Annotated in this window: 54 protein-coding genes (1 of these 54 running past the window's edge); 23 read left to right on the top strand and 31 right to left on the bottom strand. The window is 70.2% G+C overall.

What is annotated here, in order from left to right; genetic code table 11:
• Both H036_RS0119185 and H036_RS0119180 read left to right on the top strand, forming a co-directional pair.
• Positions 1-272, top strand: partial view of a polyprenol monophosphomannose synthase gene (locus H036_RS0119185; protein WP_051068732.1) — the end only. 454 nt of this gene lie to the left of the window's left edge; only the last 272 of its 726 coding nucleotides appear in the window; its start codon lies off the left edge, out of view; it ends in the stop codon at positions 270-272.
• A gap of 53 nt (positions 273-325) precedes the next feature.
• Positions 326-823, top strand: a complete 498-nt coding sequence (locus H036_RS0119180; protein WP_017936433.1) for an FxsA family protein — start codon at positions 326-328, stop codon at positions 821-823.
• Positions 824-865: 42 nt separating this feature from the next.
• Here the strand turns inward: H036_RS0119180 and H036_RS0119175 are convergent, their stop codons facing one another.
• The 3 genes from H036_RS0119175 to H036_RS0119165 all read right to left on the bottom strand — a co-directional run bounded on the left by H036_RS0119175 (position 866) and on the right by H036_RS0119165 (position 3590).
• On the bottom strand, positions 866-1246 hold the full coding sequence (locus tag H036_RS0119175; protein WP_017936432.1) for an RNA polymerase-binding protein RbpA: 381 nt from the start codon (positions 1244-1246) through the stop codon (positions 866-868).
• Between the two features lie 194 nt (positions 1247-1440).
• Positions 1441-2820 (bottom strand): MFS transporter, encoded by a 1380-nt coding sequence (locus tag H036_RS0119170; RefSeq protein WP_036489339.1) that lies wholly within the window; start codon positions 2818-2820, stop codon positions 1441-1443.
• Positions 2817-3590, bottom strand: coding sequence for a glycerophosphodiester phosphodiesterase family protein (locus tag H036_RS0119165; protein ID WP_017936430.1), 774 nt, complete (start codon positions 3588-3590; stop codon positions 2817-2819). Before H036_RS0119165 ends, H036_RS0119170 begins: the two co-directional genes overlap by 4 nt.
• A gap of 91 nt (positions 3591-3681) precedes the next feature.
• Here H036_RS0119165 and H036_RS0119160 point away from each other — a divergent pair, with 91 nt between their 5' ends.
• Entirely contained in the window at positions 3682-4503 is an 822-nt protein-coding gene (locus H036_RS0119160) for an SDR family oxidoreductase (RefSeq protein ID WP_017936429.1), read from the top strand.
• 114 nt (positions 4504-4617) lie between these two features.
• Here the strand turns inward: H036_RS0119160 and H036_RS0119155 are convergent, their stop codons facing one another.
• The gene (locus H036_RS0119155) at positions 4618-6144 is read right to left on the bottom strand and encodes a helix-turn-helix domain-containing protein (protein WP_017936428.1); all 1527 of its coding nucleotides are present in this window, start codon (positions 6142-6144) and stop codon (positions 4618-4620) included.
• A 77-nt stretch (positions 6145-6221) separates the two neighbouring features.
• On the opposite strand from H036_RS0119155, the gene H036_RS0119150 reads away from it, so the two are divergent.
• Positions 6222-7244, top strand: coding sequence for a zinc-dependent alcohol dehydrogenase family protein (locus H036_RS0119150; protein WP_017936427.1), 1023 nt, complete (start codon positions 6222-6224; stop codon positions 7242-7244).
• A 111-nt stretch (positions 7245-7355) separates the two neighbouring features.
• Here the strand turns inward: H036_RS0119150 and H036_RS0119145 are convergent, their stop codons facing one another.
• Entirely contained in the window at positions 7356-9611 is a 2256-nt protein-coding gene (locus H036_RS0119145; protein WP_198290027.1) for a glycosyltransferase family 2 protein, read from the bottom strand.
• 297 nt (positions 9612-9908) lie between these two features.
• Between H036_RS0119145 and H036_RS0119140 the strand changes: the two genes are divergently transcribed.
• Positions 9909-11462, top strand: a complete 1554-nt coding sequence (locus H036_RS0119140) for a chitinase (protein WP_026146174.1) — start codon at positions 9909-9911, stop codon at positions 11460-11462.
• Between the two features lie 12 nt (positions 11463-11474).
• Here H036_RS0119140 and H036_RS0119135 read toward each other — a convergent pair whose 3' ends face one another.
• Complete coding sequence (locus tag H036_RS0119135) at positions 11475-11990, bottom strand: gamma carbonic anhydrase family protein (RefSeq protein ID WP_017936424.1); 516 nt, start codon at positions 11988-11990, stop codon at positions 11475-11477.
• Between the two features lie 82 nt (positions 11991-12072).
• Positions 12073-13140, bottom strand: coding sequence for an NAD-dependent epimerase/dehydratase family protein (locus tag H036_RS0119130; RefSeq protein WP_017936423.1), 1068 nt, complete (start codon positions 13138-13140; stop codon positions 12073-12075).
• Positions 13141-13197: 57 nt separating this feature from the next.
• Between H036_RS0119130 and H036_RS0119125 the strand changes: the two genes are divergently transcribed.
• The 3 genes from H036_RS0119125 (at position 13198) to H036_RS0119115 (ending at position 16876) form a co-directional block, all read left to right on the top strand.
• A complete protein-coding gene (locus tag H036_RS0119125; protein ID WP_017936422.1) occupies positions 13198-14217 on the top strand; it encodes an LLM class flavin-dependent oxidoreductase in 1020 nt (339 codons plus the stop codon).
• A gap of 94 nt (positions 14218-14311) precedes the next feature.
• On the top strand, positions 14312-16663 hold the full coding sequence (locus tag H036_RS0119120; protein WP_017936421.1) for an ATP-binding cassette domain-containing protein: 2352 nt from the start codon (positions 14312-14314) through the stop codon (positions 16661-16663).
• A gap of 18 nt (positions 16664-16681) precedes the next feature.
• Positions 16682-16876, top strand: a complete 195-nt coding sequence (locus tag H036_RS0119115) for a hypothetical protein (protein WP_017936420.1) — start codon at positions 16682-16684, stop codon at positions 16874-16876.
• A gap of 87 nt (positions 16877-16963) precedes the next feature.
• Here the strand turns inward: H036_RS0119115 and H036_RS0119110 are convergent, their stop codons facing one another.
• Positions 16964-17758 (bottom strand): MBL fold metallo-hydrolase, encoded by a 795-nt coding sequence (locus H036_RS0119110; protein WP_017936419.1) that lies wholly within the window; start codon positions 17756-17758, stop codon positions 16964-16966.
• 130 nt (positions 17759-17888) lie between these two features.
• On the opposite strand from H036_RS0119110, the gene H036_RS23785 reads away from it, so the two are divergent.
• Entirely contained in the window at positions 17889-18218 is a 330-nt protein-coding gene (locus tag H036_RS23785) for a DUF4031 domain-containing protein (protein WP_017936418.1), read from the top strand.
• 169 nt (positions 18219-18387) lie between these two features.
• Complete coding sequence (locus tag H036_RS0119100; protein WP_017936417.1) at positions 18388-19410, top strand: TerC family protein; 1023 nt, start codon at positions 18388-18390, stop codon at positions 19408-19410.
• A 94-nt stretch (positions 19411-19504) separates the two neighbouring features.
• Here the strand turns inward: H036_RS0119100 and H036_RS23780 are convergent, their stop codons facing one another.
• Positions 19505-19897, bottom strand: a complete 393-nt coding sequence (locus H036_RS23780; RefSeq protein ID WP_017936416.1) for a DUF427 domain-containing protein — start codon at positions 19895-19897, stop codon at positions 19505-19507.
• Positions 19898-20549: 652 nt separating this feature from the next.
• On the opposite strand from H036_RS23780, the gene H036_RS0119085 reads away from it, so the two are divergent.
• Positions 20550-20738, top strand: a complete 189-nt coding sequence (locus tag H036_RS0119085; protein WP_017936414.1) for a hypothetical protein — start codon at positions 20550-20552, stop codon at positions 20736-20738.
• A 13-nt stretch (positions 20739-20751) separates the two neighbouring features.
• Here the strand turns inward: H036_RS0119085 and H036_RS0119080 are convergent, their stop codons facing one another.
• Together H036_RS0119080 and H036_RS0119075 are read right to left on the bottom strand one after the other, a co-directional pair.
• On the bottom strand, positions 20752-21588 hold the full coding sequence (locus H036_RS0119080) for an acyl-CoA thioester hydrolase/BAAT C-terminal domain-containing protein (RefSeq protein WP_051068729.1): 837 nt from the start codon (positions 21586-21588) through the stop codon (positions 20752-20754).
• 185 nt (positions 21589-21773) lie between these two features.
• Positions 21774-23018: an Ig-like domain-containing protein gene (locus tag H036_RS0119075; protein ID WP_017936411.1), complete on the bottom strand. Its 1245-nt coding sequence runs from the start codon at positions 23016-23018 to the stop codon at positions 21774-21776.
• 267 nt (positions 23019-23285) lie between these two features.
• Between H036_RS0119075 and H036_RS0119070 the strand changes: the two genes are divergently transcribed.
• Together H036_RS0119070 and H036_RS23775 are read left to right on the top strand one after the other, a co-directional pair.
• Positions 23286-23822: a GNAT family N-acetyltransferase gene (locus H036_RS0119070; RefSeq protein ID WP_017936410.1), complete on the top strand. Its 537-nt coding sequence runs from the start codon at positions 23286-23288 to the stop codon at positions 23820-23822.
• Positions 23823-23879: 57 nt separating this feature from the next.
• Positions 23880-26060: a CocE/NonD family hydrolase gene (locus H036_RS23775; RefSeq protein WP_017936409.1), complete on the top strand. Its 2181-nt coding sequence runs from the start codon at positions 23880-23882 to the stop codon at positions 26058-26060.
• Between the two features lie 18 nt (positions 26061-26078).
• Here the strand turns inward: H036_RS23775 and H036_RS0119060 are convergent, their stop codons facing one another.
• From H036_RS0119060 to H036_RS23765, 6 genes are read right to left on the bottom strand one after another with little or no spacing between them, the layout of a single operon-like run.
• Positions 26079-26474 carry an MmcQ/YjbR family DNA-binding protein gene (locus H036_RS0119060; protein ID WP_017936408.1) on the bottom strand — a complete coding sequence of 132 codons (396 nt, stop codon included), beginning with the start codon at positions 26472-26474 and terminating at the stop codon, positions 26079-26081.
• Between the two features lie 11 nt (positions 26475-26485).
• Positions 26486-27370 carry an LLM class F420-dependent oxidoreductase gene (locus H036_RS0119055; RefSeq protein WP_017936407.1) on the bottom strand — a complete coding sequence of 295 codons (885 nt, stop codon included), beginning with the start codon at positions 27368-27370 and terminating at the stop codon, positions 26486-26488.
• 51 nt (positions 27371-27421) lie between these two features.
• Entirely contained in the window at positions 27422-28390 is a 969-nt protein-coding gene (locus H036_RS0119050) for a cation diffusion facilitator family transporter (RefSeq protein WP_017936406.1), read from the bottom strand.
• Positions 28391-28427: 37 nt separating this feature from the next.
• Complete coding sequence (locus H036_RS24645; RefSeq protein ID WP_017936405.1) at positions 28428-30365, bottom strand: methyl-accepting chemotaxis protein; 1938 nt, start codon at positions 30363-30365, stop codon at positions 28428-28430.
• Positions 30366-30410: 45 nt separating this feature from the next.
• Positions 30411-31937, bottom strand: coding sequence for a fatty acyl-CoA synthetase (locus tag H036_RS0119040; protein WP_017936404.1), 1527 nt, complete (start codon positions 31935-31937; stop codon positions 30411-30413).
• 20 nt (positions 31938-31957) lie between these two features.
• Entirely contained in the window at positions 31958-32809 is an 852-nt protein-coding gene (locus tag H036_RS23765) for an SDR family oxidoreductase (protein ID WP_232421912.1), read from the bottom strand.
• 19 nt (positions 32810-32828) lie between these two features.
• Here H036_RS23765 and H036_RS24640 point away from each other — a divergent pair, with 19 nt between their 5' ends.
• A complete protein-coding gene (locus tag H036_RS24640; RefSeq protein WP_017936402.1) occupies positions 32829-33338 on the top strand; it encodes a hypothetical protein in 510 nt (169 codons plus the stop codon).
• On the opposite strand, the gene H036_RS0119025 is transcribed toward H036_RS24640, so the two are convergent.
• The 6 genes from H036_RS0119025 to H036_RS0119000 form a co-directional block, all read right to left on the bottom strand.
• On the bottom strand, positions 33282-33779 hold the full coding sequence (locus H036_RS0119025; RefSeq protein WP_157417636.1) for a DUF6973 domain-containing protein: 498 nt from the start codon (positions 33777-33779) through the stop codon (positions 33282-33284). The genes H036_RS24640 and H036_RS0119025 overlap by 57 nt on opposite strands.
• 61 nt (positions 33780-33840) lie before the next feature.
• The gene (locus H036_RS0119020) at positions 33841-37281 is read right to left on the bottom strand and encodes an ATP-binding protein (RefSeq protein ID WP_017936400.1); all 3441 of its coding nucleotides are present in this window, start codon (positions 37279-37281) and stop codon (positions 33841-33843) included.
• Positions 37281-38048: a DUF4194 domain-containing protein gene (locus tag H036_RS0119015; protein ID WP_017936399.1), complete on the bottom strand. Its 768-nt coding sequence runs from the start codon at positions 38046-38048 to the stop codon at positions 37281-37283. Before H036_RS0119015 ends, H036_RS0119020 begins: the two co-directional genes overlap by 1 nt.
• On the bottom strand, positions 38048-39535 hold the full coding sequence (locus H036_RS0119010; RefSeq protein WP_017936398.1) for a DUF3375 domain-containing protein: 1488 nt from the start codon (positions 39533-39535) through the stop codon (positions 38048-38050). Before H036_RS0119010 ends, H036_RS0119015 begins: the two co-directional genes overlap by 1 nt.
• 84 nt (positions 39536-39619) lie before the next feature.
• A complete protein-coding gene (locus H036_RS0119005) occupies positions 39620-40162 on the bottom strand; it encodes a DUF2231 domain-containing protein (protein ID WP_017936397.1) in 543 nt (180 codons plus the stop codon).
• 66 nt (positions 40163-40228) lie between these two features.
• Entirely contained in the window at positions 40229-41560 is a 1332-nt protein-coding gene (locus tag H036_RS0119000) for an ammonium transporter (protein ID WP_017936396.1), read from the bottom strand.
• A 122-nt stretch (positions 41561-41682) separates the two neighbouring features.
• Between H036_RS0119000 and H036_RS0118995 the strand changes: the two genes are divergently transcribed.
• A complete protein-coding gene (locus H036_RS0118995) occupies positions 41683-42561 on the top strand; it encodes a class I SAM-dependent methyltransferase (RefSeq protein WP_017936395.1) in 879 nt (292 codons plus the stop codon).
• 35 nt (positions 42562-42596) lie between these two features.
• On the opposite strand, the gene H036_RS0118990 is transcribed toward H036_RS0118995, so the two are convergent.
• Entirely contained in the window at positions 42597-43640 is a 1044-nt protein-coding gene (locus tag H036_RS0118990; RefSeq protein ID WP_017936394.1) for an LLM class F420-dependent oxidoreductase, read from the bottom strand.
• 194 nt (positions 43641-43834) lie between these two features.
• Here H036_RS0118990 and H036_RS0118985 point away from each other — a divergent pair, with 194 nt between their 5' ends.
• Positions 43835-45040, top strand: coding sequence for an NAD(P)/FAD-dependent oxidoreductase (locus H036_RS0118985; RefSeq protein ID WP_017936393.1), 1206 nt, complete (start codon positions 43835-43837; stop codon positions 45038-45040).
• 225 nt (positions 45041-45265) lie between these two features.
• Positions 45266-46807, top strand: a complete 1542-nt coding sequence (locus H036_RS0118980; RefSeq protein ID WP_017936392.1) for a DEAD/DEAH box helicase — start codon at positions 45266-45268, stop codon at positions 46805-46807.
• Positions 46808-46900: 93 nt separating this feature from the next.
• Here H036_RS0118980 and H036_RS23755 read toward each other — a convergent pair whose 3' ends face one another.
• Positions 46901-47524: a flavin reductase gene (locus H036_RS23755; RefSeq protein WP_017936391.1), complete on the bottom strand. Its 624-nt coding sequence runs from the start codon at positions 47522-47524 to the stop codon at positions 46901-46903.
• A 212-nt stretch (positions 47525-47736) separates the two neighbouring features.
• Here H036_RS23755 and H036_RS25800 point away from each other — a divergent pair, with 212 nt between their 5' ends.
• Entirely contained in the window at positions 47737-47892 is a 156-nt protein-coding gene (locus tag H036_RS25800; protein ID WP_017936390.1) for a hypothetical protein, read from the top strand.
• A 40-nt stretch (positions 47893-47932) separates the two neighbouring features.
• Here the strand turns inward: H036_RS25800 and H036_RS0118965 are convergent, their stop codons facing one another.
• Entirely contained in the window at positions 47933-49051 is a 1119-nt protein-coding gene (locus H036_RS0118965; RefSeq protein ID WP_017936389.1) for a carboxylate-amine ligase, read from the bottom strand.
• 33 nt (positions 49052-49084) lie between these two features.
• Complete coding sequence (gene nemA, locus H036_RS0118960; protein ID WP_017936388.1) at positions 49085-50176, bottom strand: N-ethylmaleimide reductase; 1092 nt, start codon at positions 50174-50176, stop codon at positions 49085-49087.
• 74 nt (positions 50177-50250) lie between these two features.
• Here nemA and H036_RS0118955 point away from each other — a divergent pair, with 74 nt between their 5' ends.
• From H036_RS0118955 to H036_RS0118945, 3 genes are read left to right on the top strand one after another with little or no spacing between them, the layout of a single operon-like run.
• On the top strand, positions 50251-51150 hold the full coding sequence (locus H036_RS0118955) for a heavy metal-binding domain-containing protein (protein WP_198290026.1): 900 nt from the start codon (positions 50251-50253) through the stop codon (positions 51148-51150).
• Entirely contained in the window at positions 51147-51977 is an 831-nt protein-coding gene (locus H036_RS0118950; protein ID WP_017936386.1) for a heavy metal-binding domain-containing protein, read from the top strand. The genes H036_RS0118955 and H036_RS0118950 overlap by 4 nt, the downstream gene beginning before the upstream one ends.
• A 12-nt stretch (positions 51978-51989) precedes the next feature.
• On the top strand, positions 51990-52403 hold the full coding sequence (locus H036_RS0118945) for a hypothetical protein (RefSeq protein WP_017936385.1): 414 nt from the start codon (positions 51990-51992) through the stop codon (positions 52401-52403).
• Between the two features lie 3 nt (positions 52404-52406).
• Here the strand turns inward: H036_RS0118945 and H036_RS0118940 are convergent, their stop codons facing one another.
• Both H036_RS0118940 and H036_RS0118935 read right to left on the bottom strand, forming a co-directional pair.
• Positions 52407-53270 carry an oxygenase MpaB family protein gene (locus tag H036_RS0118940; protein WP_017936384.1) on the bottom strand — a complete coding sequence of 288 codons (864 nt, stop codon included), beginning with the start codon at positions 53268-53270 and terminating at the stop codon, positions 52407-52409.
• Entirely contained in the window at positions 53261-53671 is a 411-nt protein-coding gene (locus H036_RS0118935; protein WP_017936383.1) for a hypothetical protein, read from the bottom strand. The genes H036_RS0118940 and H036_RS0118935 overlap by 10 nt, the downstream gene beginning before the upstream one ends.
• 121 nt (positions 53672-53792) lie before the next feature.
• On the opposite strand from H036_RS0118935, the gene H036_RS0118930 reads away from it, so the two are divergent.
• Positions 53793-55067 carry a threonine/serine exporter family protein gene (locus H036_RS0118930; RefSeq protein WP_198290025.1) on the top strand — a complete coding sequence of 425 codons (1275 nt, stop codon included), beginning with the start codon at positions 53793-53795 and terminating at the stop codon, positions 55065-55067.
• Positions 55064-55483: a pyridoxamine 5'-phosphate oxidase family protein gene (locus H036_RS0118925; RefSeq protein WP_017936381.1), complete on the top strand. Its 420-nt coding sequence runs from the start codon at positions 55064-55066 to the stop codon at positions 55481-55483. Before H036_RS0118930 ends, H036_RS0118925 begins: the two co-directional genes overlap by 4 nt.
• A 91-nt stretch (positions 55484-55574) precedes the next feature.
• Here H036_RS0118925 and H036_RS0118920 read toward each other — a convergent pair whose 3' ends face one another.
• Together H036_RS0118920 and H036_RS0118915 are read right to left on the bottom strand one after the other, a co-directional pair.
• Positions 55575-56552 carry a DUF6159 family protein gene (locus H036_RS0118920; protein ID WP_017936380.1) on the bottom strand — a complete coding sequence of 326 codons (978 nt, stop codon included), beginning with the start codon at positions 56550-56552 and terminating at the stop codon, positions 55575-55577.
• Positions 56553-56622: 70 nt separating this feature from the next.
• Positions 56623-56976: a hypothetical protein gene (locus H036_RS0118915; RefSeq protein WP_157417634.1), complete on the bottom strand. Its 354-nt coding sequence runs from the start codon at positions 56974-56976 to the stop codon at positions 56623-56625.
• Between the last annotated feature and the right edge of the window lie 10 nt (positions 56977-56986).

Raw genomic sequence — 56986 nt, 5'->3', positions numbered from 1 at the left:
CGGGGTTCCGGTTGTTTCGTCGGGCGACGTTGGAGAAGGTGGATCTGGGGTCGGTGGAGTCGGCGGGGTATGTGTTCCAGACTGATCTGGCGACGCGGACGTTGCGGGCGGGGTTGGTGGTGCGGGAGGTGCCGATCGAGTTCGTGGAGCGGGTGCGGGGTGCCTCGAAGATGAGTGGGGCGGTGGCCTCGGAGTCGCTCAAGCTGGTGACGCGGTGGGGGTTGCGGGAGCGTCGGCGTCAGCTGACCCGTACCTGGCGCCGCACCCACTGAGGTAGCCGCCTACCGCGGCCCATGGCTGTTGGGCCACCCGCGATAATGATGGGATGAGCGGCTACACAGTCAACCCGAACCGGCGACGGCGATGGCCGTGGGTGCTGCTGCTCGTGTTCGTGGTGCTTCCGGTGCTGGAGATCTACTTCATCATCCAGGTCGGCCAGGTCATCGGCGCCTGGTGGACGGTGCTGCTGCTCGTCGCCGACTCCGTGGTCGGCAGCTGGCTGGTCAAGCGCGAGGGCTCACGGGCCTTCGAGGCCCTGCGGGTCGCGCTGAGCAGCGGTCGGATGCCGGCCAAGGAGCTCACCGACGGTGGACTCATCCTCGTCGGCGGCACGCTGATGGTCGCTCCCGGATTCGTCACCGACATCGTCGGCTTCTTCCTGATCCTGCCCTTCACCCGGCCGTTGGCGCGGCGCGTGCTGGCCGCGCTCGTCGCGCGCAAGCTGTTGGGTCCCCGCGACGGCGGTCCGAACGGAACTCGCCCCGGCGCCGGTCCGCAGGGACCGATCGTCCGGGGCGAGGTCATCCCCGAAGAGCCGACGTAGCGGCAACTCCGGGGTGATCGACCAGTGATCAGCTGACGCCGGTCAGACGCCAGCCCGCTTCTTGCTGGGCCGGTGCAGGTGCGCGGGGCCGATCTCGCCCCCACGCAGCAGGTCCAGCCGCTCCTTGAGGATGTCCTCGAGCTCGCTCTCCGAGCGCCTCTCCAAGAGCATGTCCCAGTGGGTGCGGACGGGCTTCTCGTTCTTCTCCTCCGGCAGGTTGCCGGCGACGTTCAGCGCCTCGGCCCCGCAGCGCGGGCACTCCCAGGTCGTCGGCACCTCGGCCTCGTCCGACATGGTGATCTCGAACTGATGTCCCTGCGGACAGCGATATCCGACCTGCTGCCGCGCCGCGAACTCGATGCCGCGCTCGTCCTCGAAGCTCTGGCCGCCGAGTCGGGCACCGCGCAGTGTGCGCTCTGCCATGGGCCACCTCCTTTTGTTCTTCCCCCGAGTGTCTTCTGTAGGGCGGTTCCCGCCGCGCGAGGTGATGTAACTTCTGACGCGCTGGGACCGAACCTCTCGAAGTCTTCAACGGTAGCCGGGTGCCGAAGATTCCGTCCAACCCCGACGAATGGCTCACACGGCGTACGTCTTCCGATGCCTGCGATTCACAGCTCTCACACAGTGGCGGGCACGGTGTTGCCGGCTTCCTCGATGCCACGTCGCGGATCCAGCCGGAGCAGGAAGAACGCCCCGAGGACGAAGAAGATCAGCAGCGAGACGATCGCCGGGCGGTAGGAGCCGCTGACCTGGAAGACCACGCCGAACAACAGGGTGCCGAACCACGACGTGCCTCGTTCGCAGGCGTTGTAGAGCGCGAAGTACTCGCCCTCGCGGCCGCGCGGGATCAACAGGCTGAAGAACGAGCGGGATAGCGCCTGGGTCCCGCCCATCACCAAGCCGATGGCCACACCGATCGCCAGGAACAGCCCCACGTTGCGCTCCGGCAGGAACATCGCGAGTACGACGATGGCCATCCACGCGAAGGTGCCGTACAGAAGGCAGCGATAGGCGCCGTACCGGCTCGCCCACCTGCCGAAGAACAACGCTCCGCCGAAGGCGACGAACTGGATCATCAGGATCGCCGCGATCAGCACCGAATCGGAGAAGTGCAGCTGCTTGGAGCCGTAGATCGAGGCGCTGTAGATGACCGTCTGGATGCCGTCGTTGTAGAAGAGATAGGCCAGCAGGAAGGTCACCGTCATCGGGAACGCCCGCAGCTCCCGCAGGGTGGCCCACAGCTGTCCGAAGGAGCGCTGCAGGAGACCGCCCGATGTCGGCTCGACCCCCTGGGGTGGGGAGTTGCGCAGCTTGCTCACCGGGATGATCGTGAACGCAGCCCACCACACAGAGGCGGAGAGCAGCGAGAGTCGGACGGCAAACTCCTTGCTCAGCCCGAAGGCATCGTGGCCCTCCACCATCACCAGGTTGATCAACAGCAGGAGGCCGCCGCCGAGATAGCCGAACGCCCAGCCCCGCGACGAGGCGAGGTCGCGCTCGTCCTCGGTGGAGATGTCGACCATGATCGCGTAGTAGCTGACCAGCGAGCAGCCGGCCAGGATCGAGCTCACCACGACCGCTACCGCCCCTAGGCGCCAGTGATCGCCGTGCATGAAGAACAGCAGCGCGCCGACGAAGGATCCGGCCCAGGCGCAGCCGCCCATGTGCCACTTCTTGCGCTCGGATCGGTCGGCGAGTGCCCCGACCACGGGCAGGACGAACGCGCTCGCGATGGTGGCGAAGCTGGTCAGGTACGACGGCAGCGAGCCCGCGGCCAGGTGCAGGCCCAGCACGTCCACTGTCTTGTTGCAGGTGTCGTCCGGGCTGTCCCCGCAGCCGGCCGCGCGGCCGGCCACGGTGATCATGAACGGTCCGAACAGCACCGTCAGCACCGTGGTGTAGAAAGCTGAGTTGGCCCAGTCGTACCAGTTCCAGGCCCTCTGCTGCTGGCGCCGTCGGACCGGCGCGAAGTCGCCCAGACCCTGGGCCGCTGTCATGCCCGGCTCCCGCTGGTTGGCCACTGGCCGCGCGCGATCAGGACCTCCTTCAACAGGTCGGTGCGGTCGGTCATCAGACCGTCCACCCCGATGTCGAGGAGCTCCCGCATCTCCCCAGGATCATCGATCGTCCACACGTGCACCTGCTTGCCGGCGCGGTGAGCGCGATCGACGAAGTCGCGGGTGACGATCGGCAGGACCCGACCGCGGACGGTGCGCCGGTGCGGGACCTGGAACGCGACGAAGTCCTCCCCGGCGAGCAGGCGCGCGAGCCGTGGGCTGGGGGAGAGGAGGTAGGCGGCCACCTCCACCGGGTGGGCACTGGTGGCCACCCGGCCGCCGGTCAGCCGCCGGAAGGCGCGCAGGCGGCGTACGCCGAAGGAGCCGACGACGACCCGGTCGTGCGCGCCACGCTCGTCCAGGAAGCGAGCCAGCGCCGGCACAGCGCCGCCGGACTTGAGGTCGATGTTGAAGCTGGCGCCGGGGAAGGCTTCGAAGAGCTCGGCCAGCGTCGGGACCTGGTGTTGGCTGGCGATCCGGGCCGCACGGACCTCGGCCAGGGTCAGCTCGGCGATCGATCCGGTGCTGTCGGTGACCCGATCGAGCACGTCGTCGTGGAACGCCAGCAGCACCCCGTCACGGGTCACATGCACGTCTGTCTCGAGGTGGGTGTAGCCCAGCGCGACGGCGTGCCGGAAGGCGGCCAGGGTGTTCTCCAGCCCCTCGATCTCGGGGTGGTAGGCCCCGCCCCGATGGGCGAAGGCGAGCACGGGGCGCTGCGTCACGGGAGCAGTATGTCGGGTCGCGTGCCTTGGCTCGCGTCGTAGCGTTCGGGACATGGTGTCCTCAACGAACAGAACAGTGAAGAACTGGTTCATCACCGGCGCGTCCCGCGGCTTCGGCCGTGAGTGGACCATCGCGGCGCTCGAGCGCGGCGACCGCGTCGCCGCGACCGCCCGCGACCTGAGCACCCTCGACGTGCTCGCCGCGCAGTACGGCGACGATTTCGTCCCCCTCCAGCTCGACGTCACCGACCGCGACGCCGCCCGGACGGCGGTCGCCGACGCGCATCGCGCCCTCGGTCCGCTCGACGTCATCGTCAACAACGCCGGCTACGGGCACTTCGGCTTCGTCGAGGAGCTCACCGAGTCCGACATCCGCGCCCAGATGGAGACGAACTTCTTCGGGCTCCTGTGGGTGACCCAGGCGGCGCTGCCGCTGCTGCGCGAGCAGCGCAGTGGTCACATCATCCAGGTCACCTCGGTCGGCGGCGTCACCGCGTTCCCGGGGCTCGGCGCCTACCACGCGTCGAAGTGGGCGGTGGAGGGGCTCACCCAGGCGCTGGCGGCCGAGGTCAAGGACCGGGGCATCCACGTCACGCTGGTGGAGCCCGCCGGCTTCGCGACCGACTGGGGCGGTGCGTCCTCGGTGCACTCAGTGCCTCTGGCGGCGTACTCGGAGGCGCACCAGCGCAACGAGGAGGCACGTGCCAAGCGCAACACGTCCGGCCCCGGCGACCCCCGTGCCTCGGCCGCCGCGCTGATGGAGATCGTCGATGCCGAGCAGCCGCCGCTGCGCTGCCTCTTCGGGGCCGCCGCCTTCGGCATCGTCAAGGCCGACTACGAGTCCCGCCTCGCCACCTGGGAGGAGTGGGACCGGGTCGCGCAGCTCGCCCAGGGCTGAGCACACGCCGAGCACACGCACGCCGAGCTTGTCGAGGCGCCTCGACAAGCTCGGCGTACGGCTCGGCGTGCGGCTCGGCGTACGGCTCGGCGTACGGCGGCGTCCGTGGAGCCCTCAGATGTCCCGGAACGGCTCGATGTTGGCGCCGAGCTGGTTGAGTCGCTCGGCGAGGTCCTCGTACCCGCGCGCGATGACGTACGTCGAGCGCAGCACCGAGGTGCCCTTCGAGGCGAGCATCGCCAGCAGGATCACCACGGCCGGGCGCAGCGCAGGCGGGCAGACGATCTCGGTGCCGCTGAAGTGCGTCGGCCCCTCGATCATGACCCGGTGCGGGTCGAGCAGCTTGACCTGGCCGCCTAGCTTGTTGAGCTCCGTCAGGTAGATGGCGCGGTTCTCGTAGACCCAGTCGTGCAGCAGGGTCTGGCCCTGTGCGACCGCCGCGATCACGGCGAAGAACGGCAGGTTGTCGATGTTGAGCCCCGGGAACGGCATCGGGTGGATCTTGTCCAACGGCGCGTGCAGCAGCGAGCGGTGCGTGGTCAGGTCGACCAGCCTGGTCTTGCCGTTCAGTGCGGCGTACTCGGCCGAGCGGGTGTAGTTGAAGCCCATCTCCTCCAGCGTCGCGAGCTCGATCTCGAGGAACTCGATCGGCACCCGGCGGATGGTGATCTCCGAGCTCGTCACGATCGCCGCGGCGAGCAGCGACATCGCCTCGATCGGGTCCTCGGAGGGCGCGTAGTCGACGTCGACGTCGATCTCGGTCCGACCGGTCACGGTCAGGGTGGTGGTGCCGACGCCCTCGACCTCGACGCCGAGCTTCTGCAGGTAGAAGCACAGGTCCTGGACCATGTAGTTCGACGAGGCGTTGCGGATCACCGTGGTGCCGGGGTGCAGCGCCGCCGCCATCAGGGCGTTCTCGGTGACGGTGTCGCCACGCTCGGTCAGCACGATGGGCCGATCCGGCTCGATCGCCCGGTTGACGAACGCGTGGTAGGAGCCGTCGGTGGCCTTCACCTCGAGCCCGAACGGACGCAGCGCCGCCATGTGCGGCTCCACGGTGCGGGTGCCGAGCTGGCAGCCGCCCGCGTAAGGCAGCTCGAAGTTGTCCTCGCGGTGCAGCAGGGGTCCGAGGAACATGATCACCGAGCGCGTACGCCGCGCAGCCACCTCGTCGATGTTGCTCAGCCGCAGCTCCTTGGGCGGCACGATCTCCAGGTCGTTGTCCGCGTTGAGCCAGCGGGTCTGGACGCCGAGGGAGTTGAGCACCTCGAGCAGGCGGTTGACCTCTTCGATCCGGGCGACCTTGCGCAACGTGGTCCGGCCCTTGTTGAGCAACGTCGCGCACAGCAGCGCAACCCCGGCGTTCTTCGACGTCTTCACATCGATCTCACCCGACAGGGTGGTGGGGCCCGTGACCCGGAGGTGCGTCGGACCAGCGCCGAGTGCGACGATCTCCGACTCCAGTGCGCTGCCGATCCGCGCGATCATCTCCAGCGAGAGGTTCTGCTGACCCTTCTCGATCCGGTTGATCGCGCTCTGGCTGGTGGCCAGGCGCTCGGCGAGCTGGGCCTGAGTCAGGCCGCGGTGCTTGCGAGCGTCCCGGATGAGGTTCCCGATACGACCCTTGTAACCATCCGTCATGCCATCACGGTAACTCACATGTGAGATATCGCAACGTCGGCGCGGCGGCGTGGCGCGGTCCTGCAAGGATGACACACATGCGCGCCACCACTCTGCATGCCCCGTTCGACATCCGCTACACCGAGGTCCCTGACCCCGAGATGACCGCCCCGACGGACGCGATCGTCAAGGTCACGGCCGCCTGCGTCTGCGGCTCCGACCTCTGGAACTACCGCGGCGAGAACCAGATCAACCCCGGCATGACGATCGGCCACGAGTGCCTGGGAGAGGTCGTCGCCGTCGGTGCCGCGGTCAAGAACGTCGCCATCGGAGACCACGTCGTCGTGCCCTTCTGCCACTGCGACAACACCTGCCCCGACTGCCAGGCCGGCGTCCAGTCCGCCTGCCGGCACGGCGGCTTCACCCTCAGCGGCCAGGGGGAGCTCTCCCGTGTCGCCCAGGCCGACGGCAGCCTGGTCAAGCTCGACGGCGTGCCCGACCCGGCACTGGTCCCGTCACTGCTGGCGCTCACCGACGTCATGCCCACCGGCTGGCACGCTGCGGTCTCGGCCGGCGTCAGGCCCGGCAGCACGGTCGTGGTGATCGGTGACGGGGCCGTGGGTTTGTGCGGCGTACTGGCGGCGTCGGTGATGGGTGCCGAGCGGGTCGTGGCGATGTCGCGTCACGAGAGCCGGCAGCGACTCGCCACCGCCTTCGGCGCCACCCACATCATCGCCGAGCGCGGCGAGGACGGTATCGCCGCAGTCCAGGAGCTCACCGCAGGGATCGGCGCCGACGCGGTGCTCGAGTGCGTCGGCACCGGGCAGTCGATGGAGACGGCGTTCCAGATCGCGCGCGCCGGCTCCACGGTCGGCTTCGTCGGCGCCCCGCACGGCGTCGAGCTGCCGGTGCGACGGATGTTCGTCAAGAACATCGGCCTCGCCGGTGGCATGGCCCCGGTCCGCCGCTACCTGCCCGAGCTGCTCGACCTGGTGCTCGAGGGCCGGATCGACCCCGGCAAGGTCTTCGACCTGACCCTGCCGATGGACCAGGTCGCCGACGCGTACGCCGCGATGGACGAGCGCCGCGCGATCAAGGTCGCGCTGACGCCGGTCGGCTGACGGGCCTGGGGTAACACGCTGTTACAGCAGGTAGACGGTCGTTGCAACGACCGTCTACCTGTGCGGACGACGTGTTACCCGCGGTAACAGCGTGTTACCCCAAACGCCGCCTCAGCGCCGCTGCGTCAGCCGCCGACGACGGTCATCACGGCGCCGCAGGTCGCGCCCGAGCCGCCGGTCGCCGTGGTAGAGGATCGAGGCCCAGTCGACGTTCTGCGCTCCAGCCAGGACCGGTGCCGCGGACTTCGCGGCGGGACGGCGCTTGGGCACCATCAGCCAGTTGACCACGCCCATCGCCATGTCGATGAGCGAGTTCGCGATGCCGATGTAGGCGCGGATCGCGCCGAAGGCCAGCACGGCGTTGAAGACGGCGAAGGCGAAGTTCGGCCAGTTGTGGTGGTGGTAGTCGCGCCAGGCGGTGAGCAGGGAGTAGAGCACCACCAGATAGGGGACGACCACGTAGAGACCCGGCGAGGCGGTGCGGTTGCGCACCTTCGGCGTACGGACGAAGGGGATCTTCTCGCCGGTGAAGGCCTGCTGGACCGACTTCAGCACGCCTGCCAGGTTGACCGGCAGGAGCACCAGGTTGAAGCCGTAGATCCGGAAGACGTCCAGGTAGCGGTGGCCACACAGGTTGAGGTCGCTGGACATCGCGATGAAGTAGGGGAGTGCCGCGCCGACGACCAGCGGACTGAGCAGCCGGCCGTCGTAGGGGTAGAACAGCAGGAACAGCAACCCCAGGCTCGCCCACGCGAGCGAGGCCATGTAGTTGACCCGCAGCGCGGTCTCGAGGCGCTTGATCGGACGGCCCGCGGCCGCGCGCTGGCGACGCTGCATCCAGAACTTCGGCAGGATCAGCAGACCGCCGTTGGCCCACCGCCGCCGCTGCACCACCAGGGAGCCGAAGTCGGGCGGGGTGGCGCTGTAGCTGAGTCGCTCCGGGTAGTTCACCAGCCGCCAGCCGGCGGTCGAGATGTCGATGCTCGACTCGGTGTCCTCGATGACCGTGCGGTCCTGGATGTAGGTCCGGATCTCATGGCCGCCGACGGTGTCCACCTCGACGATGTCCTCCAGGGCGCGGCGCCGGATGACGGCGTTGGCGCCCACCCAGAACGTCGCGTCGTACGCCGTCATGCCCTGGTGCAGGATGTGCTGGATGTCGGTGGTCGCACCTGCGATCCGCTCGATGCGGGTCGGCGCGCCGCGGAAGGACGAGTACGGCGTCTGCACGATCGCGACCCGGTCGTTCTCCGGCTGCTCGAGGAAGTAGACCAGGCGCAGGCAGTAGTCGCGCAGCAGCTGGGAGTCGGCATCGAGGGTGAGGACGTACTCGGTGTTCTCGATGTCCAGGTCGCCCGGCTGGGCGGCGGCGCCCGGCGCCACCCGACGCAGCTCGACGCCGGCCACGGTCTCGGTCGGCCGCCAGCGGCCTCCCATCAGGCCGAGGTAGGAGTTGATGTTCATCGCCTTGTTCGCCTCTTGGGACAGCGAGGCATAGCGCTTGCGCTCGAAGTTGTCGACGCGAGCGCGGAAGATCCAGGTCAGCCGGCGGTGCAGCTCCAGCAGGCGAACGGCAGGCAGGACGGCGTCGCGCTGCACGAGCACGGCGTCGAGTGCGAGCAGGCTCAGTCGCAGCTCGCTGGCCAGACCCATCAGCACCTGGTCGACGAAGAACTCGCTGACGTGGTCGGCGACGACCTCCGTCGTACCCATGTGCTCGAGCCACTCCGCGGCGGCGGTGTACTCCTCGGCCAACCGGCGCACCAGCGGCAGCGGCGCGTTGACGTGCTCCAGCCGCGTCTCCAGGTCGTCGTCGCCCTCGAAGGACGCCGCCTCCGAGGTCTCGGTGGCCTTCTTGGTGGCCTTCTTGGTGGCGATCGCCTCCAGGTCGTCGGCGAGCACCGCGCGCGCGTCCTCGTACGCCGTCAGCGCGCGAGCGTGCGGCTTGGCGAGCGCCTCGGTGATCTCGCCGGCGAGTGCGCGGGTCTGGTCGAGCCTCTTCAGGGTCTCCGGGTCGGTGGGGAACGGCGGGTCGTCGAGGAGCAGGACCAGACGCAGGTCGGGGTACTCCTGCAGGGCCGCACTCCACAACGTCAGCCGGACGACGTCGGGCTCCTCGGCGTAGGAGGGCACCAGCACGGTGAGGGGATCGTGCTCATCGGTGAAGTGTCCGTCCAACAGGCCGCGAGGGACGCGACGGTGCTCGCGGAAGCGGCGCAGCGCGCCCTGCCGGGCGACCAGGTACATCAGGGCCGACCAGGTGAGGAAGGTGACCACCGCGAGGTAGCCGACAGCCTCCATGGTGAACCGGAACCCGCCACCGTCGTCGAGGAAACGGCGGAAGAGCGTTGAGACGACATAGCCCACCCAACACCCGATCGTGACTACGATGGCGACTCGACCCCATGTCAGCTTCGCGATGCTCGGCTGCAGGTGCACGATCGGCATGGGTTCGGACCGGCGCTCGGCCCCCCACTGTCGCCGGGGTCCCGCGGCCTGGACAGGCGCCCCGCCGGTGACTCCGCTCATTTTCTCCCCGATTCTCCTACGAATCCCGAGTTCCCTACCGATAAGAAGAATTCGGCAGGCATCGCGCGGACCTGAACCGAAGCCGCGAATAATCTGGAGGACCGTGTGGGGCAGTTCGAAGGACGCCGACTGTCGGTGACCCGTCTGGGGATCCTGACCGTTCTCGTGCTCGCCGCGGTCTTCGCGTCGCTGCGCGGCTGGAACTGGTTCCAGGAGAGCCGGGCGCTCGGCCAGGCGGCCGGTCCTGGCTTCGCCGGGTACGTCGACGTCACCGCCACCCCCTCGCTCTCGTTCGAGGACCCGCAGAACGCCGCCTCCCGCGATGCGGTGCTGGCCTTCGTGGTCGCCGATCCGCAGAACGGCTGCTCGCCGTCCTGGGGTGCGGCGTACTCGCTGGACGATGCGGCCGAGCAGCTAGACCTGGACCGCAGGATCGCGCGCCTGCAGCAGCGTGGCGGCGCAGCGATCGTCTCCTTCGGCGGCCAGGCCAACAGTGAGCTGGCGGTCACGTGCACGTCGGAGACCAGCCTGTACGACGCCTACAAGGAGGTCGTGACGCGCTACCACCTGCAGGCGATCGACCTCGACCTCGAGGGCACCGCCCTCGACGACACTGCGGCCGGGCAGCGCCGGGCCGCCGCTATCGCGCAGCTGCAGAAGAGCACGCACGTCGAGGTCTGGCTGACGGTGCCGGTGGCACGCGCCGGGCTGACCCAGGCGGGCCAGAACGCCGTCTCAGCGATGCTGAGCGGTGGCGTCGATCTGACCGGCGTCAACGCGATGACGATGGACTACGGCGCCGACCTGCCGAACAACGAGTCGATGGGGGAGGCGGCCGAGGAGTCGCTGACCGCCACGCACGCCCAGGTCCGTGCGCTCTACGCCAAGGCAGGCGACGAGCTGACGTCGGTGGCCGCCTGGCAGCGGATCGGCGCGACCGCGATGATCGGGCAGAACGACAGCGCCGGCGAGATCTTCGGACTGCTGGACGCCCAGCGACTGCGCCGCTTCGCGGTCGAGCACCGGCTCGGCCGGCTCTCGATGTGGTCGCTGAACCGTGACCGTCCCTGCGGCGCCAACTATCCCGACGTCACGATCGTCTCGGATGCTTGCAGCGGCGTGAAGCAGGACGCCGGGGACTTCGCCGCGGCACTCGGCGGAACCGGTCACGTGGACCCGATCGTCTCCGCCTCGCCGTCCGCCTCTGCGAGCCCCTCGGGCAACCCGACCGTGACGCCGAGTGACAACCCTGCGACGAGTCCGTACCCGATCTGGCAGGCCGACCAGGTCTACCTGCAGGGCACCCGGGTGGTGTGGCACCACAACGTGTACGTCGCGAAGTGGTGGACGTCGGGCGACGTACCGGACAACCCGCTGCAGAACGGCGACGCCACTCCCTGGACCCTGATCGGGCCGGTGCTGCCGGGCGAGACCCCGCGCCCCACGCCGACCATGCCGGCCACCTTCTACCCGACGTGGCGGATCGACAAGACCTACCACGCCGGCGACCGAGTGCTCTTCGAGGGCGTCCCCTACGTCGCGCAGTGGTGGACCCAGGGCGACAGCCCTGCCACGCCGGGCACACTCAACGCACCTGCCCCGTGGCGGCCGCTGACCGAGAAGGAGATCGTCACCGCGCTGAATGGTCCGACGTCACCCTCGGCGTCTCCGGACCAGCAGCAGCCCTAGCCAGGTGCGTTCTCAGGCGGTGTCCGCGCGATAGGTCTGCGCGAGATGGCGATAGTGCTCGGCGTTGAGCCGGATGAGCTCGACCTCCTCGGCGCCGAGCTCCCGGCGTACCTTTGCCGGCACGCCGGCCACCAGCGAACGGGGCGGCACGACCGTGCCCTCGGGCACGAGCGCGTTGGCGGCGACGATCGAGCCGGTGCCGATCACCGCGCCGTTGAGGATCGTCGCGTTCATGCCGACCAGGACGTCGTCCTCGATCCGGCAGCCATGCAGGACGGCACCGTGTCCGACCGAGACGTTGTTGCCCACGCTCAACGGCTTGCCCGGGTCGGCGTGCGCGGCCACCAGGTCCTGGAGGTTGCTGCCCTCGCCGATGGAGATGGACTCGGCATCGGCCCGCACCACGGCGTTGAACCAGATGCTCGCCGAGGCGCCGACCTCGGCAGCGCCGATGACGAAGGCCCCGGGAGCGACGTAGGCGGTCTCGTGAACCAGCGGCTGGGCGTTCGGGAGCGGAAGCAGCGTCATGAGGACATAGTGCCGGTGCGCCGAGAGTCGCGGCCGAAGGCACGCTCACCGGTCATCGCCGGTCCTCGCAGGTCCTTCGATCTCACGGTTCACGGCGGCGCGCGACGGACGAGCCGTGCCACGCCAGCGCAAGGCCGTCTCGGACGCTGCGCTCGCGCAGGATCGGGGTGTCGTCGTGGGCGGCATCGCGCATGCCCTCGATCGTCTCCACCAGCACCTGCTGACCGTTCAGCTGCGGCGACCAGCCCAGCTCCACGCGGGCGCGCGTGCTGTCCAGGAGAGGTACGCCGTAGGCGAGGTCGAGCCAGCCGACGTCCACCTGCTGCAGGTGTGCGCGCCAGCTGAGGTCCACGATCCGCCGTAGCGCGCTCAGGGGCACCGGGACGTGCCGGGCGCCCAGCGCGGCGGCGATGTCCTCCACCCGGAGCACTCCGTCCGCCGCGAGGTTGAACGGTCCACCGGCCCGCTGCTCGATCGCCAGCCGGATCGCGGTGGCGACGTCGTCGGCGTGCACGAACTGCAGCCGCAGGCGGCCATCGACGGGCAGGACCGGCACCCGCCTGAGCGCCGCCGAGGGCACGAGCGCAGGCAGCGCGTAGCGCAGCAGCCCCGAGGCACCGGTGCGCTGGCCGATCAGCGACGGACGCGTGCGAGTGATCGTGAGAGTCGGATGCTCCGCCGCCACCTGGTCGAGGAGCTGCTCCACGGTCGCCTTGTGCCGGCTGTACGGCGAGGTGGGGATGCCACCGCGGGCCCAGGACTCATCGACCGGCCGGTCGTCACCGGGCGCGGGCGAGTAGGTGCCGAGCGAGGACTGGTGCACCAGCTGCGGCACGCCCGCCGCGATCACCGCGGCGATCACCTTCGTGGTGCCGCCGACGTCGACCCGCTCGAGGTAGTCGATGTCATGCGTCGGCTGGAAGCCCCAGACGAGGTGCACGACCGCATCAGCGCCCTCGAAGGCCGATGCCAGCCGTGGGCCGGCATCGGGATGGGTGAGGTCGATGGTGTGCCAGCTTGCCGCGGCGTACGCGCTGTCCTCGTCGGGCGGGCGCCGGGCGATGCCGACGACGTCGTGGCCGTGGCTGAGCAGGGTGCGCACCAGCGCCGTACCCACGTTGCCGGTGGCTCCGGTGACTGCGATCCTCATGGTGAGCCGGTACCCCGTTGTCGGGAATGCCAGAGAAAGTTGAGCGTTGAACCAGTTGTGAAGAACATCGGCTTCCTCTCCTTCGGCCACTGGACCCCGTCGCCCCAGTCGGCGACGCGCTCGGCCTCCGACGTGCTGCTGCAGTCGATCGACTTGGCGGTGGCTGCGGAGGAGGTGGGCGCCGACGGCGCCTACTTCCGGGTGCACCACTACGCCCGGCAGCTGTCCTCGCCCTTCCCGCTGCTGGCGACGATCGGCGCCCGCACCAGCCGGATCGAGATCGGCACGGGCGTGATCGACATGCGCTACGAGAACCCGCTCTACATGACGGAGGACGCCGGCTCGGCGGACCTCATCGCCGGTCACAGGCTCCAGCTCGGCATCTCGCGAGGCAGCCCGGAGCAGGTGATCGACGGTTACAAGTACTTCGGCTACCAGCCGGCCGAGGGCGAGAGCGACGCCGACATGGCGCGCCGTCACACCGAGGTGTTCCTCGAGATGCTGAAGGGCGAGGGGTTCGCGCAGCCCAACCCGCGGCCGATGTTCGCCAACCCGCCGGGCCTGCTGCGCCTCGAGCCGCACTCGGAGTCCCTGCGCGAGCGGATCTGGTGGGGCTCAGGCTCTGACTCGACCGCGCGCTGGGCAGCGGAGCTCGGGATGAACCTCCAGAGCTCCACCCTCAAGGAGGACGAGAGCGGTGAGCCGTTCCACGTCCAGCAGCGCAAGCAGATCGAGAAGTACCACGAGGCGTGGCGCGAGGCCGGCCACACCCGCACGCCGCGAGTGAGCGTGAGTCGGTCGATCATGCCGATCGTGGACGAGATCGATGCGATGTACTTCGGCGGCGAGGGCGAGAGCCGTGACCAGGTCGGTCAGCTCGACGAGTTCCGGGCGATCTTCGGCCGGACCTATGCGGCCGAGCCGGACAAGCTCGTCGATCAGCTGCGCGAGGACGAGGCGATCGCCGCCGCGGACACGCTGCTGCTCACCGTCCCCAACCAGCTCGGCGTCGACTACAACGCCAAGCTGCTGGAGAAGATCCTGACCCACGTCGCCCCGGCGCTCGGTTGGCGCTGACGGGCTCCTGACCCCCGCTACCTGACCTTCCTCACCTCCCGCCGGCGTGTCGAGGTGAGGAAGGTCAGGTGCGTGGCGGTGACATGATTCCTGCGTGCGAGCCGACAGCCATGACGTGATCCGTGTCCACGGGGCCCGGGTGAACAATCTGCGGGACATCGACGTCGAGCTTCCGAAGCGCCGGTTGAGCGTCTTCACCGGCGTCTCGGGCTCGGGCAAGAGCTCGCTGGTCTTCGGCACCATCGCCGCGGAGTCGCAGCGGCTGATCAACGAGACCTACTCGACCTTCGTCCAGGGGTTCATGCCATCGCTGTCGCGCCCGGACGTCGACGTACTGGAGGGCATCACGACCGCGATCCTGGTCGACCAGGAACGCCTCGGTGCCAACGCACGCTCCACGGTCGGCACCGTGACCGACGCGCACGCGATGCTGCGCACCCTCTTCAGCCGGCTGGGCACGCCGTACGTCGGAGGCCCGCAGGCCTTCTCCTTCAACGTCCCCACCCGCACGGCCGGCGGGGCGATGAGCACCGTGCGCGCGGGCGGACGCGTCGAGAAGAAGGTGGTCAAGAACGCCGTCTACCTCGGCGGCATGTGCCCCGAGTGCGAGGGCCGCGGCAACGTCTCGACGCTCGACATGACCCAGATCCTCGACGAGTCGAAGTCCCTCAACGAGGGCGCGATCCTGGTGCCTGGCTACACCGCGGACGGCTGGATGGTCGGCACCTTCCGCGAGTCGGGCTTCTACTCGCCCGACGTCGCGATCAAGGACTTCACCGACGAGCAGCGGCACGACCTGCTCTACCGCGAGCCGGTCAGGATCAAGGCCAAGGGCATCAACGTCACCTACGAGGGCCTGATCCCGAAGATCCGCAAGTCGATGTTCGACAAGGACGTCGACTCCCTGCAGTCCCACATCCGGGCGTTCGTGCAGCGTGCGGCGGTCTTCGCGGCCTGTCCGGCGTGCGGCGGGACCCGGCTCAACCAGGCGGCACGCAGCTGCACCATCGGCGAGACGTCGATCGCCGACGTGGCGGCGATGCAGATCACCGACGCCGCCGTCTGGGTGCGTGGGATCCGCGACCCTGGCGTGGCCCCGCTGGTGGACGCGCTGGCCGCGCTGCTGGAGTCCTTCGACGCGATCGGGCTCGGCTACCTCTCCCTGGATCGCGCCTCGGGCACGCTCAGCGGGGGAGAGGCCCAGCGGGTCAAGATGATCCGGCACCTGGGCTCGGCGCTCACCGACGTCACCTACGTCTTCGACGAGCCGACCGTCGGCCTGCACCCGCACGACATCCAGCGGATGAACGAGCTGCTGCGCGACCTGCGCGACAAGGGCAACACCGTGCTCGTGGTCGAGCACAAGCCCGAGACGATCCGGATCGCGGACCACGTCGTCGACCTCGGGCCCGGTGCCGGCTCGGCCGGCGGGACCATCTGCTACCAGGGCTCGTTCGAGGGACTGCGCGCGAGCGACTCCCTCACGGGCCGCTACCTCGACCATCGAGCGCGCCTGAAGGACGACGTCCGTACGCCGACAGGCCGCCTGGAGATCCGCGGCGCCAATACCCACAACCTGCGTGACGTCTCGGTCGACGTGCCGCTCGGCGTGCTGTGCGTCGTCACCGGCGTCGCTGGATCGGGCAAGTCCTCGCTGATCCACACGCACCTGCCCGGCGAGGGCACCGTCACCGTGGACCAGTCGGCGATCAAGGGCTCACGGCGCAGCAACCCGGCGACGTACACCGGCCTGCTCGAGCCGATCCGGAAGGCCTTCGCCAAGGCCAACGGCGTGAAGCCGGCGCTGTTCTCGGCCAACTCCGAGGGCGCCTGCCCGACCTGCAACGGCAACGGGATGATCTACACCGAGCTGGGCTTCATGGACACGGTGGCGACAGTCTGCGAGGACTGCGGCGGCAAGCGGTTCCAGGCCGACGTGCTGGAGCTGCGCTTCGGCGGCCTGAACATCGCCGAGGTGCTGGATCTGCCCGTGGCCGAGGCGCTGGCGTTCTTCTCCGCGGGGGAGGCCGCGACGCCCGCGGCCGCCAAGGTCCTGGTCCGGATGGCGGATGTGGGGCTGGGCTACCTCAAGCTCGGCCAGCCGCTGAACACCCTCTCCGGTGGTGAGCGTCAGCGGATCAAGCTGGCCACCCACATGGTCGCGGATGGCGGGATCTACGTGCTCGACGAGCCGACCTCGGGCCTGCATCTTGCCGACGTGGACAACCTCCTCGGCCTGCTCGATCGGCTCGTCGACTCCGGCAAGTCGGTGATCGTGATCGAGCACCACCAAGCGGTGATGGCGCACGCCGACTGGATCATCGACCTCGGCCCGGGCGCAGGCCACGACGGCGGCCGGGTGGTGTTCGAGGGGACTCCTGCAGCGCTCGTCGCCGCGCGGAGCACGCTGACTGGTCAACACCTGGCGGAGTACGTCGGCGGCTGAGCGGGGTACCTGTCCCGCATGAGCGACATTCCTGACGAGGAGCACGTCGAGTCCCGCGCCGAGCTGCTGCCCGAGGAGGCCGCCGCCGGCAGCGACGATCCGCACGAGCAGGCCGAGGTGATCCTGCAGGAGTCCGAGGAGCGCACCCAGGACCCCGAGGGCACCGCGGCCGAGTCGGTCCAGACCAGCACCTCCGACCAGCGGCCGTCCTGACGAGTGATGCCTCCGGCACGGTCGAGTGATGCCTCCGGCACGGTCGAGTGATGCCTCCGGCACGGTCGAGTGATGCCTCCGGCGATCTCAGGGGCGCAACGAGACGGTCTCCCCTCGCACCACCGTTCGTAGGACACCGCCGAGGCCGCGCTGCTGCCATGCGGCCTCGAAGTCAGCCAGCGACGACCGGAAGACGGTGTAGTCGTCGTAGTGCACCGGCACAGCCACACGCGGCGCCAGCAGGTCGACCAGGTCGGCGCCCTGGGCGGCGTCCATGGTGACCAGCATGCCGAGGATGCGGGTGCCGCCGAGGTGGATGACCAAGGCGTCGATCGGGCCGCAGCGTTCGACAACCTCACGCAACCAGGGCCGGTAGAGCGTGTCTCCGGTGATGTAGATCCGCAGCGGGGCGTGACCGCTCCCGTCGCGAAGTTCCAGGACGCTGCCCATCACAGGCGGCAGCAGGCTGCGCGCGAATGCCGGCGCATGTTCGCCCGGTACCGACGTGATCTGCAGCCTGGCGCCTGCCCGCTCCAGGACCTCGGAGGTCCAGGCCGTCATCGGGACCGCTCCGCCGAAGCCCCAGTCGCGCAGCCGTCGAGAAGCTTGCGGGGTGGTGAGGATCGGCAGGGTGCGGGGGAGCTCCTGACGCGCAATCCGGTCGAAATGGTCCCCGTGCAGGTGCGAGAGGACGACGGCATCCATCTCCGGCAGCTGTGCCGGCTGGAGGGACGGCTCGGTCCGGCGACGGGCGAAGAGCCCCTTGCCGAGATAGGCCCGCTGTCCCTGATGCAGGAAGTTCGGGTCGGTGAGCAACGTGAACGGTCCGAGCCGGAGCAGGGCAGTGGCGGTCCCGACGAACTCCAAGGTGGCGTCGTGCATCCTGCGCGGTACCCGTCCGGAGCGGAAGTCAACGGCCGCCAGGGCGCGCCAGGTGGCCCGGGCGAGGCGGCCGGTGACGCCTCGCCGACGGCCTGAGGAAGAATGCTGACGACCGCAAGAAGGGTGGCTGATGACCGTCTACGTCGACGACTACCGCACCGAGGCACGCGTCGGGCATGTCACTGCCCGGTGGTCCCACATGATGGCCGACTCGGTGGCCGAGCTGGTGGAGTTCGCCGGCCGCCTCGGCCTGAAGCCTGCATGGCTGCAGGACAAGGCCGGCGGCGTGCACTTCGACATCACCGATCCGACGCGCACTGAGGCGATCCGGCTCGGCGCCGTACCGATCCGGTGCCGGTCGGACCAGTGGAAGCGCGTCGTGGATGAGGCCCGGCAGCAGCACAGCGGCCCCAGGCGGCCACGTCGCTTCCCGGTCGATCCTGACCCTCACAACGCGTAGAACAGTTGTTCGATCTGGCTGGTGCCGCTAGGGTTCTGGTGAGGGGAGTACCCCGCCAACGCTCCTTCGGTCAGTACGGCGGCCCGATGGCCGCCCCGGAGGACGCCTCACCCACTGCGGTGGCGTGAGGTGGGGGAGACCTCAGACGTGACCGTCTGAGGAGTCCCCGATGATCGAGACCATCGCTTCGCCCACGCTCTGGGCGATCACCATCACCGGCGTCGTCGCGCTGCTGGCCTTCGACCTCGCCCTGACCCGGCGAGCGCACGAGGTCAGCATGCGTGAGGCGGTCGGCTGGTCGGTGTTCTACCTGGCGCTGCCGGTCGCCTTCGGTGCCTGGCTCTGGATGAGCCACGGCCACGGCGTGGGCACCGAGTTCTACGCCGGCTACCTGGTGGAGAAGTCGCTCAGCGTCGACAACCTGTTCGTCTTCATGCTGCTGCTCTCCGCGTTCGCCGTTCCGACGGACCGACAGCAGAAGGTGCTCCTGTACGGCATCACGGGTGCCCTGGTGCTCCGCGGCATCTTCATCGCCATCGGTGCGGCCGCGCTGGCGGCGTACGACGTCGTCTTCCTGCTCTTCGGGGCGGTCCTGGTGGCGACCGGGGTGAAGCTGCTGCGCGACACCCTCCGCGGCCACGACCCGGAGACCTCGCCCGACCGGATGCGGGTCGTGCGGCTCGCCCGGCGCATCGGGTTGCCACCCTTCGCCGTCGTGGTGGCGGCCGTGCTGACGACCGATCTCATCTTCGCCGTCGACTCCATCCCGGCGGTCTACGGCATCACCGGCGATCCCTACCTCGTCTTCGTCACCAACGCCTTCGCGCTGCTCGGCCTCCGCGCGCTGTACTTCGTGCTTCGTGGGGCGCTGTCGGAGCTCGCTCATCTCGGCTACGGGCTCGCGGCCATCCTGGTCTTCATCGGCGCCAAGCTGGGTCTGCACTGGGGTCACGGCCGCTGGCACGGCGTACCGGAGATCTCCACGTTGCTCTCGCTCGGCGTCATCGTCGTGATCCTCGCCGTGACGATCGCTACGAGCCTGCTGCTCGGCCCACGCGAAGCAGCCGCCCAAGAAGCCGAGGTCGAGCCGGCGGGGGAGCGACGTGCGATCGACGCAGACCTGGCCGACGGCCCTGGTGCCATTCCCGGCCATCGGAGCGAAATGAATGCTCCGCCCAGCCGTCACCTCTAGTGAGCGCGGCCGGCCGCGCCCGATCCTGGGAGAGGTTCTCTTGCCGGGAAACAGCGGGTGGGTGGCGCGTCACGCACGGGTCACCCGCCCGCGACTAATCCTTCGACCCGCCGGCGGGGACTTCGCTGAGCTGGACGCGGTCGGGGTAGAAGGCGACGTAGTCCTTGATCTCGACCATCGCCGGGTGCGGCTCCTCATAGGTCCAGGTCGCGTTGTCGATGACCGCATCGCCTGCATGCACGCTGTAATAGCTCGCGTCGCCCTTGAACGGACAGTACGTCGAGTGCTCCGTGCGCTCGAGTGCCGCCATATCGACGTCGGCGCGAGGGAAGTAGCGCACCGGCGGGTAGTCGGCCTCCTGCAGCGTGAGGGTCGCCGAGGAGTCGGCGATCGTCTGCCCGCCCGCAGTGGCGGTCACCCGCGCGCCGTCCTGCCTGATGGTGATCGGGTGATCGGGGCCCGGGGTCATGATCGGCTTGTCGCTCATGTGATCTGGAACACGGCGTGGTGATCAGGCATTCCGAGTAAGCGACGAGGGTCGGAACAGCTTCTCGGGAACTGGTTGATCGACGAGTCCGGCACTGGCTGCAGCATGCTACAATAATGCTACCCTGACGCGGCTCTCGGCTCGTCCTGGACGAACTGGCTGGGTCCGCGTCCGCCAAGGGGTGCCGTTCGTCCAGGACTATGGCCGGTGCGGCGCTCTTGCTTCGTGTAACGCCGAGCGTTCATCGCGGCGACGAGGTCGTCCCTCGAATTGAGGGGCGGCCTCGTCACATCTCGCTGCCGGACCTGGCGAGGTCATCACCGGGGCTGTCGGCTTCCGCTGCCTGGTACACCACGATCTCGGCTGCGCCAGAGCCGCTGACCTGCGCGAGCACGGCTGCTGCAGACTGAACGCGCCGCGCCACACAACTCGTCACGTGCTTTTTTCGACTCGTCCCAATAGACTGCCGATAAGCGACATTATGTCAACTATCGTGCTTCGGTGAGCGTGGGCCACGGATAGTCCTGGACGAAGCGCACCCCCTGGACGGCATCGATCCAGCCAGTTCGTCCAGGACTATCCGACCACCCGGCCGCCACACCGCAGCCCGAAGACCTTGCCGTCGCGAAGACAACAGGGTGACACTCACGTCATGGTCGTCGTCGGCGTGATCGTTCTTGCACTCGTCAGTGCGCCGATGATCCTCACCGCCGTCGGCGCACGCCGGCGCGGCGATCGGTTGGCGCTCGTGGCCGGATTGTTCTTCCCGGTCGCCTGGGCTATCTGGTACGTGCGTGATGGGGATTCGCCCCATCACGCCGAGGCCGACCGGCCGACCTGAACCGGCGCTCGACTCACGACCCGGTCGGCCGCAATCTCAGCACGCCGCAGATCGCCGGCCAGGCTCGCTCCCCAACCCGCTGCGGCGCACCGGCGTCGCCGCCGACGCGATACCTCCGCGAAGGGTCGGGTGCGGGTTCGCCCGGCAGCACGACCGGGTGGCCGGCTCTCGCGTCCTCGATGACGACCGTCTCGAGTCCGCGCCGGGCCCGGCGCGCCTCGATGGCTCGGGCGGCCGCCACGCTCGGCCAGACCTGGTCGTCACCACCGGCGACGAGCACCAGGTCGGCCTGGATCTCCTCGACCGGAATCGTGGCCGCCTCGACGATCGACGGACCGGCGACGTCTCGGCTGCGTTGGTAGTGCGGCGCGAAGGCGGGCAGGTCGTCTGCTGGCACCCAGCTGCGATCCAGCGGTACGAACGGGACGGGATCACCACGCCAGGTCCACTTGCTCCGCGGCGGGTCGGCATCGTCCGCGCAGTAGCCCTCCCACGCGACGTCACTCGGCGCGAGCGCGACGACAGCCCTGATCCTCGGATCCCTGACCGCCGTCAGCAGCGCTGCCTCCGCGCCGTACGAGAGTCCCAGCACGGCGAGCCGATCGCACTCGGGGGCAAGCAGGTCGAGGGCGTGTACGAAGGTCTCGAGCGGGACCTCGCACGGTACGGCGGGCTGCCCGACTCCCCCGAACCAACGCAGCGCCAGCGCGGTTGCACCAGCATCGCCGAGGGCCTGCGCCCGCCCGATGTCGAGGCGACCGCTGGACCCCGCAAGAACGAGTACGCCGGTCCCCCGGCCGCCCTCAGGGCGCACCCAGTGCAGATCCTCAGCAGCCGTCACTGGACCCATGCCGAGACCCTAGTCGGCTCCCTGTCCGGCAGCGCCGAGATCGGTCCGTGCATCTCCGTCGGAACGATCAGGCCGCCGGTGGGCCTGGGTCGCGCGCCGGTGCCGGCCACCGCGTGCGCCTGAACCTGACGCGACGGCGAGGAGGCCGCCGAGCAGCCTTCCTCGCCGCGTCACGGCAGCGTGCTTCACACCCGGCCTCGACGGCGACGGCCGGCCCACATGCCTGCGGCGCCCGCTGCGATCGCGAACAGACCCATGACGAGGACACCCAACGCCCGGACGGTCACGCTCGGGCCGTCACTACGAACCGCGTATGCACCCGTGTCGACGGACGGACCACTGGTTCCACCGCTGGAGGTGTGCGCAGCATCGGGTGTGTGCAGCGACGCCGGGCTGGTCGATGCCTCAGGTGTGCTCGGAGCCGAGGCCGTTGGCGTCGGCGTGGCAGGCATCGACGACGTCGGCGAGGCGGAGTCAGTCGGCGTAGAACTGGGTGTGGGAGTAGGCGTCACGCCCTCGCCATCGCCGCTCGCGTCGGAGCGCACCAGATCGCTCGAGACGGGGGTGTCCTGCCCGTTGATCTGGACGGTGCCGTCGTTGGCATAGCTGGTCAGTGACGGGTCGGTGACGATCGACTGCACCCAGACGTCGGCCATCTCGCCCTTCGGCAGACCCGTCCACACGACCGTCAACTTGTCTCGGGTGCACGTGATTTGCGCCGGATAGAGAGCATTGTCGTTGGGGTCGGCAACGTTTCCCCATTGGTTGAGCTGCGCACCCACGTTGGCGCTCACGGTGGAACAGTCGAGCGCCAGTCCAGGCCGCGGCAGGTCGGTGACGGTGACGTCTCCGGTGTCGGTCGTGATCGGCGGCACCTGGATGATCGACTGAGGCACCGTCTGGGCGTTGTCGTTCCACCACGTGGACTTCGCCGCCGCTGTCCGTGTCGGCGCGGCGCAGTCCGTCTGGCACGGGGTCCCGGTCTGGACAGGCACGCGGATGACGCTCGACCCGACGTCGAAGCTCAGGTTGACGTCGGAACCGTCGGTGGCCGCGGAGTAGATGGTGCTGAACTGACACGTGCCGTGCACGTCCTGGTGCGTGGCCACGTAGGCGGTCAAGGTGAAGGTGACCAGCCCTGATCCGTCCACCTGGGCGTTGGCCACGACGGCGCCGGTCGAGTCGCGGAGCGCGAAGCTGGTCGCCCCGACCCACTGGAGCTGACCGGGCAGCTGCAGCGCGAAGGTGTCTCCTGCCGCCGACCCGTCGGGGACCGCCCAGGCGCATCCGAAGGTCACCTTGGAACCCTGCGCCACGTTCGTGGCGCTGGTGGTGACGGACGTGATGGCGTTCGGGATCGCGGCGGCGTCAGCCGTGGATGCCGAGACGAGCCCGACGACGGTCAGGACGACCACGACGAGGGCAGCCACGGCGACGAGAAGGCGAGGTCCAGAGCGCTGTGGATTCGAAGCAGAGGTCGTGTGGGCTTGCATGAGACGAGTTCTCACCCTTCGTACGGCGTGGGCCCGTGTGACGCGGGTCTCTCATTGAGATGACGCGCCACCGCCGTTTCGCCTACAGCCACACGGTGTGCCGTCAGTCACACAGGATCCGTACGCCGTCGACCATCAACGTCAGGACCTCTCCCCCGCGGGTCCCGCCAGCAGGATCGGCAGGTCCGGTCTTAGGCTCGGCTCGTGTCCCACGAACAGAACCAGACGTTCCGCATCCGGCCGCTCGAGCCCGACGACGCCGACGCGCTGCACGCGTTGACCCTCGCGAACCGCGAGCACCTCGCGCCCTGGGACCCGCATCGCCCGGAGTACTTCTTCACTCGCGATGGCCGGCAGGAGCACCTCTCGGCCCAACTCGCACGACACCGGACCGGGCATGAGTACCCGTATGTGATGACGCTCGGCGGCAGGCTCGTCGGCCAGATCACGCTGTCCAACGTCGTACGCGGGCCGCTGCAGAGCGCCAACGTGGGCTACTGGATCGACCGGGAGCACCAGGGCCGCGGCCTCACCAGCCAGGCTCTGCGGAGCATCGTCGACCTGGCCCGCGACGACTTCGGTCTGCACCGGCTCGAGGCCGGCACGATGCTGGAGAACGTCGCGTCCCAGCGCGTCCTGACGAGCTGCGGCTTCGAGGAGTACGGCGTGGCGCCGAAGTTCCTCAAGATCGCCGGCAGCTGGCAGGACCACCGGCTCTACCAGCGGATCCTGCACGACTGAGCACGGCCCCGGGCGCTCAGGTGGTAACCCGCTGCGCGCAGCGTCGTTGGAAGGCACATGCGACGCTTCGTGAGTGTGCTGCTGGCGATCCTCGTCGGGGCGCTGGCGCTCCTGACCCTTCCGAGCGCCCCCGCCCAGGCCTCCACCTGGACCCCGCGCCCAGCGGACTACCCCAAGACCGTCACCCGCACCGACCTGGCGATCCCGATGGACGACGGGACGGTGCTCCGCGGCGACCTGATGCTGCCGGCCGATGCCAGCGGCACAGCGGTCGCCGGGAGGTTCCCGGTGGTGGTCACGATCACGGCGTACAACAAGTCCGTCACCGGCCTCCCTGGCGCGGGTGCGCTGGCCGGGACCGATCCGTCGTACCTGGTCGAGCGGGGATACGCCCAGCTCACCGTCGATGCTCGCGGCACCGGCTCCTCGGAGGGCACCTGGTGCGCATTCTGCACCCGCGAGACCCAGGACTACGGCGAGGTGATGACCTGGGCTCACGAGCAGTCGTGGAGCAACGGCAACACCGCGATGACCGGGCCGAGCTACATGGGCATCGCCCAGATCTTCGCCGCCGCGGAGCACCCGGCCGGCCTGAAGGCGATCTTCCCGCAGGTCCCGGCCGCTGATGTCTACCGCGACGTGGTGGCCAGCGGCGGCCAGATCGATGTCGGCTTCATCCCGCTCTGGATCGGCCTGGTCACGGCGACCGGCATCGTGCCGCCCGCCGTCACCGCTACCGACCCGGTCTCGGGGCTGACCGCACTCGTCGATCACCTCGCTTCCCTGGCGACCTGGAGCGCACCCACGATGATCAGTGCCCTCGGCGGCCAGGACGACGCCTACGACGGTGACTTCTACGCCCAGCGCTCGCCGATCAACGTCGTCAGCAAGGTCGACGTCCCGACGTTCCTGGTGGGTGGGGAGTACGACCTCTTCCAGCGCGGCACGCCCCTGCTCTTCGAGAACCTCCAGAAGCGCGGCGTGCCGACCAAGATGATCATCGGTCCGTGGAACCACCTCCAGGGCTCCGCCGGCACCGGTGTCGTCGACGCTGGTGACGGCAGCCTGTCCGAGCTGCAGCTGCGCTGGTTCGACCACTACGTGAAGGGCTTGCCGGACCCCGGTCTCGACAGCAACGCCGGTGACATCGCGCCGATCACCTACTACGAACAGGGCACCAAGGTGTGGCGCACCGCCCAGCAGTGGGTCGATCCCACTGACACCCAGGCCACCGTCGTACCGCTCTCGGGCACCGCCTCCCCCGGTACGCCGGGCACGCTCGGCACCGCGGCGAGCAGCACCGACGGTGTCTCGGCCGTGCTCCCGATCCCGGTCGCCGGCCTGTGCTCGCGCTCCACGGACCAGTGGACCGCCGGCATCATCAGCGAGCTGCAGCTGTTCAACTCCAGCTGCCTCGACTCCAACAACATCAACGACCAGACGGCCACGCTCTTCCGGACCGCCCCACTCACCGACGACGTGCCGATCTTCGGCCCCATCAACGCCCACCTGTACGTCGACAGCACCAGTGGGGACGGCCTGCTCTCGGTCGCGGTCGACGACGTGGCACCCGACGGCACCGTCTCGCGGCTCACCGGCGGCTGGCAGGTGATCTCGCTGCGGGCGCTCGACACCGCGAAGACGCGCTACCTCGACGGCCAGGTGCTGCAGCCCTACCACCCGTTCACCAAGGCCTCCGAGGCGCCGGCCGAGCCTGGTCAGGTCGTTCCCGTCGACGTGGAGATCTTCCCCACCGGCGCCGACATCCAGCCCGGCCACCGCCTCGAGCTGTCGGTGCAGTCCTTCGACGTGCCGCACCTGCTGCCGACCCTGCCCGACCTGCTGAGCACGCTCAGCACCATCCACGTGCACGCGTCCACGGCGTACCCGTCCGCGCTGGTGCTGCCGACGCGCGACAAGGCGTTCAACGACGGCGTCGGCCTCCCCACGACCGTGGCGGACCCGACCGCGGCGCCCGCCGGCGCCGGCTCGCCCGCGGCGGACACGCTCGGCCCGCGGGTGCGGATCAGGGTGCACGGCCGGTACGCGGTGGTGAAGGTGCACGCCTCCGGCAAGGTCCGGCTCAAGGTCGACGGACGCGTGGTCGGACACAAGCGGGTGCGACACGGCAAGGCGGTCTTTCGGCTGCCGCACCTGCGCAGAGGCCGACACCGGGCCAAGGCGACCTTCTTCGGCACGACACGATCGGCCGCGGTCAAGCTGTTCCGGAGCCCCTGATGGGGTCAGGGCCGCCGCTCAGGCGCCGTCGAGGAAGGCCTTGGCCAGCCTCTTCGGCGCCTGAGCGATCCAGCCGTCGGTGATGAGCTCGCGCAGCTCGTCCACAGCGATGGCGTCGAGCTCGACCAGCACCGCAGGGAAGCCGTTGAAGTGAGGCACGTGGAAGGCGCCCGGCACCGACGCCAGCACCGCCTCCTTGTCCTCGCTCGGCACCCGTACGGCGAAGATCTCGCCACGCGGCACCCGCTCCCCCGCACCGTCGAGGTCGGCGATGTCGCGTTGCCGCAGCGGCCGCTCCCACACGAACGCCTTGCCGCGCACGCTCCACCCGGTGAGGTGGTCGTGGCCGTGGTCGCCCGCCGTCACCTCGGGCAGCGCCTCGGCGATCGAACGAACGTCCTGGACGGTGGCCATCGGAGGACGTGTCAGCCGATCTGCTTCAGCCTCGGCAGAACGCGCTCCACCAGGTCGGTGGAGTAGGCCACCGGGTCGTCGATCCCCGGCACGATCGTGACGGTGGTGAGCGTTGCACCCATGGCGGCGTACTGCTCCATCTGCGCGAGCCACTCGTCGGTCTGGTTGACGGGGTCGAGTCCGCCGGCACCGCCGATCGTCTTCTCGATCGCGTCGTAGTCGCGGTCGAGGTCGTCACAGTGGCGGCGGAGCACGTCCAGCTTGTGCTGCAGTCCCTCGACGCCTTCACGGACGAAGAGGTGGCAGGCGTCGCCGTACTGCGCGACCAGCCGCAGCGTCTTCTTCTCGCCTCCCCCGCCGATCAGGATCGGCATCGAGCCGCGCACCGGCTTGGGCAGGCAGATCGTCTCGGCCAGCTGGTAGTGCTTGCCCTCGTAGGCGCCGTCGTCGTCGGACCACATCTGCTGCGCGATCTGGATGGCCTCCTCGAGCATCTCGAAGCGGTCCTTCAGCGGCGGGAACGGCACACCAAGTCCGGCGTGCTCGCGGTCGTACCAGGCGGCGCCGATGCCGAGCATGCCACGCCCGTCGGAGAGTACGTCGAGGGTCGTCGCGATCTTCGCGAGCAGACCCGGGTGACGGTAGGTCACGCCCGTGACGAGCATCGAGAGGCGGACGTTCTTCGTGATGCCGGCGAGGTGGCCGAGCGTCGTGTAGCCCTCGAGCATCGGCTCGAACGGGCCGTTCATCATCTCCATCTGGAACCAGTGGTCCATGACGGTGAACAGGTTGACCCCACCTTCGTCGGCGACCTTCGCCGTCGCGGTGAGTCGCTCGTGCAGCTTGTGCTGCCAGTCGGGGTTGGTGAAGTTGGCGTAGTGAATGCCGAGGTCCATGTTCAGGACAGTAGCCCTGCGGTCTCGGGTTGAGTAGTCGGCCGGTGCCGATCAGTGCACCCCGGGCTCGTGCTCCTGGTGCGAGCGCGGTTCGAGCTGGAAGGTGGAGTGCTCGACGTCGAAGTGACCGCCGAGGCAGCGCTGCACCTCGTCGAGGATCTGAGGCGCGTGGCCGTCGTGGAAGCATGCGTCGTCCAGCACCAGGTGGGCCGACAGGCTGGGCAGGTCGGACGTCACGGTCCACACGTGCAGGTCGTGGACGTCGAGGACGTGGTCGACGCCGAGCAGGTGGTCGCGGACGTCCAGCAGAGCGACCCCGGCAGGCGCGGCCTCGAGGAGGATCCGGCCCGAGGTCAGCAACAGGCCGGCACCGGCATGGGCCATCAGCGCCGCGACCAGCAGGGAGGCGATCGCGTCGGCCTGGGTCCAGCCCGTCGCCAGGATGATCGAGGCGGCCACGGCAGTGCCGACGAAGCCGTACAGGTCGGTGAGCAGGTGAAGGTAGGCACCCCTGACGTTCAGGCTGCGGCGGCTCGACTTCGCCAGCAGCCAGGTCGCGGCGAGGTTGACGACGATCCCGATCAGTGCGACGACGAGGACCGGGCCACCCCGTACGTCGGGATGCGTGGTCAGCAGCCGGCGCAGCGCCTCCACGGCGACGACCGCGGCGATCACGACGAGGGTGACCCCGTTGCCTGCGGCGGAGAGGATCTCGGCGCGCTTCCAGCCGAAGGTCCACGCTCCGGACGGCGGTCGAGCGGCAAGCCGCATCGCCCAGAGCGCTGCCGCGATCGCGCCCACGTCGGAGAGCATGTGCCCGGCGTCGGAGAGCAGGGCCAGCGAGCCGGCCAGGACGGCGACGACGACCTCACCGAGCATGAAGGCGACCAGGAGCACCAGTGCACCGCGTAGGTAGCGGCGGTCCGCATCGGCGGCGACGCCGTGATCGTGGGTGTGATCGTGGGCGTGCCCGTGCGCATGGCCATCCTCGTGCCCGTGCGGGTCCCTGCCTCCAGCCATGGCGCTCATTCTCGCTGTCCGGGCCGAAGTCCGCGCATCACAGCGTGAAGCGGGTGACCATCTCCTTGAGCCGGACGGCGGTGCCATCGAGCTCGACGGCGGCCTGCAGCGTGTCGGCGGCCGACGTACTCGCCCCGATTGCGGCGGAGGCGACCTCGCTGACGTCGGCGGCGATGCCGTCCGCGCCGCGCGCCGCCTCGGTCACCGAGCGGGCGATCTCGTTGGTGGTGGCGGTCTGCTCCTCGACGGCGGAGGCGATCGTCGTCTGGATGTCGCTGATCCTCCCGATCACCTCACCGATCCGCTCGATCGAACCGACCGCCTGGGCGGTCCGCTCCTGGATGGCGCCGATCCTGTCCGCGATGTCGGTGGTGGCGCGGGCCGTCTGCCCGGCGAGCTCCTTGACCTCGTTGGCGACGACCGCGAAGCCCTTGCCGTGCTCGCCCGCGCGGGCCGCCTCGATGGTGGCGTTGAGGGCCAGCAGGTTGGTCTGCTGCGCGATCGAGGTGATCAGCTTGATCACCTGGCTGATCTCGGCACTCGCGTCACCCAGCGCTGCGATGGTCGCGGAGGCCCCGCCGGCCAGGCCGACCGCGTCTCCGGCGACCGAGGCGGCCTCGCTGGCGTTCTGCGCGATCTCCCGGATCGAGGCGGACATCTCCTCGGCGGCGGTGGCCACCGTCTGGATGGCCACCGAGGTCTGCACCGCCGCGGAGGAGGCCGACTCCGCCCGGGCCGAGGTGGTGGACGCGCCACTGCCCAGCCCGGTCGCCAGGCCGTTGAGATGTGTCGAGGCCGTCTGCAGGCCGGTGGCGCTCTCCCCGATCTGCGTCATCGAGACCCGCAGCGAGGCGACCAGTTCCTGCAGCGCGTCCGCCATCTGACCGACGTTGTCCTGACCGTCGACCTCGATGTGGACGGTCAGGTCGCCCTCCCGGACCCTCCGGGTGGCGTTGAGCAGCACTTCGACGCGACGCGCGGTCTCGGTCGCCTCCTCGGCCCGAGCGGCATCCTCCAGCGCTCGGGTGAATGCCTCCCGACTGGCGGTGACGAGGTCGCGCAGAGCACCACGGATCGGCGCGAAGTCGATCGGCTGCTTGGCCAGGAACTCGATCATCCCGGCCGTGCCCGTCCGAGGACCCAGCGGCAGCGCGAAGCCGGCGACGTAGCCCTCGTCGAGAGCAGCGACCAGGTGCGGGTCGTCAGCGAACGAAGCGATCTCTGCGAGCACCGGCGCTTCGACGAGGTCGTCGCTCGCCCACGCCCTGCCGATCAGACCCTTGGCCTCATGGCGCCGGAAGGACACCTGGGTCGCCGCGCGGGCGGTTGGCCCGACCTCATGGGACTGCCCGAAGAAGACGGCCTCGTCGCCGGCGATCTTGTGGCCGAGCGCGTAGTCGGCGCCGAAGTACTGCAGCACGTTGCCGATGACGGCGCCGACGACCTCGTCCTCGTGCTTGACGTCCCCGAGGGTCCGCAGCAGTGCGCTGAGCGCCTCCGCATTGCGCGCCGTCTGCTGGGCTGCGAGCTCGGCCTGCTTCTGGGCGGTGATGTCGTGCACTGCCACGACTGCGCCGAGATAGCGGCGGGTGCCCGGCTCGAAGACCGGGTCGATCTCGAGCTGGCGCCAGGCGCCCCGAAACTCGTACGACGTCGTGAACGGCAGCAGGCGCGCGTCGCGCAGCATCTCGCGACCGTGCTCGGGGTGCACGTAGAGCCGAGCCATGTCCATCCCGCGAGCCTCGTCGAGGCTGAGGTCGGCACGGTCGAGCATGAACCGCACCCGCTCCAGCCCGGCCCTGTTGAAGTGCTGCATCGCGTAGTCGGGGTCGACCACGTAGACCGCGTGGTTGAAGTGGTCGAAGGCACCGAAGTCGAGGTCGTTCAGACCGACCCGGCTCCCGCTGTCGCGACGAGCCTCGAACGGGTTGTCAGTACGGGGTACGGGGATCTCGGCAGCGGGGTATGCGGTCACCCACGCATCAACGGCAGCCGCACGCGAGATCTGATGAAAATGGCGTCAGCCACGCAGCTCGCGCTTGAGCAGCTTTCCGCTCTGGTTGCGCGGCAGGTCGTCGACGAAGCGCACCGACTTCGGCACCTTGAACGGCGCTAGCCGCTCCTTGACATGGCCGATCAGCTCCTCGGCGGTCGCACTCCGGCCCTCCCGCAGCACGACGTACGCCGTGACAGCCTCGATCCACCGCTCGTCCGGCAGTCCCACGACCGCGACCTCGGCCACCGCTGGGTGGGTGTACAGGCAGTCCTCGATCTCCCGGGAGGCCACCAGCACTCCCCCGGTGTTGATCACGTCGCGGATCCTGTCCACGACGGTGACATAGCCCTCCTCGTCCATCGTGACCAGATCGCCCGAGTGGAACCAGCCGTCGGCGAAGGCCTCGTCGGTCGCCTCCGGGTTCTGCCAGTAGCCGATGCACAGCTGCGGGGAGCGGTACTGGATCTCGCCGCTCTCCCCCGGCCGCACCGCGTTGCCCGCCTTGTCGACGACGCGGCTCTCCACGAAGAAGACGGCGTGCCCCGCTGAGGCCGGACGCTGGTCGTGCTCCTCGGGACGCAGCACGCAGGCCAGCGGGCCGATCTCCGACTGGCCGAAGCAGTTGTAGAAGCCCAGGTCGGGGAAGCGCTCACGCAGCCGGTTGAGCACCGTCACCGGCATGATGCTGGCGCCGTACTGGGCCTTGCGCAGCGAGGAGAGGTCGCGGGTCGCCAGATCGGGATGGTTGGCGAGGGGCACCCACACCGTCGGGGCGAGGAACAGCGAGTCGATCCGCTCTGCCTCCACCACCCTGAGGATCTCGGCGATGTCCGGCGAGGGCAGCAGCCGGACCGTGGCGCCGACGGCCAGGTAGGGCAGCAGGAAGACGTGCATCGCGGCGGAGTGGTAGAGCGGCATGCAGACGAGTGGCCGGTCCGCGGCGGTGAAGTCCAGCGCCAGCACGCACGAGACGTGCTCGTGGCTCAGCGCTCGGTGGGTCATCATCGCGCCCTTGGGCAGCGACGTGGTGCCAGAGGTGTAGAGCAGCTGGACGAGGTCCGTGTCGGAGACACGCGGCAGCTCCGCTCCTACCGGCACGCCGGCCGGAGAGACGATCTGATCCAGCAGCGAGTCGGGTGCGTCCCGCAACGCCAGAACGTCGGTGACGGCTGTCGCCGCGCGCACCTGCTCCACGTCGGCCGCCAAGGCGGGGTCGGTCAGCACGAGTCGCGCGCCCGACTGGGTCAGCAGATACTCCAGCTCGCCGCCCTTCAGCGCGTAGTTGACCGGCACGTGCACCAGTCCTGCTCGCGCGACGGCGAGGAAGGCGATCGCGTAGGCGTCGGAGTTGGCCCCGTAGGCCGCGACCCGGTCGCCGTGCTCCATCCCCCGTGCCAGGAGCGCATGTGCGGCCGCGGTGACCGCGGTGTCGAGCGCGGCGTAACTCCACTCACGTTCGCGAAACCGCAACGCGATCCGATCAGGATGCCGGACGGCGGAGCGGTGGAGGGCGGCGTCGAGGGAGCTGGGGTAGGCCTCAGGAGACGGCATGCAGGTGACTGTAACGGCCCTCACGTGGCCAGGTGGTCGGCATCCTTCGGGTAGGCGCGAGCGAGCCAGGCGTCGAAGGTCCCGCCGGCGATCTTCGCGCCCGCCGGAGCCTGGAGTACGCCGCTGCGCACCTTCTTCGCGGCCTCGCCGGGCAGCCAGACCGGGATCACCAGCAGCCGACGGCCGCGTGCCTTCGCCACGGCCCGGACCAGGTCGGCCAGCACGCCCTTCTCCGGACCCGCGATGTCGCGCCGGACCCGATCGCTGGCCAGCCCTCCGCTGGCAGCCTCGTGCGCCAGCGCGACCAGCTCGTCGGCGACCACGTCCACGTCGACCGTCTGCACCGGCTGCTTGGGACACGGCATCAGCGGACCCTTGGCGACCCAGTCGATGAGCTGAGCGGCGAAGTCATGGAACTGCGTAGCGCGCAGGATCGCCGTCGGCACCGTGCCGGACTCGGTCTCGCGCTCCTGCGCGTTCTTGCCGTCGTAGTGTGCGAACGCACCGCCGCCGAGTCCGTCGATGCCGACGATCGAGAGGGTCACGATCCGGTGCACCCCGGCCGCGGCGGCCGCCTTCTGCAGATTGCGGGCGACCGTGCCGAAGAAGTCGACGTACTCCTGCGAGGTCTTGGCGACGACCGAGGTAGTGTCGACAACGACCTCGACACCGGTCAGCGCCTCGGAGAGACCTGAGTCCGCGACGATGTCGACGCCGACCGAGCGGGCCAGCACCACCACCTCGTCGCCGCGCGCCCGCAGTCGATCGACCACGCGGCTCCCGACCAGACCGGTCCCCCCTGCCACAGCGACCCTCATCCGCTTCTCCTCCGTTGGGTACGGCTCGGCTCCGACCCCGACTGTAGTGGTCACGACCGCTACCTTGGAGGCCATGCGGCGACCGCTGGCGCAAGCACTCGCGCGGCCCCTGGACCCGGCCACCCGGGCCTGGGCCGGGCGTTGGGTGCCGCTGCTCTACCTCGGTGTGGCCGCCGCGCTGATCCCCTGGACCGTCTACCTCGGGCTCACACTCCCCCAGCACCACGTGATCAGCCACTACCGCGCCGTGTGGGTCGGGTACGACGTCGTCCTCATCCTGGTGCTCGCTCGGATCGGTTGGTTCGCCGCGCGACGCGACCCGCGGGTGGTGCTCACCGCCACCGCGGGGGCGACGTTGCTGGTCGCCGATGCGTGGTTCGACGTGATGACGGCCGCGACCCCCGGCGGCCGGACCGGTGCGCTGCTCGAAGCGGTGCTCGAAGCGGTGCTGCTCGAGCTGCCCGGGGCAGTGCTGTGCGCCGTTCTGGCGCGCCGGGGACTCGCCCAGCTCGTGGCGCGTGCGCGCTCAGCCGGCGCTGCCGGGGCTCCCACCGGCGTCGGCAGCCCCTCCGACTCGTCGTGAGTGACTCGGCTCGACCCAGCCGTGGCGCACCGCCCAGAGACGGCCGGAACGCCACTTGCGCCGACCGATGCCGAGAAGCCTCCACACCGCCACCGGCGTGGGCAGGTCGACGATCTCGGCCACGTGCAGTCGCCCGTAGCGCCTGCCCGCCTTGTTGTTCCGCAGGTCGCACTCGCTGTCGAGCGGGTCCAGGGAGTGCCGCTCGTGCTCAGCGGTGACGGCCTTCGCCACCTCGGCGCCGTAGCTGGCAGCCAGCCAGGCCGACCAGGCGAAGTGACGCAGCGCGTTCTGCGTGCGCGGGCGACCGCTCGCTCGGACCGGGGCGAGCACCAGCGCCAGACCTGCCGCCAGCACGACCCGCATCGCGTCGCGCCGAGGGAGCAGAGCGCGCGCCTCGCCGTACATTCCAGGTAGGCCGGAGACGACCAGGCGCACCTTCATGCCGCCGGAGGCTACACGGCCGCGTCTGAACGACTGTGCAGCGATCCGGCGGCGACCTTGCTCAGCGGTCGGCCGCGTCGGTGATCGCCGTGATCCAGGACTGGTGTGTGCCGGCGTGCTTGGTGATGGCCAGCAGTGCGTCCATGTGTGGCTCGAGCCCGGTCACCTTGTCCAGCGGTACGCCGACGATCAGCTGGAAGCCGAGGCCCTTCCACGCCCGCACCGCGCGCCCGGCGAACTCCGAGTCGGCCTTCACGAAGCCCTCGTCGAGGAAGACCGGCGCGAAACGCGGTCGGGAGCGCATCTCGTCGCCCAGCCGGAAGCGCAGCGCCGAGCCGACGATGAACGCGACCAGCTCCTGCGACTCGCCCCCCGACTTCTCACCTAGCGTGCGGTAGGTGGCGCGAAGCTCGCCGCTGACGTGGTCGTAGCGCTCGGCGCTGACCTCGACGTGGCGGCGAACGTCCAGAAGGCGGTCGCGCTCGCCCTCCTGACCCGGCTCCCCCGCGCGCAGCTGCTGCATGAAGCGACTCAGCTGGTCGAAGCGCTTCTCCAGCCCGGCCTCGTCGAGCTCGGCGGTCGATCCTGCCGAGAGCGCCCGGAGGTCGCGGAGGAACGCCTGCACGTGGGCGGGTGAGAGGCGGCGCAGCCGGATGCGGAGCCGATCACCGGTCGCCCCGAACTCCAGCCGGCGCAGGATGGCGTTGATCGGCTCGAGACGGTCCTCGATCTCCTCGACGGAGGCCGCCATCGCGCCGACCAGCGGCACCAGGTCCTGACCACTCCACTCGGTGAGTCGACGGCGCCACTCCGCGCGCCGCTCGGCGAGGCCGGTGGCTCTGATCTGCTCGAGGATGCGGGCGTAGTCGGCGTAGGACTCGGGGGTCGCGCCGAGGTTCGGCGAGTCCCAGCGGACCTTGTAGGCCCGGAAGATGGTGACGAGCTCCTCCTCGACCCGCTTGCTCTCGGCCTCGACGTCGCCGACGGCGCGACGCAGCCGCTCGGCCAAGCGTTGGGAGTTCTCGGCGAACCGGTCCAGCTCGTCCGGATCGGCCGGCGCGACGGCGAGCGCGAACTCCTCGGCGAGTGCCGCGGTCTGCTCGGCACTCAGCGTGACCCGGCCGGCGCGGTCCGTCGCCTCGAGCCGGTCCTTGACCAGATCCTCGGACTCGACCAGCTCTCCGTGCTCGGCGTCGAGCTCACGCTGCCGGGCGGCCAGTGCGTAGCGCGCGGACCGGGTCGCGTCCAGACGCTGCTCCAGCTCGGTGATCTGCTCCTGAAGTGCCTGCAGCTGGTCGTCGCTGCCCAGGATCGTCTCGCGGCGTTGCTCGACCTCGGCGATCCGCTCCTCGATCGCGGCCACGTCGATCTCATCGAAGCGCGCTCCGACGAGGGCCTCGTAGGCGGCCTGCTGCAGGCCGAGCACGCGCAGGCGACGGTCGACCGCTGCCACGTCGTCGTCGATCTCGCCGAGCTGGTGCTCCAATGCGGCGAGCTCGTCGTCGATCTCGCCCAGCGCTGCCTCGTTGGAGAAGCCGATGATGTCGCGCCGGTCGCCGCGACCGTGCGAGCCCCGACGGCCGTTGCGGGTCTGGCCGGCTGTCGTGACCCGGAAGCCCGGGCCGGCCAGCTCGGCGGCGGTGTCGACGCACAGCGCGTTGCGACCGGACTCGGCGACGTATCGCTGCACCCAGCCGGAGAAGGGCGATTCGCAGAAGAGCAGCTTGCCGGCCACTCGCTCGGGGTCGGCCGGGTCGAGGGGAGCCAGGTCGAGCTCGGCGCCCTCGAAGGTCAGCCGGGCGCGCAGCCGCAGGCTGTCGATCGCAGCCGAGAAGTCGTCCAACCGATCCAGCGGGACCAGCATCATCCGGGCCGCACTGCCCAGGACCGTCTCGATGGCGGTGCGCCAGTGCTCCTCCTCCGGTGCCACGTCGATCAGCTCGGCCACGAACGGCAGCTCGGCAGTGCTGAGACCGCTCGCGCGGGCCACCTCGGCGCGCAGCTCGTGCAGCATCGCGGGCACCCGGCCGGCACGGCCGTCCAGCGATGCCCGCTCCCGGCGCAGCTCGTCGCGCCGCTGCAGCAGCGGGAAGCTCCGCTCCCGCGCCCGGTCACGCTCCGCGGTGAGCGCGCCCTCCCGAGCCGTCCGGCCGTCGAGCCACGAGCGCGCCTGGTCCTGCAGGACGACGAAGGCAGCGGAGTCATGCAGGGCGTCGCCGGCAGTCTCCTGCTCGCCGTCGCCGACGTCCAACACCGGCAGCACCCGCTCCCGCAACGCCTCACGCCGCGCCAGCCGCTGGTCGCGGACGGCATGCTCCTGCTCGAGCGTCAGCCCCAGTGTCTGCAGGTTCGCACCACCGGCCGCGCGGTGAGCCTCCTTGGCAGCCTCCAGGTCGCCGACGAGCGCCGCCTCCGCGCTGGCACCGTCGGCCAGCGCAGCGGTGGTGGCCGCGCGCTCGGACCGGTTGGTCTCCACGGCCCGCTCCAGCAACAGCGCATGGGTCTGGAGCAGCCACAGTCGCAGCGGGGTGTCGTCGCCCGCGATCGTCACGCCGTACGCGTCGAGCTCGGCCGCCCGGGCCTTGGCCTGCTCTCCTCGCGTCGCCAGGTCGGTGATCGGCGCGAGCACCTCGAGCTTCTGCTCCTCGGTGCGCATCGCGGCGTAGGCGGAGTCGAGGTCGTCGAAGTGCTCGACGGCCCGGTCCGCGGCGGCGTAGGTGGCGGGCCGCTCGAGCACCATCTCCTTGTAGAGCTCGTCGACGCTGCGCACCTGGTTGCCGGCCTGGATCCGGGCGAGCAACCGCAGCGCCTTGGAGCCGTCACCGTTCGCACCGATGCCGAGCCGGGCGTAGAGGACCGCGGCGAACTCGGCGTAGGTGCGGTGCACGCGGACGCCCGGGAAGAGCTTCTTCAGCGTGTTCGCATGGAACCGGTCCGCGACAGCGGCCTCGATCGCCTCGAGCGGCAGGACCGCCTCGTGGGTGATCAGCTGCATCTGCACGTCGCCCGATCGGGTCGCCCGACGGGGCACGTAGTAGGTCCGTACGGCGGTGAAGCGGTTGCCCTGGTCGTTGACGAAGGTCATCGCGATCGCGCCCCAGGTGTCAGCGTTGCGACCGCGCAGCAGCTTCTCCACCGGACGCCCGGTCCGCGGGTCGTCGACCACGTCGACGGCCCCACGCAGGTAGGAGAGCAGGTTGCGCTGGCCGACGCTGCGGGCACGGCCAGCGACAGCGTCGTTGGAGGCGCCGTTGAACTTCGTGTCCGAGGGCATCATCAGCGCCGTGTAGGCGTCCAGGATGGTCGACTTGCCGGCACCCGAGGCGCCCGAGAGCATGGTCGCGTCGCCCGCGACGGGGATCCGGGTCAGCCCGCTGAAGCCGCCCCAGTTGACCAGCTGCAGCAACTCTGCGCGCCACTGCAGGGTGTCGTCGGCCGGAGTGGCGACCACCCGCTCCTCGAAGAGGCCCTCGGTGTCGGGGTCGAGCGTCTCGTCCAGCATCAGTTGGCCTCCTCGGCCCCGAAGAGACCGTCACCCTCATCGGCGACGTCATCCGCCGCGTCGGCATCCGTCACACCGGCAGGTGCACCGTCCTCGGCGTTGGCACGCTGCAGGGCCGCGACCAGCTCCTGCAGCACCTCGATCGGAAGCAGCGGCTCGACCGCTTCGCTGACCTCGAACCGCTCGTCGTAGGACGTCGGGATCAGCAGGCCGGCCTTGGCGATGGTGGCGACCGCGTTGCGGGTGCGCTTCTCGTCACCCGCCTCATCGGTCGCGTGGGCCGGCCGGAAGCTGGCGGCGTACTCGACCAGGTCGGCGACGTCGACGAAGACCCGCTCCTCGCCGTCGGCCGATCCGGTGCGCAGTCGGTCGCGGAGGTGGACCAGCACGATCGTCTCCTCGCGCGTCCAGGCGACGTCGTGCAGCAGTGTCGGGAACCGCTGGCCGGCCTCACCGACGGCCTGGCGCTTCCAGGCGACCTCGCGCAGCGGGTCGATGTGCAGCTCGAGGAAGAGGTCGTTGAGCCGGGAGCGGAGGACCCGCTCGTGCTCGACGAGCACGCGCCAGTCGCGGGGATGACTGCGCGCGCTGATGAAGCGCTGCTTGAGCAGCGCCACGAGCACCTGCCGCTGGGCGTGCTCCAGACCACCCTCGTCGCCCTCCCAGAGCGACACGGATCGCTCGTCGACGAGCCCGTCCTCGAGTGTCTCGTCCGGTGCGCTCCCGAGCGGCGCGGTGTCCATCACCTCGAACTCGTCGATGCTCATCAGCGCTCCTCCAGGTCGGGGTCGGGCAGGGCGAGCCGTGGCACGGCGAAGGCTCGCGCCGTACCGTCGCGGCGGATCGCGCCATAGGTCTCGGTGCCGCTGTCCTCGTCCTCCGGCGCCCGCCAGCCGCGATCGGCGGCCAGGTGCAGCAGGCCGAAGATCTCTACGGGCCGGCGCAGGGCCGGGTCGAGCTCGGCGAACAGCTCGCCCATCGACGCCGGTGGGATCAGGGCACCGAGCGCGTCGTCGAGGCGCTCGCGCAGCTCGATGATCTGGGGGCCGCCCTGGGCACGCAGATCGTCCAACGAGAGTGCCGGCGCGTCTTCGGTGTCGGCTACGGAGATCCGCTCCGGGAGAACCTCGTCGGCCGGGTCGTAGAACCGCTCGCGCAGGTGCTCGATGCCGGCACGCCCAGGCAGCAGGGGGACGTCGTGGGTGGCTCGGGGGCCGGTGGTGGCCATCCAGGTCATCATCTCGGACTCGAGCTGGCGCAGCGTCTGCTCCAGCTCACGGTCGCGGGCAGCGTCGCGCCAGACGATGTATTCCTTGAGCGTGGCCGTCACCTTGGACCGTTGCGCCAGCACGCGCTCGAGACCGTCGCGCACCAGGCGGACAGTGCCTCGCAGCTCGGAGCGATCGGTGTCGCCGAGGATGCGGTCGGAGAGCGGGTGCTCCAGGAGCGCGTTGAGATCCTCGCGCAGGCCGGTGACCAGCGCGTCGTCGCGTAGCAGGGTGAACGCGCCCTCGAAGGCGCGGCCCTCCTGGGTCGAGGTCATCAGCGCGTCGGCGCGGGCGAGATATTCGTCGATCACCTCTCCGGCCGGACGGTCCTCGGCGCGGAAGGCCGTCAGGATCTCGGCGCGGATCTGCGCGTAGCGCTCCTCGACCCGGGCGAAGTCACTGGGCAGGGCAGAGACCAAGGACATCAGCTCGGTGAAGCCGTCGGCCATGTAGTCCTCGGTGGCGTCCACCAGCTCGGCGCCATCTATCAACCGGTCGCGCTCGGCCTGGAGGCGGGCGATCTCGGCGGTGAGGATCTCGACCCGGGCCGATCGATCCGGATTGGCCTCGGCATTGAAGCGACGCACCGTGCTCACGATGGTGGCCACCCGGTGCTCGCTCAGCGTCGCACGATCACGGGCCAGGCTCTTGACCAGCTCGAGCGCCTGCTGAGCGTGCGAGGTGAGGGTGTAGACCTCCTGGCCGGTCTCGTCGAGGGAGCGGACGAGCCACTGGCCGCGCATCCAGCGGTGACAGAGCTCGCGCCCGGTGCCGGCCGGGACCTCCTCCCCCGCAGCGTGCATCTGGGTGAGGTGGTCCTCCACCTGGGTGTGCAGCCGGCCGGTCGGCACCGGCTTGTTGCTGCGGTCGAAGGCCGTCCGGAAGATCGTGATGATGACTGGCGCCTGACGCTGGTGCAGCAGGGTGAGGGTGGGCTGGGCGAAGGCACCCTTGACGCGCGCCAGCTCGTTGGCGATCTGGTTCACGGGCCTCCCCTCGCTGCTTCTCCGTCTCACGGTGGCGGAGGCACAGCATTCCAGAGGGCACCGACAATCTCGGCAGCGACGCTGCTACTCCTCGAACGTGCCGTGCTCGGCCAGGTGCCCGCCGAGGTATCCGGCGCCTCCGGAGAGGCCGGCGCCGAGCAGCCCGAGGGCGGCTCCCAGACGGTGCCGACCGCGGCGGCGAGCGATCCACGAGCACGAGTACGCCGCCAGCGCCGCCGCGTTGCCTGCCGCGTGCACCACCCCGACCCGCCGATCGCGGCGCTCAGCCAGCGACTGCCAGTCGGCCAGCCCGCTCAGCGCCGTCGGCAGCGCGCCCAGCACGCCGAGACCGACCAGCCGTGCCGCCGCCTCCTCACTGCCCTCGGGTCCGATGAGGTCGAGCAGGCTCGCCGACATCCACGCGCCGAGCGGGAAGTCGGTCAGGGTCGGGTGCAGATGGTGACCGAACCAGTCACCGCGCAGCAGGCTCTGCAGGCCGGGCCGTTCGGTGAGGATCTCGGCGTACCGGGAGAGGATGTCGACCGCGTCGTCGAACGCGCCGTCCTGCTCCAGGGCATGGGTGAGGTCGACCAGCGGGTTCTGGGACGGGTTGTCGGGGGCGCTCATGGCCACCGGTTCCCGTTGGGGCCCTTCAGCGAACGGGGCGAGACGTCACGCCGCGCACGTGTCGGGTCAGCTCCGGTGCTCTCCGTGCCCGCTGTGACTGAAGATGCTCCCGTGCCGCGGCCCCGTGCCGACATGCAGGTCGTACGCCGACTCCGCGTGCACGATCAGATCGATCCCGGCGACCTCGTGCTCGGGGTCGATCCGGAAGCCCATCGCCTTGTCGACCACCAGGCCGAGCACGCCGGAGACGGCGAACGCGTAGACCAGCACCACCAGCGCGCCCAGCGACTGGCGGCCGAGCTGGGTCATGCCACCGCCGTAGAGCAGCCCGTCGACACCCGTCGGCGCGGCCGAGCTGGCCAGGACGCCGATCAGCACCGTGCCGACGAGACCGCCGACCAGGTGGACGCCGACGACGTCGAGCGAGTCGTCGTACCGGAAGCGGTACTTGAGCGCGACCGCGCTCGCACACACCGCGCCGGCGACCAGGCCGACCACGATCGCCCCCAGGGGCGTGACAGAGCCGCAGCTCGGGGTGATCGCGACCAGACCGGCGACCATGCCGGAGGCGGCCCCGAGCGAGGTGGCGTGCCCGTCGCGTATCTGCTCGACGGCGAGCCAGCCGCCGGCCCCTGCCGCTCCGGCCACCAAGGTGGCGGCGAAGACCACGGCCGCGCCCTGGTCGGCGCGGAACGCCGACCCGGCGTTGAAGCCGAACCAGCCGACCCACAGCAGCCCGGCACCGAGCATGACCAGGGTCAGGTTGTGCGGACGCATCGCGTCGTTGCCGAAGCCGACCCGGCGACCGAGCACCAGGGCCAGCGCGAGGCCGGAGGCGCCGGAGCAGATCTCCACGGCGGTCCCGCCGGCGAAGTCGATCAGGTGCACCCGGTTGACCAGCCAGCCGCCGGTGTGGCCGGTGCGCGAGCCGTCGAAGACCCAGTGCGCGAGCGGCGCGTAGACCAGCACCGTCCACAGTCCGATGAAGACCACCCACGCGCCGAACCGCGCGCGGTCGGCGATCGCACCGGCCACCAGGCCGCCGGTGACGACCGCGAACAGCCCCTGGAAGCAGGCGAAGAGGATCACCGGCACGTGCAGCCAGTTGCCCCGGCCGCTGACCAGCGACTGCAGCCCGAAGTACTGGAACGGGTCGCCGAACAGTCCACCGCCGACATCGTCGCCGAACGCCAGCGAGTAGCCGACGATCACCCACACCAGCGTGATGACGCCGAGCGCCGAGAACGTCATCATCATCATGTTCAGGACGCTCTTGGAGCGGACCATGCCGCCGTAGAACAGCGCCAGGCCCGGCACCATCAGCAGCACCAGCGCGGCGGCAGCCAACAGCCAGGCCGTGTCGCCGGGGTCGACAGCGGTCGCGACGAGAGGGAGCACGGTGGTCGAGGCTCCAAGCCGGATGTTTCAGGGTCCCGCGTGGAGTGTTACGTCCGAGTTAACGCTGCCTGACGGCACCGGTGCCGGAGACCGTACGCCGCGGCAGAGCGCACAATCTGTCCATGTCCGAAGAACGGGTCGCCAGCCGGACCGCCGTCCTGGTCTGCCTGGGGCGGGCGGCCGCCGACGGCCGACTCGCCGTCGGGCACTTCACCGACCCGGTCGCCGCCGACCTTCTCACCGTCGAGGAGCGTGTCGTCCTCGACCAGGTCCGCGCCGGTACGCCGCCGCAGGGCTGGGCCGAGCGATCGACCTACGAGTCCGTGCGAGCGTGCGCCGAGATCATCGCGCCGCGAACCGTGGCTATCGACGATGCGATCAGGTCGCACCCCCATCTGCAGCTGGTCGTCCTCGGCGCCGGCCTCGACACCCGTGCCTGGCGGATGCCGGAGCTGGTCGACGTCGACGTCACCGAGATCGACCATCCGGCCTCGCAGCGGGACAAACGGGCGCGGATCGGCGAACGGCCGGCGCTGGCGCGAACGTTCCGCTTCCAGCCCGTGGACCTCGCCGTCGATGATCTCGCCGCGGGACTGGAGGCCAGCGGGCACGACGGCGACGTACCGACGACGTGGCTGTGGGAGGGCGTCCTGCCCTATCTCACCCGGCGTGACATCGTCGCGACGCTCCGTGCCATCGGCGACCGGTCGGCGCGCGGCAGCACCCTGATCGTGAACTACCAGACGCCCTCGCTGCGTGCTCGAGCCGGACGGCTGGTCGTCGGCACGCTCGCACGGCTGGGCCGCACGGCGACCATCACCGCCAACGAGCCCTGGCGCACCCTGCTCACCGCCGAACAGCTGTCGGGTCTGCTCGCCAACGCCGGCTTCGGCGTCCAGCACGACGACGACCTGCTGAGCATCGCCGAGCGGATCGGCTCGGAGGCGCGGGTGCGCACCTCCCTGCGCAACGGCCGGGTGGCCGTCGCAGCACGGCACTGACGGCACTGCCCCAGAGGCCGTCCGACTCGGCAGCGCTACGCCAGCACCTCAGCGACCCGCCGGACCTCGTCCGCCGACCGCAGACTCAGCAGCAACGTGGTGACACCCGTCGACTCCCATTGGGCGACGCGCTCGCGGACCTCGCCCGCCGTACCGACGATGTGCATGTCGTCGACCAGCTCGTCGGGCACCAGCGCGGTGGCCCTGTCCTTCTCGCCGGCCAGGTAGAGCCGCTGCACCTCCTCGGCGAGCTCGCCGTAGCCCATCCGCACGAAGACGGCGTTGTGGAAGTTCTGCTCCTTGGCGCCCATGCCACCCATGTAGAGCGAGACGAACGGCTTCATCGCAGCCAGCACCGCCCGCTTCTCCTCGGCCGACGAGACGACCTCGAGATGACACGTCGCGGCGATCTCGAAGTCCGCACGCGTACGCCGCGCGCCGGGCCGGGCGAATCCCTCGTCGAGCCACGGCTGGTACATCGCGGCGCTCTTCGGCGTGTAGAAGAGCGGGATCCACCCATCGGCGATCTCGGCGGTCTGGGCGACGTTCTTCGGCCCCTCGGCACCCAGCCAGATCGGCACATCGGCGCGAAGGGGGTGCACGATCGACTTGAGCGGCTTGCCCAGACCGACCGAGCCGGGGCCGTTGTAGGGCAGCGGGTAGTGCGGACCGTCGTTGGTCACCGGAGCCTCGCGCGCCATCACCTGGCGGATGATCGAGACCACCTCGCGGGTCCGGGCGAGCGGCTTGGCGAAGGGCGCGCCGTACCAACCCTCGACCACCTGTGGACCGCTGACGCCGATGCCGAGGATGACCCGACCGCCGGACAGGTGATCGAGCGTGAGCGCGTGCATCGCGATCGACGTCGGAGCACGGCCGGACATCTGCACGATCGAGGTACCGAGCTTGATCCGCGAGGTCTCCCGCCCCCACCAGGCCAGCGGCGTGAACGCGTCACTCCCCCACGCCTCGGCGGTGAAGATCGCGTCGAACCCCGCCTCCTCGGCGGCCGCGACGACCTCGCCGACGCCGGCGGGCGGCTGCGCGCCCCAGTAACCCAGCTGCAGACCCAGCTTCATTCCTGCTCCTCCTCCACGCCTCGGCCCCGGGGCTCGGTGCGCCGGCACGACCGCGGACCGATCGGTGCGCTCCAGCAATGTAAGCACTACCCCACCGACCAGAACGTGTTTCGGTCTCTCCCTCCTCAGCAGCGTTGAAAAGTCAGGTGCGGCTGGTCAGGCTGGAGGTCACCGCCACCAGCTGAGGAGCGCACGTGAGCACTGACCTGCCCATCGCCATCGTCGGAGGCGGACTCGCCGCCGGCACCGCTGTCACTGCCCTGCGCGATCAGGGGTACGCCGGCCCTCTCGTCGTCTTCGCAGCCGAGTCCCACCTGCCCTACGAGCGGCCGCCACTCTCCAAGGGCTTCCTGATGGGCAAGGACCCTGCCGAGAAGGCGCTGGTGCACGATGCCACCTGGTACCGCGAGCACGACGTCGACGTACGCACCGGCGTCCTGGTCACGGCCCTGGACCCGGACGCCCACACCCTGCAGGCCGGCGGCGAGGAGATCGCCTACCGGGCGCTGCTGCTGGCAACAGGAGCCGAACCACGCCGGCTGGCACTGGCCGACCGGGCCGGGGTGTCGACGACCTATCTACGCACCCTCGACGACTCCACGGCGCTGAAGGAGGAGCTCCGGGCAAGCCGCCGGATCGGCATCATCGGTGGCGGTTGGATCGGGCTGGAGGTCGCGGCGGCTGCCCGCGAGGCGGGTGCGGAGGTGATCGTGCTGGAGATGGCGGCCCAGCCGCTGCTGGGCGTCCTCGGCGAGGAGGTGGCGCAGATCTTCGCCGACCTGCACCGCACGCACGGCGTGGACCTGCGAACCGGCGTGCAGGTGGAGTCGATCGAGCGCACCGACTCGGGCACCGCACGCATCGGGCTCGCCAACAAAGATGCGGTGGAGGTCGATCACCTGGTGGTCGGCGTCGGCGTCGTACCTGCCACGGAGCTGGCCGAAGCCGCCGGCATCGTGGTGGGCAACGGCATCCGGACCGACGCCCACCTGTGCACCTCGGCACCGGACGTCTACGCCGCGGGGGACGTGGCCAACGCCGATCATCCGGTGCTCGGGCGCGCGGTCCGGGTGGAGCACTGGGACACCGCGATCAAGCACGGCAAGGTGGCGGCCGCCAACCTGCTCGGCGGCGCGGAGGTCGCGGACGCGCTGCCCTACTTCTTCACCGACCAGTACGACCTCGGCATGGAGTACGTCGGCAACGCGGGTCCGGACGGCTTCGACCGCGTCGAGATCGTCGGCGACGTACCGGGCCTGAACTTCCGGGTGTGGTGGCTGCGCCGCGAGGAGCTGGACGGCGAGGAGCGCGAACGAGTGGTGGCCGGGATGCACGTCAACGACTGGGATGCGATCGATGAGATCCGTGCCAAGGTCGGCACGCTCTCCCCGACTTCGTAGAAACGGTCGCCGACTTCGTAGAAACGCATGCGACGCGTCGTCGGCGTGCGCGCGCCGATGCCGGACCTGGGCGGATCCTGCGGTAACCTCTTGGTATCGACTCGTGCTCTCGCCGCGAGTTGTCCGCACGTCGAAGCCCCGCGTTCCACGCTGGACTCCGTGCGTAGTCGCCCGAGGCCCTCGGATCCCGACTGTTCGGCGAGAAGCCTTACAGAGAGATTCTGCGTGACCTCCTTCGCCAGCCTTGGCCTGCCCTCGTCCCTGTTCGACGTCCTCAGCCGACAGGGCATCACCGACCCGACCCCCATCCAGGCAGCGACCCTGCCTGACTCCCTCGCCGGCCGCGACGTGCTCGGCCGCGGCCGCACCGGCTCCGGCAAGACCTACGCCTTCCTGCTGCCCGTGGTCGCCCGGCTCGCCGCCGAGCGCCGTACGCCCCGAGCACGCGCGCCGCGTGCCCTGATCCTGGCCCCGACCCGCGAGCTGGTCGCCCAGATCGAGGCTGCCGCAGCACCGCTGGTCAAGGCGGCCGGTCTCACCACCCGCACCGTCTTCGGCGGTGTCGGCCAGAAGCCCCAGGTGGACGCGCTGCAGCGCGGCGTCGACATCGTCATCGCCTGCCCCGGTCGCCTCGAGGACCTCATCGGCCAGAAGCACTGCACCCTGGCCGACATCGAGATCACCGTGCTCGACGAGGCCGACCACATGGCCGACCTCGGCTTCCTCCCGGGCGTACGTCGGCTCCTCGCCGCCACGCCCAAGGACAGCCAGCGGCTGCTCTTCTCCGCCACCCTGGACAAGGCGATCGACGCGCTGGTGAAGCAATTCCTCACCAACCCGGTCACCCACCAGGCCGACTCGGCGCAGTCGCCGGTGTCGACGATGTCGCACCACGTGCTGCACATCGAGCGGGACCAGCGGGTCGCGATCCTGACCGACCTGGCGAGCGCACCGGGACGGACCGTGATCTTCACCCGCACCAAGCACGGCGCCAAGGCGCTTGCGCGCCAGCTCAACCGCAACGACGTACCTGCGGTCGAGCTGCACGGCAACCTCTCGCAGAACGCCCGGACCCGCAACATGGACGCGTTCCACAGCGGCGAGGCGACTGCGCTGGTGGCCACCGACATCGCCGCCCGCGGCATCCACGTCGACGACGTGGCGCTGGTGGTCCACGCGGACCCGCCGACCGAGCACAAGGCCTACCTGCACCGTTCGGGCCGCACCGCACGAGCGGGCAACGACGGCACCGTCGTCACCCTGATGACCAGCGACCAGGTGCGGGACGTGCGCGACCTCACCAAGGCAGCCGGCATCAAGCCGCAGACGACGCGGATCGAGGGTGCTCACCACCCGATCCTGGTCACGCTCGCGCCGGGCGAGCGCACCCGCCCGGGTGCGTTCGAGCCGGTGGTCGTGCAGCCCGAGCGCCGCCCCGCTGGCGAGGGCACCGGCACGCGCAAGAGCCGCCCCGGCAGCCGCGCACGCAAGCGCCAGACCGGCGACGGTACGACGACCGCGCAGCGCGGGCAGGGCTCGCCCAAGAACGGCTCGGCCACGTCTGGCAGCGCCAGGAACGGCGCTCCCAAGCAGGGCGGCTCGCAGGCTGCCGCGAACAAGGGTGGCAGCACGAAGCCAGCCGGTTCGGGTGCCCGTCGCGGTGGTCGCGGCAACGGCGGCGGCAGCGCCGCCGGAAGTGCCGCCGGAAGTGCCGCCGGCGGCGGTCGGCCGCACAGCGCAGCGTCGTTCAGCTCCGGTCGCCGCTGAGCGAACACCGGGCCGCACCAGGCCTCTTGACGTCGATCGGGCGGTCGTTCACATCGTGAGCGGCCGCCCGATCGGCGCTTCGGTCCCCGGCGGCTACTCCGCGAGCCGGTGATAGGCCGACCGGAAGAACAGCAACGGCATCTCCGCCTCACCGTGGACCATCGCCTGCACCCGGCCGAGCACCACGTCGTGGTCACCGGCCTCGTGCACCGCGTGGATCGTGCAGTCGATCCACGCCAGCGAGCCGTCCAGACGAGGCGCGCCGGTCGACGGCGCCGGCGACCACGGCACCCCGGCGAACTTGTCCACGCCCTTGGCCGCGAACTGGTTCGAGAGCTCCTCCTGGTTCGAGGCCAGCAGGTTGACGGTGAAGTGCCCGGTGGCGCGGATCGCCGGCCAGGCCCGCGACGTGTGCGCGGGCACGAACAGGACCAGCGGCGGCTGCAGCGAGACCGACGAGAACGACTGGCACGTCATCCCCATCGGGCCTTCACCCGTCATCGCGGTGACGACGGTGACGCCGGACGCGAAGCGGCCGAGCACGTCGCGGAAGGCGCGGGCCTGCTCGGGATCGACGTGTGCGTCCTCGGCGACGGCGGAGAAGTCGAAGCTGCCGAGGAAGGAGTCGATCAGCTGACGTGGGGGCCAGGTGGTCGCCGCCTCCGGCGAGACACCCTCGGGAACGGCTCGCTCAACGTTCGACTCCCTCACGTTCATCGACTCTAGCGAGGCCATGAATGGACGCGCTCGTGGCCCCGAGTACGCGGCAGCGACGGACTCGCGTGCACGCAACGCCCGTCGCCGGCGGTCGGCGGGCCCGCGTCGAACGTCGAAACCGCCGGCTGCCGGCGGCGTAGGTTTCCGAAACAAGCCCCCGGGGGTACCTGTCCTGGTCGGTCCGCACCCGCGGGCCTGTGGAAGGAGTCGCCATGATCATCCTCGGCTTGATCCTGCTGATCCTGGGAGCGGTGCTCAGCGTGCCGGTCCTGTGGACCATCGGGATCATCTTGATCGTCGTCGGGGCCGTGCTGTGGATCCTCGGGTCGGCTGGCCGGCAGATCGGTCCACGCGCGCACTATTGGTGATCGGTCACAGGCAGCCACGTGGCGGTGACGGCGCGAGCCGTCACCGCCACGTGCTGTCTGTCCGGGTGATCAGGTCGTCGACGACGCCCTCCACGGCACCCGTCCGCTCGTACGCCGCCCGCTGCCGCGTCGCGCCACCGGCCCGCAGGACCCGCTCCGCACCCTCGACGACCCGGTCGAGGTCTCCCGATGCCTCCAGCGCCGGTCGGACGTGCTGGACGAGCGCATCCACTACCTCTCGCGCCGGGCGCAGCTCACGCAGCAGCGGGTGCACCAGCGTCCCTGCCAGTCCCACGTGTGCGGCGCGCCAGCTGCTGGCGCGCAGGATCTCGGCCCGCCATCGGTCCAGCGGCTCGCTCGCCGCCCAGGCGTCGGCGGCCGTCTGGGCCAGACCCCGCACCAGTGCCGCGCACAGCACCGTGTCCGCGAGGTCGGTGCACACGTCGAGCACCCGCACCTCGACCGTCGGTTGCCCCTTCGAGAGCCGGGCGTCGTAGTAGAGCATCCCGTCGTCGCGTGCGGCCCCGGTCATCTTGAGCAGTCGCGAGGTCTCCTCGTAGCTCTCGACCGAGCCGAAGGCCTCTGTCGCGCCGGCGCTCGGCCACCGGGTCCACGCCTGGCTGCGCCAGGAGGCGTAGTTGGTGTCGCGGCCCTCGAAGTAGGGCGAGTTGGCGGCGATCGCCACCAGCACCGGGAGCCAGGGGGTGATCCGGTCGATCACGCCCACGCCCTCCGCGGGCGAGTCGATCGCGACGTGCACGTGGCAGCCGCAGGTCTGCCCGGTCCGGGCGGTCTCGCCGAACGTGTCCACCATGTTGCGGTAGCGGTCGTTCGGCGAGACCTGCGGCTCAGCGCCACCCATGGGCACGATCCCGGACGCCACCACGGCCAGGCCGGAGGCTTCCGCCGCCGTACCTGCCGTGCGGCGGCCCGCCACCAGCTGTGCCTCGATGTCGTCCAGCGACGCCGACGGGTCGGTGCGCGTCTCGACCTGGTGCAGGAACAGCTCCTGGTCGAGCTCGTCGCTGGCCGCCATCGGCGTCCCTGTCCGATCCTCGTGGGCGCGGATCACCTGAGTCGATCGCGGACTGATGGTGCGGGTCTCCGGGTCGATGAGGAGCAGCTCCTCCTCGACCCCGACCGTGCGTGGCGTCTCCATGCCCCGACCGTTACCCGCAGGAGCGCGCCATGGTCAGGCGGTCAGCGTCGGGTAGTCGGTGTAGCCCTGGGCGTCGCCACCGTAGAACGTCGCAGGCACCGGAGCGTTCAGCTCGGCACCGGTGCGCAGCCGCTCGGGAAGGTCGGGGTTGGCGATGAACGAGCGACCGAACGCGACCGCGTCGATCAGGTCGAGCCCGATCAGGCGCTCCGCCTTCTCGAACGTGTAGGCGCCGGCGCCGAAGATGGCCCCGTCGTACGCCGCCCGCAGCTCCTTGCGGAAGTCGTCCTGCAGCGCTGGGCCGCCGGCCCAGTCGGGCTCGGAGAGGTGGATGAACGCCAGACCGCGGCGGGAGAACTCGCCCGCGAGGTGGAGCGCCATCGGCAGGTCGTCCTCGTCCAGGCCGTTGAACGAGCCCTGCGGCGAGATCCGGATGCCGGTGCGGTCCGGCGACCATGCGGCCGTGACGGCATCGACGACCTCGAGGGCGAACCGGGCGCGGTTCTCCTGGGAGCCGCCGTACTCGTCCTCGCGGTGGTTGCTCGCCGTGCCCAGGAACTGGTGGACGAGGTAACCGTGCGCGCCGTGGATCTCGACCAGGTCGAAGCCGGCGTCACGAGCGTTGCGGGCGGCGCGGGCGTAGTCGGCTACCGTCGACGCGATCTCCTCCACGCTCAGCCGGCGCGGGGTCGGAGAGTCGGCCCGCTGCGGCAGGCCGTCGGGGCCCTTGAGGGTGGCGCGGCTGCGGTACTCAGTGGCCGAGGCGGACACCGGCTGGACGCCGCCGGTCAGCGACTCGTGCGAGACCCGGCCGACGTGCCACAGCTGCGCCGCGATCCGGCCGCCCTCGGCGTGCACGGCGTCGGTGATCAGTCGCCAGCCCTCGACCTGCTCGTCGCTGTAGATGCCGGGCGTGTCCATGTTGCCCTTGCCGACCGGCGAGATCTGGGTGCCCTCGGTGACGATGAGCCCGGCGCCGGCGCGCTGACGGTAGTACTCAGCCATCAACGGGTTCGGCACGTCGCCGGGGTCGGTGGCACGCATGCGGGTCAGCGGCGCCATCAGCACACGGTTCGGCAGCGTCACCGCGCCGACGGACAGGGACTCGAAGAGAGAGCTGTTCACGCCCGGCTGCAACACAGCAGGTCCCACGATGATTCCGCGGACGTCTGCTGGCGGCGTACGGCACGATGGGGACCGTGCCGCCACGCGACGAACAGCAGCCCTGGGACGGTGTCGGCCTGCCTCCGGCCGCTCGCTCCCGGATCGCGCGAGCCGCTGACTCCCACGTCGCCGGGTCGTTGTTGAGCGTGCCGGAGGCCGCGGCGTTGGCGGCGGTCGGCTTCACACCCGTCGGCGAGGTGATGGGCTGCATGGTCGAGCACATCGGCTGGCGCGGCGTCGGCTGCGGCTACGGGATGGGCTACGGGACGGGCTACGGCTCCCGCACGGTCACCTCGGGAAGCGGCAGTCGCTGGGCCGGGCTGGCGCCATTGATGGACGCCTACTACCGGGGTTGGGACACCGCACTGAGCCGGCTGCTCCAAGAGGCTGTCGCCCTCGGAGCCGACGGGGTGGTGGGGATCAGGCTCAGCCAGGAGCACCTGGGTGGCGACAACCGCGAGTTCCTCGCCCTCGGGACCGCCGTGCGAGGCGCTGGACCACGTGCGACGACGCCGTTCACCACGGATCTGTCCGGCACCGACACCAGCAAGCTGCTGCACGCGGGCTGGGTCCCGACCGGCATCGCGATCGGTATCTCGGCCGCTGTCAGGCACGACGACTACTCCACCTACCAGCAGCGGCAGACCTGGTCCAACACCCAGATCGACGGTTACACCGACCTGGTGAACGCGGCCCGCCACGACGCTCGCACCCAGTTCGAGCGACGCGCCCGTGCCCACGGCGGCGAGGCGGTGCTGGTCTCGGGCATGCGGCTCAAGATCTGGGAGCAGGAGCCGAGCGACGGGCACACCGACCACGTCGCGCAGGCCACCATCATCGGTACGGCGGCCACGTCGTTCCGGCGTACCGCCTCCGCGCCCACGAACAGCCTGACCATCCTGCCGCTCGACCGAACCAAGGAGACCCGTCGATGACGCTCGACGAGACCGCTATCCCCCGCGACGCGATCAACCGCCTCAACGCGATGCGCGAGGGCGAGCACCGCGGCCTGTTCACCTCCGACCTGAGCGTCAACGAGTTCCTGCTGGTGCGCGAGGCCGGCTTCCGGCCACTCGGGCTGGTGCTGGGCTCGAGTGTCTACCACGTCGGTGTCCAGTTCGGCCGCTGGAGCAAGAACCAGGAGCTGACCACTCTCTCGGAGGCGATGTACCACGCTCGCGAGCTCGCCATGACCCGGATGGAGGCCGAGGCGGACGCCCTCGGCGCGGACGGCATCGTCGGCGTCCGGCTCGAGATCGAGTTCAAGGAGTTCGGCGAGAGCATCGCGGAGTTCATCGCCGTCGGCACCGCGGTCAAGGCTGATCCCGATCATCCGCTCGCCCCGCCGGGACACTCCTGGCGCAACAACCTCGGCCAGCCGTTCACCTCCGACCTGTCCGGGCAGGACTTCTGGACGCTGCTCCAGGCCGGCTACGCCCCGCTCGGGATGACGATGGGCACCTGCGTCTATCACATCGGCCACCAGAAGTTCTGGCAGGCGCTGGGCAACACCGGCACCAATGTGGAGATCCCGCAGTTCACCGAGGCCCTGTACGACGCCCGCGAGCTCGCGATGGGCCGCATGCAGCACGAGGCCGAGCGGCTCGAGGCCGAGGGCATCGTCGGCGTGCAGCTGCTCAGCCTGCCGCACCGCTGGGGTGGGCACACCACCGAGTTCTTCGCCATCGGCACCGCGGTGCGTGCGCTGCGCGACGATCACATCATCGCCAAACCCACCCTCGTGCTTCCGCTCACCGACTGAGAGGATCGGCGAGTGCCCGACCAGCCCGACCCCGAGGTCGACATCGCGATGGTGGCCGCTGCGTTGCGCGCCGACACCCGTGATCTCGAGGCCTACGCCACCATCTTGACCAGCACGCTCGGCGACGCCCTGCCGCCAGGCGCGGTCGAGGTCGAGTGGAAGCGGTCCCTGGGCGATCGCGTCGCCGGGCGGCGTGGCAGCGTCGAGCGGATCCGCGCCCGCCTCGATGACGTGACCCTCGAGCTCGAGCCGGCGCCCGGCCGTGCGCCTCGGGCCCGGATCGTCACCGAGGTCGGCGGTGTGGTGATCTCGCGACGCGACACCAGCATCGAGGAGTGGGCGCAGACGCTGGCCGGCCGGCTGGCCGAGCAGGCGCAGCGCTCCGAGGCGGCGAGGATCGCACTCGAGCGGCTGCTCGGACTCTGAGGGTCACTCCCCCTGCGGCCGAGGCGGTGGCTTCATCGCCCACCGGATCGTGCCGGTGGTCAGCGTGCCGAGCGCCCGCACCACGGTCCGCTCGGTGACCGGCAGCCAGGGCAGCCGCAGCGGCCGGCGCGTCCACCGCGGCATCAGCCCGATCGCCGCGGCGCTAAACGCGGCGTACGGCACCCGCTCGGCGAGCCCCAGCGGCGGTCGGAGCAGGACGTAGCCGACCGCCTCCCGAGCCTCCGGGGTCGAGCGCAGCTCGGGTCGGAACGCCTGCAGCCGCGCCTTGAGGTCTCGTTCGGTCAACGGCGGATCGAGTACGCCGAGTCGACGCGCCACCTCGGCTGTCTGGGCGACGTACTCGTCCCGCTCGGCCGGGTCGAGCGGGTGCGCGCCGTAGGTCTGGTGTGCGGTCAGGAAGCTGTCGATCTCGGCGATGTGCACCCACTCCAGCAGGTGCGGGTCGTCGGCCCGGTAGGGCGTCCCGTCGGGCATGGTGCCGTGCACGTGGCGATGGATCCGCCGCACCGCCTCGATCGCGGCCTCGGCATCCTCGACGTGGCCGAAGGTGGTGGTCGCGATGAACGTGCTGGTCCGGGCGAGCCGGCCGAGCATGTCGCCGCGATAGCCGCTGTGCTCGGACACGGCGCGCATGGCCGCGGGATGCAGCGACTGCAACAGCAGCGCACGCAGCCCTCCGATGAACATCGCCGCGTCGCCATGCACCCGCCAGATCGGGGAGCCGGGCTCAGCCAGGCGCGGGCCAGCGCGGCCGTGGATCCGGTCGCGACGGCTGGCGCCCTCAGGGCCGGCGACCCTGTGGAAGATCACCGCCCCGGCGGCGCTGCGGACGCGCGTCAGGAGCACTTGAGATCGGTGCCGAGATCTTTGACGAGGGCGGAGGCGCTGGAGTCGAGGGTGGTGAAGGCGGTGCGCAGCTCGGTGAGGCTGCTGACGTCGGTCAGCGCCTTCAGGTCGTCCTGCACCTGCTGGACCTGCGGCTGCAGCTCGTCCTTCTCCTGCGACTTCAGGTCGCCGACGGCGTCGCCGAGTGCGGAGAGCTTGGACTTGACGTCACTGAGCTGGTCCTTGGCATTGCCGAGGTTGCCGGCCTTGAGGTCGGTGACGACCTTCTGCACCGAGGTGGACAGGTCGTCCCGCGCGGAGCAGGCCTTGTCGGTGGCGGAGGTGTCGTCGCTTCCGCAGGCCACCAGGCCCAGGCTGAGCACGGCGAGGACCGGCAACAGGAGCGTGCGGGACGCAGTCATGACCTCGAGTCTGGCACAGCAACAGCGCTGCGGCTCCCCCAGATCCGGTGAGCCTCCAGCACGCCGTCCGATCGGATCGTCCGCTTCTGCGGTAGGACATCGCGGGTGGCACCATGTGCTCGTGCAGACGACCTTCGCCGCTGCGAGCCCCGGCCCGGAGTCCACCTACGGCCGGATCGGCGCGCTGCTGCTGGACGCCGGCATGTCGGTCTCCGACGTACGCGACGGGTTGGAGGCCGCCTGCGCGACGGCGACCCCCACGCTGGACCTGACGTTCTCCGTGCTCCCGCAGACGGTGATGGTCAGCGACGATCAGACCGGGGAAACTCGGATGGCGAGCGCGGAGGGCGCGCTGACGTTCCTGCAGGCGGCCGAGGCCAGCCGCCTCTCCCGCGCGATCGCGCACGGCTCCGTTGCGCTGGCGGATGTGCCGTCGCACATCGCCACGATCCGCGGCCACCGGCAGCGTCATCCCGTCCTGGCCACCACGGTCGGCAGCGCGCTGATCGCGGCCGGGCTGGCGACGCTGTTCCGCTGCCCCTGGTGGGCGGAGGTGTCGGCACTCGTCCTCGGTGCCCTGATCGGAGCCGCCGTGGAGTTGGCCGAGCGGACCCGCTCCGCGGCGTCGGTGATGCCGTTCGTGACGGCGTTCTTCGCCGCATCCGCTGTCGGAACGCTCGTCAACGTCCTCGACATCGGCACCGTGCCGCTGGCAGCGGTCTGCGCGCCGTTCGCCGTCCTCGTCCCAGGCGCGCTGATCACCAACGCCCTGCTCGAGCTGACCTCCACCGACATCGTCGCCGGCGCCGCGCGCCTGACGTACGGCGCCATCGCGCTCGCCTTCATGGCGGCCGGGATCGCCGCCGGAGCCTCGGTGACAGGTCTGCACATCGACCCGGACTCCGCCGGCCTGGTGGGTGACATCCCCGGCAGTGCCCACGGCGGATCGGCCTGGTCGGCGCTGCCACCGGAGTGGATCTCGGTGGTCGGCGTGGTGCTGCTCGCCCTCGGCGTGAGCGTCGCGTTCGGGGCCGGCAGGCGGCTCGCCGGACTCGGCGTCGTGGTCATGCTCGGCACGTACGCCGTGGTCACCGTCGCCGCTGCCATCACCAACAGCATCGTCGCTTCCGGCATCGCCGCCGGTCTCCTGCTGGTCGTCGCCCGAGCCGTCGAGCGACTGGGCTCCGCAGTGCCGGCGACCGTCACGTTCCAGCCCGCCTTCATGCTGCTGGTGCCCGGTACCGTCGGCCTGGTGGCGCTGTCCTCGACCAACACCTCCGCCCTCGCGACCGCCGGGGCGACCTTCGCGAGCGTCTGCATCGGCACGCAGGTCGGTGCGCTGGTGGCCTCGATGGGCCGCCGCGTGGTCGGACCGCCGGTGGCGGTCGCGTCATGACGTCGTGGACGCCCGGCTGGGACGCCTTCCCGGCCGCCCTGCTCGACTTCTGGACCGAGCGGCACCTCTGCGCGCTCACCACCGTGCGACCGGATGGCCGTCCGCACGTCGTGCCGGTCGGGCTCGCGCTGGACCACGAGCAGCGCTGCGGGTGGGTGATCACCTCCGGGGAGTCACACAAGGCCCGCCGGATCGCCGCGGCCCCCGACGGCCTCCAGATCGCCGCATGCCAGGTGGACGGTCGACGCTGGTCGACGCTCGAGGGACGGGCACGGGTGTTGAGTGATGCCGACGCCGTACGTCGTGCCGTGGCGTGCTACGCCGCCCGCTACCGCCTACCCCGGCCCAATCCCGCCCGGGTGGCGATCCGGATCGAGGTCGATCGGTTCCTGCTGTCCGGCACGCTTGCGGACTGAGCGGCCACACCACGTCAGGCACTCCCGGTCCGACGGGAGCAGGGTCGCGCACCGGCACGGCGACCACGCGCGGGGTGACGGCCCAGCCGCGTCAGCTGGGGTCGAAGGGCGGCAGCCAGAGCCGATCCACGCCAGATACCGGTAGGCCGTTGGCGTGCCGGTAGAGGAACGCCTGCAGGTAGGCGCTGAGGGCGCTGAAGACGGACATGGCGAAGAAGACCGTGACCGCGGCGCCCGCCATCAGCAACAGGCCGACCACCGTCGCGGTGGCGCCTCCTGCGAAGAGCACGAATCCACCGACGATGCCGATCACGATCGCCGCAACGCACAGTGCGACCCACGGCACGCTCATCGCCACCTGCGTGACCAACACGGTCGTGAAGCCCTGTCGCACCAGGCCTGCCGAGCGTCGTACCGTCGCCAGCGGCATCGTGCCCTCGACGATGACGACGGGTGTGGCGAACACGGTGGTGAGGCTCCAGCCGACGTCGACCACGAACGAGGCGATGATGCCCCCGATGCCGAGCCGGTTCAGCATGCGCGCCAGGGCGCCGACGACGGCGGAGACCAGCGTCCAGGCCAGCAGCTGCCAGCGCCGACTCCATGCGACCCGCAGCGCGTCGCGCACCGTGGCGGGGCGTCCCTCAGCGCGCAGCAGCGCGGCGGCCACGACCGCGGCGCAGGTCAGCTGGATCACGAAGCTCGTCACGCCGAAGGACAGCCCCGCAACGGCGACGCCGAGGACGCCGCCCTCGCTCCAGTCAGGCTTGACGTCGCCCCAGCGCATCGCCGGGACCAGGACCGCCGCACCTGCCAGCGAGGCGAACATCGCGCCCGCGGCCAGCAGGCCGACCATGGCCTTGTCAGCGAAGAGCATCCGATATGCGGCGTCCACCAACTGCCGGGCGGGCTTCACCTTGGGCGTGCGTCGTCGCCGTCGCCACCATCGGGTCTCGGACTCGGGCGGCTCGATCAGGCGAACGTAGTCCGTCCAGGCCTCACCGTTGAAGTAGCGCTGCTGGCGCTCGTCAGACCAGTCCTTGTACCAACCTGCCCGGAACTCAGCCATCGCTGCCAGACCCTCTCGTCGGTTCCGCGTCGCGCGTCACGCGGCAGCTGGACGCTACCAGTGCGCAGCGTCAGATCTCGCGGATTTCGACCAGCACCTCGCCCGGCTCCTGGTCGTCGTCGACCCACACCACCAGCGAGACGGCGCCGGCCGTGACGCCGATCGACTCCTGCTCGCGGTGGTAGACATCGCGGATCGAGACCATGCCCTCGGTCTCGAGGGTGAAGTCGCCGAGCCGGATCAAGCTGTCATCCTGCGGCTCGGCCACGAAGCTGATGCGCACCGGAGCGCCACGGACCACCCCGATCGCGACGCAGTCGCCGGTCGCCGCGCAGGTCGCTCCGCCGAATGACTGCGGCGGCGTGAACTCCTCCCGGCCGACGACGAGGAGCACGGAGTTCGGCGGTTCAATCACGGGGGGCACGTGCCCATGG

It is taken from the genome of Nocardioides sp. Iso805N (assembly GCF_000364605.1).
GTDB lineage: Bacteria > Actinomycetota > Actinomycetes > Propionibacteriales > Nocardioidaceae > Nocardioides.
This window is presented reverse-complemented; position numbering and strand designations above follow the sequence as displayed.

Coding starts and splice junctions, on each gene's coding strand:
- H036_RS0119180 (WP_017936433.1), top strand. CDS start 326: ATGAGCGGCTACACAGTCAACCCGAACCGGCGACGGCGATGGCCGTGG.
- H036_RS0119175 (WP_017936432.1), bottom strand. CDS start 1,246: ATGGCAGAGCGCACACTGCGCGGTGCCCGACTCGGCGGCCAGAGCTTC.
- H036_RS0119170 (WP_036489339.1), bottom strand. CDS start 2,820: ATGACAGCGGCCCAGGGTCTGGGCGACTTCGCGCCGGTCCGACGGCGC.
- H036_RS0119155 (WP_017936428.1), bottom strand. CDS start 6,144: ATGACGGATGGTTACAAGGGTCGTATCGGGAACCTCATCCGGGACGCT.
- H036_RS0119150 (WP_017936427.1), top strand. CDS start 6,222: ATGCGCGCCACCACTCTGCATGCCCCGTTCGACATCCGCTACACCGAG.
- H036_RS0119135 (WP_017936424.1), bottom strand. CDS start 11,990: ATGACGCTGCTTCCGCTCCCGAACGCCCAGCCGCTGGTTCACGAGACC.
- H036_RS0119130 (WP_017936423.1), bottom strand. CDS start 13,140: ATGAGGATCGCAGTCACCGGAGCCACCGGCAACGTGGGTACGGCGCTG.
- H036_RS0119115 (WP_017936420.1), top strand. CDS start 16,682: ATGAGCGACATTCCTGACGAGGAGCACGTCGAGTCCCGCGCCGAGCTG.
- H036_RS0119110 (WP_017936419.1), bottom strand. CDS start 17,758: ATGCACGACGCCACCTTGGAGTTCGTCGGGACCGCCACTGCCCTGCTC.
- H036_RS23785 (WP_017936418.1), top strand. CDS start 17,889: ATGACCGTCTACGTCGACGACTACCGCACCGAGGCACGCGTCGGGCAT.
- H036_RS0119100 (WP_017936417.1), top strand. CDS start 18,388: ATGATCGAGACCATCGCTTCGCCCACGCTCTGGGCGATCACCATCACC.
- H036_RS23780 (WP_017936416.1), bottom strand. CDS start 19,897: ATGAGCGACAAGCCGATCATGACCCCGGGCCCCGATCACCCGATCACC.
- H036_RS0119085 (WP_017936414.1), top strand. CDS start 20,550: ATGGTCGTCGTCGGCGTGATCGTTCTTGCACTCGTCAGTGCGCCGATG.
- H036_RS0119080 (WP_051068729.1), bottom strand. CDS start 21,588: ATGGGTCCAGTGACGGCTGCTGAGGATCTGCACTGGGTGCGCCCTGAG.
- H036_RS23775 (WP_017936409.1), top strand. CDS start 23,880: ATGCGACGCTTCGTGAGTGTGCTGCTGGCGATCCTCGTCGGGGCGCTG.
- H036_RS0119060 (WP_017936408.1), bottom strand. CDS start 26,474: ATGGCCACCGTCCAGGACGTTCGTTCGATCGCCGAGGCGCTGCCCGAG.
- H036_RS0119055 (WP_017936407.1), bottom strand. CDS start 27,370: ATGGACCTCGGCATTCACTACGCCAACTTCACCAACCCCGACTGGCAG.
- H036_RS0119050 (WP_017936406.1), bottom strand. CDS start 28,390: ATGGCTGGAGGCAGGGACCCGCACGGGCACGAGGATGGCCATGCGCAC.
- H036_RS0119040 (WP_017936404.1), bottom strand. CDS start 31,937: ATGCCGTCTCCTGAGGCCTACCCCAGCTCCCTCGACGCCGCCCTCCAC.
- H036_RS24640 (WP_017936402.1), top strand. CDS start 32,829: ATGCGGCGACCGCTGGCGCAAGCACTCGCGCGGCCCCTGGACCCGGCC.
- H036_RS0119025 (WP_157417636.1), bottom strand. CDS start 33,779: ATGAAGGTGCGCCTGGTCGTCTCCGGCCTACCTGGAATGTACGGCGAG.
- H036_RS0119020 (WP_017936400.1), bottom strand. CDS start 37,281: ATGCTGGACGAGACGCTCGACCCCGACACCGAGGGCCTCTTCGAGGAG.
- H036_RS0119015 (WP_017936399.1), bottom strand. CDS start 38,048: ATGAGCATCGACGAGTTCGAGGTGATGGACACCGCGCCGCTCGGGAGC.
- H036_RS0119005 (WP_017936397.1), bottom strand. CDS start 40,162: ATGAGCGCCCCCGACAACCCGTCCCAGAACCCGCTGGTCGACCTCACC.
- H036_RS0118995 (WP_017936395.1), top strand. CDS start 41,683: ATGTCCGAAGAACGGGTCGCCAGCCGGACCGCCGTCCTGGTCTGCCTG.
- H036_RS0118990 (WP_017936394.1), bottom strand. CDS start 43,640: ATGAAGCTGGGTCTGCAGCTGGGTTACTGGGGCGCGCAGCCGCCCGCC.
- H036_RS23755 (WP_017936391.1), bottom strand. CDS start 47,524: ATGAACGTGAGGGAGTCGAACGTTGAGCGAGCCGTTCCCGAGGGTGTC.
- H036_RS25800 (WP_017936390.1), top strand. CDS start 47,737: ATGATCATCCTCGGCTTGATCCTGCTGATCCTGGGAGCGGTGCTCAGC.
- H036_RS0118965 (WP_017936389.1), bottom strand. CDS start 49,051: ATGGAGACGCCACGCACGGTCGGGGTCGAGGAGGAGCTGCTCCTCATC.
- H036_RS0118950 (WP_017936386.1), top strand. CDS start 51,147: ATGACGCTCGACGAGACCGCTATCCCCCGCGACGCGATCAACCGCCTC.
- H036_RS0118935 (WP_017936383.1), bottom strand. CDS start 53,671: ATGACTGCGTCCCGCACGCTCCTGTTGCCGGTCCTCGCCGTGCTCAGC.
- H036_RS0118925 (WP_017936381.1), top strand. CDS start 55,064: ATGACGTCGTGGACGCCCGGCTGGGACGCCTTCCCGGCCGCCCTGCTC.
- H036_RS0118920 (WP_017936380.1), bottom strand. CDS start 56,552: ATGGCTGAGTTCCGGGCAGGTTGGTACAAGGACTGGTCTGACGAGCGC.